Source organism: Bradyrhizobium sp. CCBAU 11361 (assembly GCF_028128935.1).
Classification (GTDB): domain Bacteria; phylum Pseudomonadota; class Alphaproteobacteria; order Rhizobiales; family Xanthobacteraceae; genus Bradyrhizobium; species Bradyrhizobium niftali.
In genome coordinates, this window is the sequence record NZ_LBJZ01000172.1 from 1 (window position 1) to 57,671 (window position 57,671).

Below are 57,671 nucleotides of genomic sequence, written 5' to 3' on the forward strand. Positions count from 1 at the left end.
GACCAAACTCAATCAGGCGGGTCTTGGCCGGGTGGAGCGTCAGCTCGAACTCCTCCAGTCTCGCGCGCATCGCGTCAGGAAACGACGTGCGTCATCCTCGCGCTCAAAGCCGACTACTACATCGTCCGCGTAACGCACGATGATCATGCCGCCGGAGACCTCGCGCTGTCGCCAGCGTTTGGCCCACAGGTCGAGAGCGTAGTGCAGGTAGATGTTGCCGAGAAGCGGTGAAATCACCGAACCTTGACCCGTTCCCCTGTCATCAGCGGCTACGACGCCGTCTTCGAGAACACCCGCCTTCAGCCATTTCTGAATGAGGCGGATGATGCGCTTGTCGCCGATCCTATGTTCCAAGAAGCGAACCAGCCAAGGTTGACTGACTGCGCCAAAGAAGTTTTGGATGTCGGCGTCAATGATCCAGTTCACGTGCCGCGTCTCGATCGCTGTGCAGAGCGCGTCCAACGCATCATGTGGTCCTCTGCCGGGCCGAAACCCGTAGGAAAAGCCACAGAAGTCTCCTTCGTAGATGGCGTTGAGCACGATGACGGTGGCGCCCTGGACGATTTGCAATCCGCTCCTCCCGCCCGGGCGGGAGTCGAAAACTCCGGCTGGAAGCCGGAGTTTTCTTTGTGCTATTATAGGCACCAGCTCTCGTAAACCGCCGCCAGTACAGTGCACCTCACGGCTTGAGCCGAATTGGCTTGGGCTTCGTTCCGTCCAAGGCTCGATCGTAAGCCGCAGGTGTCGGTTGGTCTGCGCTCCTGCTCCACCTCAAATGGATTGGTAGAGATCTCACGTCACATGAAGTCTCCATCCGAGTCGGATTCTGATGAAGGTTCATCATCGCTCGACGCTTTGGAGAGATACATCGAAGAATTGGTTGCGCGCTGCCATTCACCATCCCTATATCTCCACTGGCTGGACTGGGTGGGATCAAGTACCATATCATCGGGATCCACATGAACGAAGCCCAGTTGTTCTGCACGGGCTCTCGCTTCGTCATTGGCAGGACGCCAGTTCACTAGCGGCCGTTCGCCGTCTTGCCGTAGTTGGTGCTCGAGCAGAATATCGCCGGCGTTACCGACGAGCGGATGTGCAACCTGAAAATCCACGATTGATGTGACATCAGTCCGTCCGGGAAACAGTTCTCGCCACCGCTGGCTGGTGAACTCAGTCGCCATAGGAAATCCGGCTTCCGTTCTTTGGAGGCCGACGCTCGTATTTCCTAGTTGGTAGCTGTAATATCGCGCGGCATCGGAATCCCTTCGGATCGCGAAACTTCTGGCGGTATCCGCGGTGCGATTAGCTCTTTCGGATACAAATTCTGAGTATTCCTGCGGATTGTTGGCGATACGATCGATTTCTTCACCATGAAAGCTCCTCACCCGCTCCCGGAATTCGGCCCGGTTGATCTCAATAACGGGAGGTCTTGAGTTGAGGTAATAACTCGGCTGCGAGGATGAGCTGGCACCCGAGTCCTGCAATCCCATTCTACGGAACGCGTCCGCAAAATCGTCGGCATTCCTGTGCTCCGGGGAGCTAGCGTAATGATACTCATCGTAGGATGGAACATGCGACGTATTGTTAACTCGATCGTCCATGACGACCACACTCCTATGGCGATTGCATTGTGTTTCAGGTCGTTAGACCGGACTCCGCAGATAAGCAGCTTAGCTGTCCGTAAGCTGACGCCGAGAAATTAACGGAAAACTAGGTGTTTGGCCCCGGCATTTCTGCAGCGGATTGAGTTTGAATCGTTCCGGCTTGGAAGTTCAATCCTGAATCCAAACAGATCCTAGTCCACGTCGAGCCGATTCCAGATAAGTGGCACGTGTGCCTCTGTGAGCGCGATCGTTCGGCTGGCAGCATCTCTCGGTTCTGCACGCCGCTTGGCGGAGAAAAAGTCTCACGGATCAATCATCGCCGCGGTGAGCGTGCCGTGGCTGACGGAGCGCAAGTACCTCGGTCATTCGGCTGTTGGCGGCTGGTCCCGCTGCATACGTTGAGGCGCCCGACCCGGACATCATCATGAGGCGCTACGCGACCTCGGAAAGAACCATGACCCCAGCTGGCATCAAAGGTTCAACTATAGACCGATCCGATGCCTGACTAACCATCATACCTCAGCCGCGCCGGCGCCGTGGCTCCATCGGCACGAGCGCTACCGTCGTGCCGTTGGCGAGATCAAAAGGAAAGCTTGACAACAAACCGCAATTAAAAGTTTTTCTTGAACAATCAACGGCGCCGAGCGCCCTGCGAGACAATTTCCAGCCGGGAAATCTTCGAGACAGGGCTGTGGCTAAGACGATGTCTTCACTCGCGTTCATAAATCGCAAGCGGTGTTCGCCGTCGAAACCGTCTTCCAAGAAACTTCATCAAAGATGAGGAGGCGCTGGAGCCCGTTCCGCGACATTGGGAGGCCATCCAGCACGTGCGTGAAAAACGTCTCAGCGCGGATCGGCCAAGCTGATGTGCGACAAAATTTCTATGGCCATAGAGGGCGGCCCGCGAGCCGCCCTACCGCGCCAGTAGCCAGCGCTGCTGAAAATTACCGCTGATGTCCGAGTCCGATTCCGAGATTTAAGGCCTTCTGGCGTAGCGCACCGACACTGCGTTTGGTCATTTTTGCTATTTTTATGACCGGGGTCCGAGCCTTCGAGTGGACTTTGAGCTCTTTGATATCTGCCTTCGTCCACTCGCGCCGCTTAACGCGATTCTTGGTTGCTTTTTTCACGATGAATGTTCCTTTTGAGAGGAGCGGCTTGTAACATAGTTTTTTCTGAGCGACACCGCAAAAAAGAGGCAATCATAGGAACTCGCGCCAGGATATAAGCTCGGTCATGTTTTCCGAAGACAAGGAGTCTGGACTAGTGCAGCTGTGGAATTGTAAACTTCGTACAGACGCCGTGTTGAGAGGCTTCTTGAATGCGGCCCCCAATCGACGCCTTTCTATTCGAAGCTGAGCACGTAAACGAACATGTTCTGGAATGAGCGAGCCAAGCGCGATGAACCTGAACAGCTCCAACTCGGGGCAATCGACTCAAGGAAAAGCTCCAATACTTATCCTGAGGAAGCCGCAGCGCCGTGCGGCCGCTTTTCAAAAGAAACCTTGCTCCTTAACCCTAATGAAGGGAGATACCCGTTGCCGTCGACGCGGTAAGCAAGGTTCTCGACGGCATCCTGCCCAGAGTGTTTCGAAGAATGGATCAGCGTAGATCGCCGCGTTGGCTACGCGTGTGACGAGGTCTCAACTGCCGCCTTCGACCTATTTGAGATCAAACTACGTCGGTGGTAACCGCGCTGTTGGACATCTTGGCGAATGAGATCGCTCACTGAGCGCACCGCCCGCTTCTTTCGCTTCCAATTGCCGTCCAATCCCGCGGGGATCGCAAAGCCTCGCGGAACGACCAAAAGATCGTGTCTTCCGTTCAAATAAATATCGAACATGCCGTCCCTCGTTTGACACGAGCGTAGATCGCCGGCTCATCCATTTGGTGACATCGAAGCAACAGTCGTTTAAAGACTCTACGCGAGTTTTTTCCGGATTTCGCCCGCACTTGAGCGTGCATACCGCAGAGCGCACCACGATATCGAGTGCACCAAAGGAACACAGAGCGGAGGCTCTGGCCCGCATTGGCGCCAACAGGCTGTAACAAGCGCCGCAGGGCCTAACCGGTGTCCATCAGTGACGCCGCTCTGGCGGGGCTGAGACGGCAGAATGTAGTCACCAAGGCGTCGGCCCCGATTCCGCGACCACCATCGCCGGTACGAAGCCCGTTGATGGGCGGCATCCTTCGGCTCGGGACGAAACGACCGTCGCCATCGCAGCAGCAATGAGCGCGAAACGCCATATCGCCGCGACCTGACGCGGCGCCTGTAAGCTCTCCAGAACCATCTTGAGCTTCTCGTCCTCGGACCAGCGCCGCCGTCGGCCTGTGTCCACTACTTCGAGCCGTTCGACTTGGGCACCGCGCCTATCACGGAGGGGTGGACACCCCCTCACAGCTTCCCTGGGCAAGGTGGCGGGTGCATGATTCGAAAAGGATGTTCCCATGTCAGGAGTTGGTACAATTGAATTGGATCTTGCGAAATACGTGTTTCAGGTACATGGCTCGGGTGTTTCAGCAGCCGTGATCTTCCGCAAGCAGCTGCGACGAGATAAGGTACTTAAGTTTTTTGCCACCCAGTCGGCCTCTACGGTTGCCATGGAAGCCTTGGCGAGCAGCCATCATTGGGGCGAGAGATCGCAAAATTGGGGCATCAGATTCGCCTCATTGCATTGGCCTTCTTTGAAAGCCGGCTTGCTCAGGAGTCAAGATTTTCGGCGAGGAACTGATTGAACGCGATCAATCGCGAAAGCGCAGCGGGAGGATATCTCACGACCGAACGCGCAGGGCCTTTTCGTTTGGGCAGTCTTTGAGCGGATTTGCATGGTTCTGCCTCTCGAGGTCGGCGGCGCAGCGGGTCTTGGCCTGAGGCAGGCCGCACACCCGCTGCAGATCGCGCAATACGTCTCCATGTGGCAGCAAGCGCATTCTCGAAAAAACCGGCAAGTCGAGGCGCTTGCTTAAGACTTCAGGAGAGTCCGGTTTTTGCGCCATGGTTCGAAAGGCGGATGTGGCAGATTGAGCTCACGTGCGATCGCATCGATGTCCTGATCACGCCTAGATTCACAGATTGACCCCACACTTCAAGTTGCAGGCTTCCCTGGCCAAAACCAAGCTACCCTCCCCATGCCGACGGCAATGCAGGCGGAGCGCGAAGCTCTATCACATCGGCGAAGACTGTCCAATCGCGGACACTCTTTTGCTTGCAGAAATCGGTCTCCGCCTGCTCTGCAGCAGCACTCAGCGAGGCGGCATCGACCTTGAACGCTGCCTGACAGGCACGATGTTCGTGGCCGGTATCGTCACGAACGGTCTTAATGAACCGAACGTTAAATGAAGGCATGACAGCCTCTTCCTGTGGGTTTACTCATCCACCATTCTGCCATTCGCGCCACAAGAGTATTTGATCTGCCTCAAGCAGCATCCCCAAGAGGTTGTCCGCTCCTCCGATCGAAATAAGGTCGAGACTTGGGTAACGCGGCGCGAGCGCTCCCGTCGGCCCGCAAACCCCGCAATAGCTCTCTGTGCAGCTTGGCGGACCGCACTCTGTTTTGAGCCGACGGACAGCGCCTTCTGGTCTGCTCATGCCCTCGACCGACAAAATTGAGTCGATGATCGAGGAACGTCTCGAAGAGACGATTGAGAACAGCATGCACCGTCACGCCCGAGATGCCGGCTATTGATCTCTATCGATCCCATACTCAACCGCTGGCAATATCGAACCTCGAGCCGCCGCGAACTTTGCACGCGATACTTGGTCTCACGAGGCATCGCCGCAAATACCGGGTCATTGGCCAATCACCGGGTAGAGCCATTTCTGACGCGCGCCGGCGGCCGGGGGCTATCGACGGCGAAACCTACGCGCACGTGATCATGGCCAATGAGGCGAACCGCCTCGATCTCGGTCCTGACGGTCCACCCTGCCGCCGCGACAGCAAAGCCGATGATCAGGCTTGTCACAGCCAGCGTTTCGATAAGCCCAAGGTTCAGGACTTCCGCGCGAAAGCCTATGGCTGGGATTAGCCCCGGCAAGGCTACCGACAATGCGAGGCGAGCGATCAAATTACCATCTGCTTGCCGGCTATCGCAGCATTGAGGACAAATGCTGTCGTGGCCCATCCGCGTGCGGTGCGCCTCAAATCAACCCTGCTACACGCTGGCGTGTCGCGGACCAACGCGACGCTCTGGCGGATCGCACGAGTTGTGACATGTCGCCTGCCAACGCGGGCCTGTCCGGCTCGCAGCGGCCGCTCGGGCTCGGCCATTCTGGACGCGCATCAGCTCTTTTTTTGACCTGTATCAATTACTGCGACGGCTGCCTACTGATACAAGTGATCTTCCAGTCCAAGGTCAGACACATGGCAGACAGAAAGACTTGGCGCCCCATCATCTTTTCATGTCCAGATACCGGCGACCTAGTTCAAGGACTGCTGCCGGACGCACCCGAACCGTGTGCCGATGACCTGCACCCGATAGCCTGCGTCGCTTGCGATGGCGCACTTCATCGACCTGCGGACCGGCGCGCGATGATCGGTGCCGAGCGCATCATCCGAATGGCGTCAAGCGATTTCCGGCATCTTCCCATTCTAGCTTGGGATGCCGCCCGCTCGCAAGGGCGCGGCTGAAGTCATCATAACCCAACGCCCCACGCTGACGCCGTGGGACAAGGAGATTCCTCACCAACGAAGGATGTTTCGACATGACGGACATTTGTCCCGCCGCGGGCCAAGTTGCGGGAGCGGCAGTCCAGTTTAACTTCTGCAGAACAGCGATGAATACCAACCGCCGAAGGCTCGAGCTGATCCAGATCGATTCGACCGAAGCCCGGGAGTTGTTTCGCAGCGCCAATCCTAATATTTCGGTCGGTGAGCGGATCAGGTCCCGGCACGATAGGTGCCACGGCGCCGCGGCCGATAAAACCCCGGTCACGGCTGACGCGATCGAGACCACGCGCCGCCTGGGCAATATTGGGCTGAGCCTGTTCGCACGGCGGCCAAGCGATCGCTTCCTTAGTGCCCAGAAGGTTGCCTGAATTTGTCAGCCCGCAGCGATGAACCCCGTTCAGGATCTAACGGCGACCTGACCTGGGAGCTACTCGAAACGGCGCCGCCCTTTGATCGAGATTTGGAGATTGCCGTGATCGAGGGTAACACCATTCACCGGGTGGTCTTTCCTTGCCGCCGGATCTTCGGCGGCTGGATCAAGGCCAAGACCGGAGAACACGTCACCGTGCAGCCGACGCACTGGCGCATCTGGCCGAGATAGCTGCGGCCATCCTGCACAATAGATTGGCGTGAGTTGAGACGCGGACTGCCTCCGGTGGCCTCTCGGGGGAAACAATGTAAAGTCGATCGAATGAGAGGGGCTGCGAGGAAACATGCCGGACCACATCTGGTACCGCTATGGCACTGCCGCGGCCGTCGCCGGGCTGGCTCTCGTACTGCGCCCAGCGCTAAATCGGTATCGTCCGGACCGCACGTTCACGACATCTACCTTCCAGTGGTCGTTTTTGCCGCTCTCGCCGCGGCCGCGGACGGACCAACTTCGCTACCGTGCCCTGCCTCATCATCAGCGTGGCCTTTCTTGCGAAAGGCCTCATCACCGATTCCGCAAACATGATCAATATCGCGGAATTCGCGGTACTTGGCCCCCTCCTTGGCTTCATGGGCAATCGGCTGCGGCGGGAATCAGAGCAGGCGCGGTATAGGCTAGCCCTTCTGCAGTTGATCCTGAACACCGTGCCGGAAGCCATGATCGTGATTGACGAGAAGGGCATCATTCGCTCGTTCAGCGCCGCGGCAGTGCGTTTATTTAGTTGCTCTCCGGACGAAGTCGTCGGAACGAATGTATCCAGGTTGCTGCCGGAGCCCTGCCGCGCCGAGCATGACCACCACATCGAACGTTATCTGAGCAATGGCGAGCGGCACATCATCGGCATCGGCCGCATCGTGGTCGGTGAACGGAGCGACAACTCGACCTTTCCGATGGAGCTTGCCGTCGGTGAGGCCAAAGTGCGCGGCGAACGGTTCTTCGGTTTCATCCCAAATCTCACCGAACGGCGAGCGCAGAAACGGCGCTTGCAAGAGCTGCATTCTGAACTCGTGCACGTGTCGCGGCTGACCGCCATGGGTGAGATGGCATCGTCTATTGCCCATGAGATCAACCGGCCGCTCTCCGCAATTACAAACTACATGCGCGGCACAAAGGCTCTGCTGGCGCCCGACAAGCCGGACGCCAATCGCATTGCTGGCGCACTCGAACACGGCGCCCAACTGGCTCTGCGCGCCAACGCTGTCATCAAGCGCCTGCGGGAATTCGTTGCCAAGGGCGAGACGGAGCACACGGCGGAGAATCCGCTCACGCTCCTTGAAGAGGCTGTGGCTTTGCCCCTAGTCGGCGCCAAAGTGCAAGCCGGGCGCGTGGCCATCCGCAGCGACCGCAATCTGCCATCAATGATTGTCGACAAGATCCAGATCCAGCAGGTCGCGCTGCACCTGATACGCAATGCAATCGAGCCATGGCTTCCTGCCCGCGCCGCGAATTGACCGTTGAACTTGCCAAGGTCGACAGGTTTGCCGTTGCTGATAAGGTTGTTCCAGCCCTTTGTCACGACCAAAGAGCATGGCATGGGTGTGCGGCTATCAATCTGCCGGACGATCATCGAGTCACATGGCGGCCACATTGTCCCGGAAGCGAATTCGGGCGGCGGCACGATCTTTCAGTTCACCGCGCCATTTGCGGAGCTTAGTGAAGAGACATGATTGGCCAGCGCATTCTTGTGATCGACGATGACGCGGCGATGCGGGAATCGCTCGCGTTTCTGCTTGATGTTAACGGTTTCTACGTAGCAACCTATGAGACGGCGACCGCCTTTCTCAATGACGTCGCGAGCGGTCCGGTTGACTGCATTGTGTCAGACATCCGCATGCCCGGTATGAGCGGTCTCGAACTGGTCCGCAAAGTGAAGGCCGATCGCGTCGACTGCCCCGTCGTCCTGATAACTGGTCATGGCGACGTATCGCTCGCAGTCGAAGCGATGAAAGCGGGTGCGGTCGACTTCATCGAGAAGCCGTTCGAGGAGGAGGTGCTATTGCGTGCGATCAATAGTGCTTTGGAAGCGCGGCCAACAAGGCAAGTCGATGACGCAGCGAAACTACAGGCGGAAGCCCGCCTCGCGAAACTCTCGTCGCGCGAGCGTGACGTCCTGCAGGGACTATTAGCCGGCAAGATTAACAAGGTGATCGCCCATGATCTCGGCATCAGTCCCCGGACAGTCGAGGTTTACCGTGCGAACCTCATGGCCAAGATCAATGTCCGCAGCATGTCCGAGTTGATGCGGATCGCCATTACCGCGGGACTCTAGCAGCAGCGCAAATGGCGCGAATGGCTGATTCCTGCATTCAAGCTGCGCAGTGCAGACGACGAACGGAGGGTTTTTCGGGCGCACGGCACCGAGCCGATCATGTTTTCGGTGACGGCTCCCGATGCAACACGGAGAACGGCATAGTTCGGCAATATATTGGTCCATCCTCCAACGGAGCTCCCGGTGCGGGCTGCAGTAAACAATTCGATTTCCTTCGCATATTGGGCACGGGTGCGCATTTTGACGCTATGGCGATCGGTTACGAGAGGACCATCATTCAGTGATTGCGCTAGGCTGGTCGGCAGTCACTTCGGTGTTCGAAATCAAACGGTCGCGTGCGTTGGAGCGGGCCGAAGCGGCACTTCGGGTCTTTGATCTGCGGGCACGGAACCGCCGGCATACCAGCGCACTGAGTGGGGTTCCGGCCGAGGCGCGCCGGATTATCTGCACGAGCGCGCGGGTCTACGACCTAGCCATCGTCACGCAACCTCAGAGGGGCTACGACAGCCACGATAACTCTATTCCCTTCGCCAGTCCGGCGACCCTGTTTTTTACCGGCCATACATCTTCCATGGCGCCTTTTCGATCAGACGAATCGGGATTTGCTCGGGCGGTAGGCGCCGTGCGGCCCGCGCGTTGCACGACCCGATGCCGCTGCTATGTAAAGCAGACGCCCTCACCATCGTCGCGACCGCCGCTCCGGACAAGGTCCCGCCGGAAAGTTCCACCGCCTGTCTGGGTTAGTACCTTGCAAAGCCAGGACTTACTGCAAAGGTCGTCTCACTCCCGACATCCCGGTCAGCGCAGCGCGCCCGCCTATCGCTTGCGGCGGACGAAAGCCTCGACCTGCTGGTGATGGGCGGATACGGCCGCTCTCGGCTCAAGAAAGGCTGCTCGGCGGTATCGCGGGAGATATGCTTCGTGCAATCTACCATCCCAGTCCTGATGTCACAATGAGGGCAAGAATTTCAGATACGGTCAAAACGCCGTCGCAATCGGCGCAATGGCGACGCCAGGCGCGCATCAGGAACAGGAGTGCCGTCTGTCCGGAGCCCTCACGGTTCGCCGGCGCTCCATCGACGAGGTGCGGCCGAGCCCACCGGTGATGCCCCGAGCTTAGCTTCAAGCCAGGCCAGTCACGATTTCCTCCGGCTTCAAAAACGCGGGAGAGTCGGCAAGGCCGGCCGTTGCGCCAGGTCAATATGTCACGCGAGCCAAGCACTATGATCCGGGTGGGTCCCAACTCGGTCCACATGCGCAAGTATTGCATGATCATCAAGCACGTCGACCACGTCGGCCTGCGTACATCGATCAGGATGCTGTCAATATCCGCATCGTCACCTCCGCGGCCGACCGATGCTGACGAGCATCAGAGTCAAGGCGAGCGAACAAGACTTCCTGCGGCGAGCCGAAAGTGGCGGTGGACGCCCGCGTTCGACTTGGCTGGCGCTCTTTACGGGTGCGGCCGTGCGCTTCCGACTGTTCCCATGGTCGCGGCCGACGAAGCCAGCATGCAGCTTCCTAATCCGATTTGAGCATGTTTGAGCAACCAAGGGACCGCGCCGCGGCGCCCATACGAGATGCCCTCCTCACGGGACTTACGTGTAAATACTTAGGGGCTTCTACCTAGGGAAAACATCCAAATTTCCCAGTTTGTCAAGAGCAGTCAATCTGCATCCCATCGCCGCGAGGCCGGAGCAAGCCATATCTCTTCGGCCGGATCGATTTTTGAGGCACAGCTGCTGATGGTGAAGCGTACCGCCCTCATTGTTCGCGCCACTCATGAGAGGGAGCTAAGATGGGAGCTGTGGGACGCGATGGCGCTTGAGCTCCGCCGCTTTCACGAACATATGATGCTCCTGATCAGCAGCGCTGAAGACCGGATCGTCGCCTTCCTGCTCGATATGTCTCGCCGCGCTATGAAGAACGCTGCCATCGAACTGCCCAGTCACGGCAGGAGGTCGTCGATTATCTTGACTTCACGATCGAACCGGTGTCGCGCACCTTTACCCAACTTGAGCAGAATGGCGTTATCGCCCTGCCGACATCACGCCGACTGGAGCTTCGTACAGATTGCCCAGGAGCTTTGTGCAAAAACCTAGGTTAAGTTGATTTATGCCAGCTCGAATTGAAGCGCGCTACGTTTTTGCGTCGAACAGCGCTGACAAATTGCAGCGCAGAAGGACACCGAATTCGGCTTAGGCGATCTGGCAAATGGCAGAAACGCGTCCAGCCTACATTGTTCCTCTAGGAGTATGGCAATGATCATCGATCTTTTGGTTCGAGAGCATCGCAATATTGATCTGCTTCTGGTCGCTCTTCAACGCGAATTGGAGATTTTTGAGAAAGGGATCCGTCCCGACTATGAGGTCATTCGCGCGATTATCAGCTATTTCGAGGTTTACCCGGAGGTGTACCATCATCCACAGGAAGACTTGATTTTTTCCAAGCTCAAGGTTCGCGATCCGGATGCGGCTGCAATCGTCGGCGATCTCGCGCTTGAACACCAGGAAGTCGTCGACCGTTTGCATCACTTCGCTCAAGCTATTGATGCCATCCTCGCGGATCGTGAAGTCCTTCGGCAAAACGTCGGCAATATCGTACGCGACTTTATAGTACGCGAGCGGCACCACATGATGTGGGAAGAACGAGATTTCTTTCCCGCCGCCCTGAAGGCTCTCTCGGCTCAGGATTGGACCGAAATCGCCTCCGCCCTCACCGATGAGGGAGATCCGCTATTCAGCGAGACAGCGACAGCGACTTCCGATGCACTAAGAGCGCATATTTTGCAATTGGAGCAAGAAGCTGAGTCCGAACGGAGCTCGGTCGCGTTGTCGTCCGCCAAGGCCGGCAACCCGCGACACGGCGCCGAGACGGATGGGGCGTATTGACCGCTGCCGTTTCACAGCAGGAAGTGGACCTCATGCTTGGGGGTGCTCACCGGCGCGCAGGCTGCCGTACTGCGAATATGGCTTCGGCGCAATAATCGCTTCCTCGACCACCGGTGCAAACGGCATGGCCGAACTTCCTGAGGTTTTGTTCCGGCACGTTCCACACTGGGACCGTTGCAGGTTCGGCATGCGCAGTAATATCGCACTAAACGGACGCCTCTCATTTCCGCCGACCGATAAGGACGGACGATTGCGGCCTCGGGGGCGGCGAAACACTCCCATTCCTTCCCCGCCCGGCATGCTCTGAATCATCCTGGTTCGGCTCACTGGACGCCAACTGCCACGTCCCGGTACGTTCAGCACGAACAGCAAGGCGTTGGATGTCGATCGCCTCGCCCAGTTCTAGCGGGATTGGATCACAACGAGCTGTGGGGCTCCGCATCGTAAGGATGCTCATTCCTGGCGTGTGACCGCTTCATCGGAATCCAAGATACGATGTATGCCGCGTGCAGCATGCCCTACCAATTGCGCTGTGGAGTGGCCATAGCCATCAGCAAGACAGATATTTTGAGGCAGCGCAAAGCTTCTCCGGGCGTGTCCGATAATCGGACCCAGAAAGCAAGAAAGGCATCCGAATGCGACCGGACCTGGCACAATCCTAAGGGCAGCATCGCCTACCGCGCTACACCAGCTATCTGACGTCCCCGCATTTCTCAGCGTCAGTTCGCTAATTGGACCATCAAGCGTGGCTCAAGTCCTTGGGCGGGCGGCAATCCGCCTCGATCTACGTGCACCTGCATTTGGTCGAAGCATGTGCTGATACAGCGGCTGCCAGACGTCAGTCACGAAACGCGGCGAGCCGATCGCGACTATGCCTTCGGTCGATCGGTCACGCCGCGCCCGCGTCGGCCGGATCAATTTCGACCTGCTCTATGGCCTGTCCCGGCAGACAGTAAGCCTATATGCCTGGACAGCCAAATGCCTCGAGTTGCATCGGACCGGTTTGCCGCCTTTGGTACGCGCACATTCCTCCATTCAAAAAGCACCAACGCAAGATCGACGAATTCACTCTGCCGGACAGTGTCGAGCGCTACCCCCATTCGAAACGATCGCGGAAGCTTTAGTTGATGCTGGATACGTACGCATCGGCATCGATCACTTTGCTCTGCCGCACGAAAGTCTTGCCCGGGCGAGGCAGAAAGGCAGGCTGAAGAGCAACTTCCAGGGCTATACTGACCATTGCGCGGACGCCCTCATTGGTCTCGGCGCGGGCGCCATCGGGCGCATGCAACAAGGGTTCGCGCGAACGCTGTCTCGGCAAAGGACTACCTTGCTCTCATCACCGAGGATCGGCTCGCCACCGCAAAGGGCTATTTGCTGACGGATGAGGATCGCTTTCGCGCCGAGATCATCGAGCAAATCATGTGCGACATGGCAGTCGATCTCTCAGAGACATCCCGTCGTCACGGTCTGGATCCGAAGTTCGCCGTCGTCGATCGTTCTCGAATAGACAGCCTTATTGCAGATGGGGTCGTGCTGATTGACGATGCCCGGCTTTCCGTAGCTGATGGCGCAGAGTTCCGGTTCCTGGTCCGCAGCGTCGCATCGTCGTTCGACGCTCATCTTCCTCGGTGCGGGGCTACACACAGTCCGGCGGTCTAAACCGGCTGCGCCGAGCCGAGTCGTGTCGGGTTCGAGATCGCCATCACTTAACTGGCCTATTTTTGGCGCAGGACCACACTCACTTCTGAGTAGCACCCTATTGGCACCCGCCACCTTCAAGTTCGTGACGTTCTCTAACTCGTCCGCTCATAGAGCTCAAACACAGGCCCAAGCCGAAACTGACTATCGGTGGAACCGGTCGACCGACGACTGCCTTAATCAGGGTCCCAATCAACAGTAGCCGCTCATGCATTCGTACGTTTGCGAGATCCTTGGAGCCCGGTTTTTCGTATCGCCGCGGTGATCAAGCATATCGTTTCCAGCCAGCAGCGCTCCAATTTGCGGGTGGCCCCCGCGGCGACCGCCGGCATCACTGCCCCTCGTTGCCGACGTGCTCATGAGCTACAAACCTTCGTGTAGACTTCTAAAACTCAGGCTATACGGTCGCATACCACAGCATAATTGAGCTTACGCTGAGCTTGTGCTTTAACTGGGCTCAGATTTTCGGCGAATGTCCTCGCCGTGATCGAACCGTCGGCTGTCCTCCCTCCGCCGATGGAAGTCGGCGCGATGCGCCAGCGGTCGTTCCTCCCAGACTTTCCTTCCGCCCGGCCCGCCAAGGCCGGGCATTTTTTTGCGTTCCCAAGGCTCCCTCGAGATTATCGAGAGCGCAAATGACCACAAGCGGATCAGCTTTGTCGAGAAAAGGCCCAGGCCCGCGATCAACGGCCTAGCGGATCGGATGCAGCGCGCAATTCGCGGGCGGCAGCGACCATGTTCGCTAGCGCCGGCCGAACCTCCTCCCATTTGCGCGTCTTCAGGCCGCAGTCCGGATTGACCCAGAGCTGCGAATCCCGCAGCCGTGCCCGAGCCAATGCCATCAGCTCCTTCATTTCGCCCGTCTCGGGAACACGTTGAGAGTGGATGTCGTACACGCCTGGCCCGATCTGATTTGGATATTCGTAGTTCCTGAACGCGTCGAGTAGTTCCATTTTCGAGCGCGACGTCTCGATCGAGATGACATCCGCGTCCATTGCAGCGATCGCACCCATGATGTCGTTGAACTCCGAGTAGCACATATGCGTATGAATTTGCGTTTGATCGGCGACGCCAGATGAGCAGATGCGGAAGCAATCCACGGCCCAGTCGAGATAAGCCGTCCACTCCGATCGACGCAACGGCAATCCTTCGCGGAGTGCAGCTTCGTCGATCTGGATCATGGTCGCACCAGCGTTCTCGAGATCGCGGACTTCGTCTCGGATCGCGAGCGCAATCTGGCGGCAGATCTCGCTTCTGGGAATATCATCGCGAACAAAGGACCAGTTCAAGATCGTCACCGGTCCGGTCAACATCGCCTTCATCGGCTTCCTGGTTAGTGATTGCGCGTAGCGCCACCACTCCACGGTGATCGGCTTCGACCGCAAGACATCGCCAAACAGGATCGGTGGCCTGACGCAGCGCGAGCCGTAGGATTGCACCCATCCGTTCGTGGTAAATGCGAAGCCGGCGAGGTGCTCGCCGAAGTACTGCACCATGTCATTGCGCTCAAATTCGCCGTGCACGAGGACGTCAAGACCGATATCCTCCTGCCAACGTACGGCGCGCGCAGTCTCCTCCTTGAGGAACCGGTCGTATTGCTCGTCGCTCATCGCGCCTCGTGCATGCGCTGCACGGGCATTCCGGACCTCTGTGCTCTGCGGAAACGATCCGATCGTCGTGGTAGGGAAAGCCGGTAGTCCGAAACGATTGCTTTGGATCTCGGCACGACGGGCAAATGGGCTGGCGCGCCGGCGCATGGTCTGGTCGATCGCTCTCATCCGGACAGCGACATTGGCATCACGGATTTTCGGGGAAGTCCGGCGGACAGTCGCGGCACATTCCGACTCGGCAAGAGCTAGCGCAGCATTCTGATCGCCTGCGAGTGCCCGCGCCAGGGTTGCAAGCTCATGCATCTTCTGAACCGAAAAAGCAAGCCAACGCTTGACGTCGGAAGCGAGTCCGGTCTCGAGTTCAACATCGACCGGCACATGAAGCAGCGAACAGGATGGGGCGATCTGTACACGATCCTTGCCAAGCTTCGCAATCGCGGGTTCCAGCCGCTGGCGGAGCGACGACAAATTCGACCGCCATACATTCCGGCCGTCGATGACACCGAGAGACATGACAAGATCACTTCGGCCGCCAGCGATGATCTGATCCAATAACTCTGGCGCTCGAACCAGATCGAGGTGCAGTCCGGCAACTGGAAGGCTCAAGGCGGTGTCCAGATTGTCGCCTAGGTCGCCGAAATAGCTGGCAACCATGATCTTGATGGCCGGCCCCTCCTTCGCGAGCCGGTTATAAGCATGTAGCAAGGATTTTCGCGCCACCTCGCCCAGATCAAGAACGAGGCAGGGCTCGTCGAACTGAACCCACTTTGCCCCGCGTTTGGCCAATTCCTGCAGGACCTCGATATAGACCGGTATCAGATCGTCCAGTAGCGAGAGTGGCTGGAACGCAGGATCGGCACTCTTGCCGAGCTTTAGGAATGTGACCGGCCCGATCAGGACAGGGCGGGTCTGGAAGCCAAGGGCCTTAGCTTCCTCATACTCCTCGATCGGCTTGCGAGAGCACAGTCTGAAAGTCTGTCCCCCGTGAAACTCGGGGACCATGTAGTGGTAGTTGGTGTCGAACCACTTGGTCATCTCCTGCGCGGGTGCGCCAAATCCGCGCGGTCCGTGACCGCAACTCGCATCCTGGTCGTCGCATTGTGAACCGCGGGCCATGGCGAAGTACGTCTTGAGCGAAACGGACTCGGCTTTCGAGGCGTAGATGCCCGGGATGGCGCCAACCATGACACTTGTGTCGAGCACCTGGTCATACAGCGAGAAATCGTTCGATGGAATCACCGTGACGCCGATAGAATTCTGACGAGCCCAGTTCGCGGCACGCAGGCCAGCTGCGTCCTCGAGCAACTGCTGTTCGCTGCTTTTTCCGGCCCAATAGCTTTCGAGAGCGCGTTTGAGCTCGCGCCTTGGACCCATGCGTGGCGTTCCGAGCGTGGCAACCGGAAGGGAGAGAAGAGACATAGCGTTAACCCCATGTTGGGGGCAAAGGCCATGGCGGACGCAGGCAGGGGAAGTCGCGCGTGCGACGGCTGCTTAGCGCACCACCGGGACACCCCGCCCGCGGACGAATAGATGTCGGGGCAGGTCTCCTGGCTCGCGGGTCATCGCTGCTGTCCGGCCTTCCCGAAGCCGCGCAGGCTTCAGTGACATCGTTGGACAGCGGCTCGCCGCTCACAGTTGCGGGGGCAGCGCCGGCATTTTCACCGGCTTCCCTCTTAGCTCCGGATCAAATGCAAACCGGAGAACCTCGACGAGTTGGATTATCGGCAAGAGAACTCTTCCGTCAACCTCTCAGATTATATCTCAAGCTAACGCTGCGACATCTGCTACGGGAATGACGTGCATCTCTTTCGTTGACCACGATGTAGAAGCGCTCTCCAATCAGCGATGTCGGAATGACCATCGGAGCTGCGTGCGCGTGGGGCCGCACGCCAGATCGGTGGAAGGGGCAAATGCGGCTTGCGCGGTCGGGACTGCTGCCTCGAGCAGAACGCATTTGATGCGAGTCCCGGCTTCCCAGCGGTTCATCGAGCACGTCCGCCATCCAACCGCCTTCTCGACCAACAGGATCCGTATTGAATAGGCCTAAGACACCTGGCGAAAGTCAGCAACATACCGGCGAGCATGTTGATTTGCGGTGCGAGCCAGACTCCAAATGCTCGGCGTAAAGATCGGCTTGGCGTCGTTGGCCATCGAGTGCAATCCGCAGCTGACTGAGGCTGCTCTCGACTTCCGGAGGCGCCGCATATCGCGAAAGGAGCGCCAAACGCGCCGCGGCCCCGTGGCCACAAGCGCCCAAAGGCATGGCAGAGATCGAAAGCCCACATTCCTGCAACCGAACCAAACGGTTCAATGGCGGCAAACGTGCTCCGAATTCTCATCAGGAACTTGGCACCGAAGCGTTCCCCTGCGCCGTCGAATATCCGGTGCGGGACGAGGATGGGTAAGCCGCGATGGATAGGCTGAATGGAACGATCGAAACGTGTGCAAGTCGGAAAGTCGACAAAGAAGACACAAAACCGGTAAGAATTTCCGTCTGTTACCTGGCACGAAGAATGCAAGTCATCGGCATGCCCAGGCCCTCCTGCTGGGCATGTCCAGCACAGCAAATCCGGGCTGTCGCTGGCGACTGAAGTTAGCGGCGCGTGACATAGAGGGGAGCGCCTGCTCGCGCGGGACACCATCGGTCGCCCCGTCGCGTCGACGCTAACTTATTGCGCTCGCGCATAACAGGTTGAAGGTTGCCCGCCTTGAAGACGTGTTGATGAAAAACCAGATAGGCCGACGGTTGTGAAGAAAATGTCTGGAAGACGCGCGCTATGGTTTTGTCTTGGTCCATCGCTGATCTGCCTGGTCGGACTGGCTGCGACGAGCAACAGTGTTCGTGCCAACGAAAGCGCCCTCGTCGAAAGAGTCAAGTCCACGTGGCGAGCGCAAGACGGTGAGACGATAGAACACATTCTCTCCAACGTCTCGAAGGTCGCACAGTTCGTCCCTCGAACGTGGGGCGTTGCTGAAGGATTTGACCGAGATGAATATGTTTTCGTTTCCTGGACCAGGCACCGGGACAATAAATCAGACGAACAGTACGTTATCACCTGGAAGATCGCATTCGACGGAACGATTCAACTTGCGTCGACCTATGCAAAGCCGATGGAATTGGGCTGGCGCGCCCTGGCGCTCTCGTTGATCGCCAGTGAAGTCGCGGATGGCGAAAGGGACGCAAATCATCGCTTTCTGCATGACCTGGCCAACTTCAACTTTGTCACGACCACGCGAGGTCCGCTCGGCAATCTTCTGCGGCAGGGCCGCTGCACTATCGTCGAACCTGTTGGAGTGGACTACTTGCCGAAGCCGAATGATAAGCCGACCGAGAAAGGGGGTCTGTGGCGCGTTCTGCTTTTGGTGAACTGTAATATCCCCGGGCCCCGCTTTTTTACTCACAACGGGGTCATCATTTTCGAGAAGAGCGAAGGATACGATTGGGAGCCGCAATCCTTCTTTGCCAAGCGTATCGCGGCGTTCCCTCCCGGCTCCTGGTTCGATCGCATAGAGCCAAAGGAATGGGAAGAGTTAGACGGGCGCGACAGGCCTCGGTAAATAGTCGCGCAGAGCAGGATCGCGCCGCAGCTCTTTGGGCGCCGAGCGCCTCAGAGCAACTGCAAAACATATGCGCTCCAAAGTCGCGGTGTTTACGCCTTCGCAACAGTCGCGAGCCTTCGGCCCGTGATCGGAGCGCGCGCAGAACCTATTTCCCTGACCCGTTCGCGGGCTCGATTTTGACAACGACAGCGTTCACGAACGACACGGTCGTGCCGTGGCGCCGCTCACGATGTTGAAGTCACTCGTTCCAGGGCCTACAAGAAGGACGGTCAGGCACTCGTCGCACAAAAGAACGGAGCTATCGTTCGCCGCCTGGTGGGCTACGGGCGGCAGATGACGGGCTGCCCCAGCGAGGCCTGTTCGATATGGGTGATTTGCCGATGGGACGCCGCCCGTACGGATGATCAACGATACACGGTGAACTTCAAATTCACGTTCAAGGAGGGCAATGTCCTGCCGTCGCCCGATGAAGCCGGCCATTTTGTACGAGGGCCCGGTCGGATCAGCTGATCTGCTGGGCGAGCATAGAGCACGGCCCGATCGAGCGTCGACGATCGATGATGCTTGCTTCTCAAGAAAAGCGGCAGTTGGTCCGCGTGGCGCGTCAATATGCGGTCAGTACCACGAAAGAGCGGCCGCCCATCGGGCAGCCTGGGTCATGAACAATCCGGTCCGATTATACGAACGGTGCGGCAGCACCACGTACGATTATGTGGAGCTCGGAGGTGCGAAAAGCCATAATGTGATCGGTATCAACGACCATCCGGCTGGCTGTACGAAAGAGAGCTCCAGGTTTTGCAGGGTTTGCGCAACGAGATTCCGACTCATTTACGCAGCGAGGGGTGAGCTGAACTCCTTGGCGCCTTTGTCCAAACCGGTCAGAGGAAGCGAGACCATATTTCTACATCGGTCTTTTCGCGACAAGAATTTTACGACGAACTGTCATCACCGTCGTCGAAACCGTCGGCAGCCTTCTGTCTGCCGATGCAGGTTGGCACGAAGCGTAGCAAGGTCGCTCCTCCACGACTGACTTGCGCTCGACCGCCGAAAATTCACAGGCGCTTTTGTTCAAGCGCGTGAGAAACAGCGTTCCGAGGTCCGGCTTTCTCCTGCATCTTCGAGCGATGGGGATCTCCTCCTCAGGTCGTCAGGGTGCAGTGCGCGCCGACTGAGAGAGACCGGCGAGCCTCGAAGGATACCGAGACACGCACACCGTAAGAAATCGCTTGAACCTCACGCTGCGTCAGGTCGTAGGTTGGAAATCACGACCAAGCTTTCATAAAGCACACGTCGAACGATGCTGGCCCAATAACGGACATGGTGCGGTCAAGCAGTCGAATGTGGCGGCGCCGGATCGTGCGTGAACATGGACCAAGAACGAAAGGTTAGTGTCGGGATGAAACACCGCCGAATGATGGTCGCATTGCTCGCCGTCATGACATCTCCGGCTTGCGCGGCGAAACTCAGCGACGCTCCGCGCATCCTCGACGGCAATACGATCGAGATCGAGCAAACCAAAATACGGCTCTCAGGCATCGAAGCTCCTGCGACTGATCAGATTTGCGTCGACGCCCACGGCCGGAAATGGGCTTGCGGTGTAGCGGCTCGCGACGAGCTTATCAAGCATTCAAAAGGACGAACGTGGGATTGTCATACCACAGGAGTTGATGAGTACAGGAGGTCACTCGGCACTTGCTTCATTGAAGGCGAGAATGTGAACGCCTGGATGGTACGCTCGGGCTGGGCACTTTCGTCGGGTCGATCTAACCCTAACTACGCCATCTATGAGTTGGTGGCGAGCACAGCCGATGTGGGGCTGTGGTCGGGGGCGTTCATCGCGCCTTGGGACTGGCGTCGCCGCAACAAGTCGACGATCATCGTCGGTGCGAGCTCGGTTCCGATCAACGCTCGGGAACTCCTGCTCGGTTCCACTCTGTTATCGGACCCGCCCTCGCCCGAGTGTCTGATAAAAGGCACCGTGGACCGCAACGGCGAGCGCATTTATCACCTGCCCGGACAACTCAGTTACGAACAAATCGACATAACGAAGATGCCTGGTGACCGCTGGCTCTGCAGCGAAGCGGAAGCTGAAGCCACCGGGTGGCATAAAGCCGTGCGATGAGGTGAAGCACATGCATGCAGGCCGTTCTCCGAATATGTCCTATCCGACCAAGATCGCGCCTTCGCGCCGCTCGCTGTTGCTGTTCGCTGTTTCGGCGAGTTGCCTGCGGCTTGCCAACATTGTTGATGCGAAGGAAGCAAAAGCGCCGCCGAAGCCAGATAACCTGCTCTCGCCGGATGCTGCGCTGAAGCGGCTGATGGAAGGGAACGATCGCTATGTCCAGGGCACTTCACGAGGCGACGATTTCAAACGCGAGCGCCAAGTCTTGGTCGATGGGCAAAATCCTTATGCGGCGGTTCTGAGCTGCGCCGATTCTCGCGTGGCGCCTGAACTTGTCTTCGGCAGCGGACTTGGTGATTTGTTTGTCTGCCGTCTCGCCGGCAACTTCGTCAACGATGACACGCTCGCCAGTGTGGAATATGCGGTCGCCGTGCTGAACACGCCGCTGATCCTGGTACTTGGTCACGATCATTGCGGTGCGATAGACACCACGGTCAAGTCGCTCCACCACGATAAGCCACCGCCGGGGCACATTTCATCCCTCGTCGCTGCGCTTGCGCCTGCGGTAACGGCATCTCGCCAGCAAACCGGTGACACGTTCGCCAATGCAACCCGACAAAATGTAATCGATAATGTCAACAAACTCAAATCGGCGGGCCCGATTCTGAACGCGGCAGTTGAGCAGAACAGACTGAAGATCGTCGGGGGCCTGTATCGGCTCGACACCGGCAGGGTCGATTTGCTGAGCTAACGCTGGCACCTTCGGGCGGCCGGCTAGTCGTTTGCCGCCTGATACAGGGCTTCGGTCGAGTTCTACGTAATCACTCGTCCATCGGCTGCATCAAATGCACCGAATACAATTCGCTCCACAAATGTCATAGCTTCGGGAAGACCTTTGGTATGCGCGGCCTCTTAATTCTCCTCGTATTCTACGTACTCATGTTGGCAATGCGAGACCAGCACCAAGAAACACTCATACCGCGGCCGACAGCATCCATACCTTCACGTTGATCCGCCAAGCCCACAGAGGTGGTTCAAGAGGCAGATTGCGGTGCGAGGCATGCGCTGGGGCTGAGCTCTCGGCCTCAGGACACGCGACAATTCCGGCAGACCCTCACCCGCGATCCGGCAAGCCACCTATGGTTCTGCTTATAATCACCAGCCTCAGTCAGGGCCGAAGATCACATAGAGCAGGATTACGACCACGACCACTGCCCAGCCGGCCGATGTAAAGAAAATTGCTACTCGCGTCGGCATCGGACGATCTCTCCTGCATCAGATTTTTGGAGACCGCCAGTCTCGGAAAAGCAGCCTCGTTGCATCTGCTTGGGAACGCCTCGACGTGCCATCCAAAGAGCGTTCCTGGTTCTGCGCAGGCCGGGCTTGTCATTGCGATTTGAAGTGCGCATCGAAATGGAGCATCTTCGCGCGCCGACGCGCACCTTTGAAAATCGCTTTGCCGATGCGGACATCAGCCCCATGATCGCGGCTCGCGCCGTCATCGCACGTCGCCCCAAGTCTCTTCGACCAACGCATCAATCATGTCGGATACATCAACTTGCCCGACGTTAAGCGTCAGCGAGATCCGCAACCTTGCCGTTCCCACAGGCACTGTTGGCGGCCGTATCCCGCGGATATCAAAGCCGCGCGCCTGTAGTGCAGAGGCGAGCCGCATCGCGCGGCCGTTGTCACCCACGACGTAAGGAATGATCTGAGAGTTCGAACGGCTCGGGCGCCCGCACACAACGAGCTGACGATGTGTAAAGTCGATCAGATCGATAAGGCGTTGCTGCCGCTCGGGTTCCTCCTGCAGGATCAAGAGTGCTTCTCGCACCGCGACAGCCATAAGGGGTGATGCCGCGGTGGCGAACACAAATGGACGGCACCGATTGACCATGAAGTCGCGCAATACGCCGGAAGCAGTGACGAGCGCGCCCGCCGCGCCCAGCGCCTTCTCGCAAGTGTGGATCACCACCAGATCTTCGCGCCTCTCATAGGAAGCGGTGAGCCCCCGGCCCTGCTCGCCGTAAACGCCTGTGGCATGAGCCTCGTCCACGACCAGGAACGCCTCGTAGCGCTCGGCCATTGCGACCAGATCTTTAAGCGGCGCGAAGTCACCGTCCATACTGTAGAGGCTCTCCACCACGATCCAGATGCGCCCCATTCCGCCCTTGGCGCGCCAGTCGCTAGTCGTATCTGCAACCGACTGTAGATCATTGTGGGCGCTTATCCGAAACTCGGCTCGACCCGCTCGCGCGGCTTCATGAATGCTGGCGTGCACGAGCGAATCGAGAACGAGCAGATCGCCCCGCTGCGGCAGCGTCGTCAGAACAGCGAAGTTTGCGATATAACCGCCGCCAAAGAACAGCGCTGTCTCCGATCGGAAGAACTGCGCCGCCTCGGCTTCGAGAGCTTCGTGCTCCTCGCAATTGCCGCGCAGCAGCCGTGACCCACCAGCTCCGATCGGCGTGCCGCCCTCAAGCGCGGTGAACAAAGCCTTTTTCATACGCGGCGCGCTCGCCAGGGCCAGATAATCGTTCGAAGCAAAATCGGTTCCTGCGCGTGGCATTAGGCCGCGCAGTCGATCGCCTCGTCTCAAGGCTTCCAGGGCCGCGGCATAGCTGTTAAGCTTGCCTATATAGGTTGGGTACATTGATCAATCCGCCCAATGCCATCAATCGTGAAACGACTGTGATGGCTACAAAAAGAAGATGAAGGATCCGCCGTGCACTTTTTCAGCCGGTCGGACGTAACTGTCTCCCATCAACCAGCACGATGCGCGGCCTGCACGTTTTTCCCGCCCCGAAGGACTCATAACTGCAGCCAGTCGCGCGCCCATTAATCGCCACCATGATTGGCGACAGGAGTGCTTCGATTACGTATGTGACAGCGCTTCGGTTTCGATTTTGGCAGGTCACAGCGTGTCCGTTGATCAACGATCCCGCCCCCCGCGACAGCGCGCGGTCGAGCCTTCGTCGCACAAACTTGCTCGTGTCACCGGCGCGCGACACATTTGTAGGAAGATCGAACGCGCGCTGGCGAAGCCGGGCGCAGCCGGTGCCATCCGTTATTTGCTGCCGCCCGGAAAACAAGTCTCCTGTTGGGGTGCATGTCGCGACCAAGCGCACTCCTCAACGCCACCAAACGGCACATGCTTGACGCCATTCCAGAGGAATGACGGTTAGGCAGAACCAGCATACCTAGGTCACCCTCGACACGCTCGCCCATGCCGGTGATGCCGCCACTGCACACCTTGATGCCAGCGCCACGCGGAGACACCTGCGCCCCAGTTCTTTGCCCCTAAGGGCCTTTCCAAAGGCGCGCCGAAGGAAGGAACCGGTGCGGTGCGGGCGATTCCTCCCCGCATGCTTATTTGGCAGATTGCGCTTCGGCAGGCGCGCGCAACCTTCGTACTGACCGGACAAACGCACACTCTCTCAGCGAGAGTGGTCTGATCGTCTCAGAAGCGTACGGTGCGTACGGGAGCGAACTGAGAAGATCTCCAGTTTCGGTATGCCGAACCACCGGCCGTCTTGCCGCGCGTCACGGCAGCCGCACCAGCATTGCGATGCGGCCAATCTCACGATAGTGATCTGACAGATTTGCGACACCAGCTTCGCATCCATGCTAAGTTACATCGTCTCGTTCGCCCAAGGATGCGGCTCACATCGATGAGATCGTCGAAGGTGTGGCTGTTCTCACCACAATCCCGCATGCGCGCCGCTCGAGATCGCACCCAATCGCAAGACGGGCGCGCGTCCGTCCCTTTAGTACAATATTTTCGCTATTTGCACCAGCACACCTGACAATGGAGCCCGATCAGGTCGTGTTGCGCTTAGCAGCCGGGAGACGCACGGGAGTTCAGTCGCTCTACCGGATGGCTGTTGGCCCAAACCGCGACAATCTGGCGACCTTCTCCGCTACCGATCGCGCCTCCTTGGGATCGCAGCCATACGATGTCGAGGGCGAGCGTCTTGCCGAGTACGCCGCGGGAAGCGTTAATCTGCTCCGCCGCCATCTCTGCCGTTCTTCATTTGTCGCCCGAAGGCGGACTCGCTCCCTGCTATCGATCTAGCGACGGCGATGGTGATATCCTCCAACATGCCGCGGTGGACGGCGCAATCGCTGCTCCAAGTGCAAAGCCGATCAGCTTGAGCGATGTCAACCAGTGGCGCGTGTGGTCAAACCAGCATTCTTTGAAAGTGTTGGGGTGAACGCGGCCCAAGCGCGAAGTGAGCAAGACGTGCGAGGTTCGGGCACGATCGCCCCGGATAGGTCACTGTGTTCCGATTGACATTCCATCTTGCTGCCATGGTGGTTGAAATGCGCGTGTCTGCCCCTGTACCGGGCCTGCCGGGCGGACGTCGCTCGCCCCTTTTAGCGACAGTGGCTTGGAAGGTTCGTGAGTTGAACCGGGAGTCGTTGCGCTGAAATGCAAGTGGATCGTGCTCGACACGACAATGATCAAGGCAGTGGGCGTAGAGGCTTATGAGAGCTCGCTATGTTGGCGACTGGGAAGGGAATGCTCACGGATATACCGCGGGGTTTTTGAGAAGCGGTTTTCCTCAAGGGTCGCTCTCTCTTGGCCTTTAAACAAGGCTGGCAGGCCGCCAGGTCCTCCAGCGGCAGACCACATCATGACGCAGGTCTGGCAATCCGTTGCTGCGGGGCGTGCGGAATTGCTCGTGGATGAACCATTTCATGGAAAGCCTGGTATGCTGCACTTCCGAGCAGGAGTCCGACGGGCGCTGTCACAACCAACTTGCCCGGCGCGCCTTCTCGTAGCGAGCCGAGAGCGAGCGCTGGCGCAACAGATCCAGCTCGTACTCGTTGAGGCTGCCCTTGAGCCCGAGCAGCAGGGGCGTCGTTGCCGTGCCTTGGCGCATAGATGGTCTCTTGATCGACCAGCACGGTATCGACCACGCGGCACATCTCGATGAGTTGCTGCCTATCCCGGCTGTTGCGGGCGAAGCGCAAGACCTCGCGGGCGCAAACCGCACCAACCTTGCCGAGGCAAACCTCCGCCACCATTCGCTCGAATCCGGTGCGTTGTATGCCGCCGGCCGCTGAACGACCGAGATCATCATCGATCACTTCAATTTTCCGACCACTGGCGGATCACTTAGCTGCCTGTGACAGCTCGGCGACTTAAATTTTATGCGGATCAGCTCACAGGCCTTGAATCGCACGTAGCGTCACGTTGTACATTTCGAAGTAACTGATGAGGATGCCCGGCAAGTCAGACCGGCCCGCTGTTTGCTGCCATCAGTGAGACGATGATACCAATGCGGTCGATGTGTGTACAGCAGAGGGCGACGCAGGTGGCCCAAACCCCGCCTGCGGGATCGCGCGAACGGGCTCCGAGTGCTCGCATGCGAACGATGACAGCCGCGGGGGATGCTGGGCTGCTGCGCTCTGCGGCCGGCACGTTGAAGCCGTTCGAACAGCCGCGGATCGTCTCTGTTCGGCGCTGCTCATTTAATCAGCATGACTTTGACGATCCTCAGGGCAGCGGAGACCCCCCTCCAAGGTCTGTGCGAGCCAGTGTTGAGCCGCATTCCATCAATATCGTCTTGATAGAGAAGGAAACGACGACAGATTTCTCGATCATTGATCCTCTCGCAACTTGAATTTGCGGTAAGCGTTTTGCCGCAAATAACCGTCGGCAGGTCCTCCCTCTGTCGACGACTGACTTCCGCCCGGCCATCGAAATGAGGCCGGGCTTTTTTTGCTACCAATGAACGACAGTTTGGAGTGTTCTGGCCCGCCGTGTCTGATGATTGATGATTGGACGATTAGGGAGACAGAGACAAGCATAAGCGATCGATTGGGATGATAGTTCGTCACATGCTGAAATCCTGATCCGATCCTGACGCCCGAGCTGCTCTTGCTGCTCGCCTCCATGGGCACGCGGACGCCGATCGGACCGGCCTGAAATTGCGGTTGATCGAGCGGCAACTCCGGACGACCTCGATCAAGCTGACAAGCGCGGCATTGAAGGGGTCGAGGCCTTCCGCCGGAATTCAGTACTTCCGACGTGAGCGGCCGCCGGCCTCTTGCACGTCGTAAAACGGCGTATGGTCGCCGAACTTGGAGACGATCACGTGCGCAATGGCCGCCTCGGTCGACAGTCTGCCGGGCACGACATGCTCCGTCGCGTGTGCCTCCGATAGCGCCCGAGCAGCCACGGCAGACGTATTTTGGGCGGCGCGTGACCAAAAATCCGCCGTTGCGCCGGGATCAGGTCGAGGCGTTTACTGAGGTGCTCGCCGATCTTCGTCATGGCGCCGCAGCCGCACGGACAGAGCGTGCTCGCAGCCTCGATGATCCGCTCCACCTGGGGCACATGAGCAGGCAAGCAGCCGCGATTGCGATCACGATCTTGATCCGATCCGGCGCGCGATCGGCCCCTGATGATCGCCGCCGCCTTCTCCTGCACCGTGTCCAGGACGCCTTGCGGGACAATCGACTTCGGCAGTTATGCTGGACCCCTCACGGCAATCTTGATCCGGAATGAACAACATGCTTCAGCTCGCTTTCCCATTGAGACAACAATAGCGACGTCAAGCGCGTGATGAAATCTGCCCATCTCAAGGAGCTAGGAGAACTGATGCAATTGCTTTGGCATTTGTTCGAAGCAGTGCACCAGCTTCCCAGAGGGCCAGACCATACAGCAGCCGTTCAGACGATCAAACGCCTCGAGCGCCGGCTGACAGTGTTGATTCAAGCCTCTGCTCGAGCTGCCGACCGCGAAGTCGTCGGTCGCGCCGGCTCGGCTAAATAAATGATTGTCAGAAACCCACCACCCGCCCGACGCGGACGTCGCGCGCGGGGTTTGCAATGGCAGCCGGAAACCGGAGTGCCCGTCCGGCTACCGATATCCCCTGGCCTTATTGATCACCAGTTGTGCAGCTTTGGGTGGCATAGAGCGCACCAGTCACGTCTTCCAGCGATGAGTGAGGCGCTCGATATGAGTAGCCACTAGAAGCGCGTATTTTTGAGCAATACATCACCTTCCACTGCGCGTGGATAGTGGGCCGCCACTTCGAATGATGGTAGCAGGTCCAGAATGGCTTGCAGAGACAACTGCCCTTCGTAGAGCTCGCGGTCGCTATATTCCGTGTAGATGAAGCGCGTGTTGCTCAAGGTCCGCATGCCGCCGGCGATAACATCGGCTTCGGCTCCCTGGACATCCATCCAGATGAAATCGACCGTGTTCAGCTTGGCATCGCTGCACCAGTCGTCCAGCCGCCGCGTTTCAACCGAGACAGGGCGATCGAACCGAACCCAATCATACTCGGTAAGATGGTTCTTCGGGCGGCGTATCGAGCCGGAGAGGTCCCATTCCTTCGCATCACCATCTGCATTGCTTGGATGGAAGTCGATCATCCCGTTTCGATCACTGATGGCGATTTCAAGCAGCTTCAACCTATTGAGGGATGGGCCCAGCTTCTTCTTGAAGCGCGCGATCGCTCTGGGGTCCGGCTCAAAGCAGTAGAGCTGAGCTTGCGGGCACAGGTTGAGAAACTGTTCCGTATCGGTCCCGTCATTGCAGCCGATATCCAGGATGACCGGATTCGGCTTCTGAAGAAGTGAAACGATGTGCTGGTGTACTTCTACAGACGACACAGGTGCTTTATCCCTTGGGCGCGGAGATCGGGTGAATTTCGACTTCGAAGCCGCAATCACACGCCAGACGCGCCGGCACAACGTATATCAAGGTATACAATGCATATGTCCGTCAGTTCCCTTGATCCATGACGGCTATTTGGATGCCATCGACATCAAAAGGGAACCTGTCGGACCGGGAGGTGCAGCGACTGCCTGGAATGGAAATTGCCACCCAGCGTCGGCAGACGCGCCCTCTGTGAGCCAGATCGTCGTCTGCGGTTCTTTTTCGGGGCGGCCAAAAGATGAGCTTCGCTCGAATGTCACCTGTGGCTATTCTCCCTGGAGCGTGCCGGGCAGAGTGATCTCTCGTGCGCAGCAATAGCCTATCACCTAGATCACAGTTGCGCGAGATATGCTCTGCCGGCTGACGGCCGCCATCTCAGATTCGGCTGACGCAATGTGCGAGCAGCTCCGGACGATACCTTCCTCGGACTCATCTGCTCTTTGGAGAAGACCATACGCGGATCCGCGTCTCGACGCACGCGTTTGCTGCAGCAATCCTCCGCAGCGCTCGTCGCAGATCTCTTCGACTTTCTGCAGCAAACCTTGCAGCGGATCTCCGGCAACCCAAAACTGGCGGAGCCAATCCGTTATGGCGTCTCGAGGGTTGCCATCTTCGAACGCTTCCTCACCGACGGCCGCATTGAGCTCGACTGCAGCATCGTCGAACGCGCACCGCCACAAAAATTACGGGAAAGCTCTTCGCGGGCAGCGGCGGCGGCGGACAAACCTGGGCAACTATCGCAACGCTGCCGCAAACAGCGAAAGTGGACGATGTCGATCCGTTCGCCTGGCTCGCCGTATTGCCAACTGTTTACCGAGGTTGACGGCCTCAGCTTGCTTTCAATTACCCACATTTGACATCGGATTTGAGCGAGGCGCCGCGGGCGAAATCTTGAATCGCTAGAATCTGTTGTGATTCGTTGTTGAGCACCTGATTCGGAAGCGCGGAGTATTCGATGGGCTTGGTGAAAGAATGCGCGGGGGCGCGTGCTCAGCGATTGACGACCGGTATCGAGACATGGGTTGATCGGGAAGTTGCGGGATTTGAGTTTAAGGATGAGCGGCTTGGTCGCCGGTTCTGCAAACTTCTCGCCAAATCGGGCGCGACATGGGTCAAAGCATCCCGCTGGTTTATCAGGATTGGGCCAACACGAAGGCCGCCTATCGCTTCTTCTCCAACGAACGGGTCGACGAGGCGGATATTCTTTGCGGTCATTTCGAGGCGACGCGCGGGCGCGTAGCGGCGACGGAGGGACCGATCCCCGTCCTCCATGACACGACGGAATCTTCAGGCTCTAAAGCCAGCGAACGATTCCGCCCAATTTGGCGATGAGCCATCTTCTCAACTTTAGCCTCCGCCGATTTGCGTCTGCCACAAGCGAGCATAAGCGCTTTCACCAAGCAGATCAGTATGCCTGCCCTCCGCAACGATGCGGCCCCTGTCTAAGACGACGATCTTGTCGGCATCACAGATGGTGCTGAGTCGGTGAGAGATGACCACGATGGTCTTGCCGGCCCGACGCAAATCCTGGAGGAGCCGGTGCACTGTGGCTTCGGCAACCGGGTCGAGAGAGGAAGTCGGCTCGTCTAGGATTAGGATTGCCGGATCCCGATAGAGAGCTCGCGCCAACGAAAGGCGCTGCTTCTCGCCGCCAGAGAGCCTTACGCCGTTTTTGCCCAGATAGGCCTGGAAGCCTCCGGGCCAACGCTCAATCACCTCCCGCAGCCCAGTTTGATCGCAGATTTTCATGATCCTGTCGATCTCCGGCTCGAACTCGCCAAGTGCGATGTTCTCGATCACCGAGCCCGAGAATACGTCCGTTGACTGCGGTACCGAAGCAACAACGTTACGCAGGGATACGGTCGATAAGTCTTTGAGATCATGGGGGCCGATCCGGATGCGCCCACCCTCGAGCGGGTAGATGTTCTGCAGCAGCGCGGCAAGGGAGCTCTTGCCGGAGCCGCTTTCCCCGACCACGGCCGTCATCTCGCCTCTGCGGAACGTGACGCTGAGGTCTTGAAATAGCTTGGGCTGGGCGCCGTGACGGAACGTGACATTCTCGAAGATGATATCACCGAGACTTGATTTCGTGACATCAGCGCCTCCGTCACGCGCCGGCTCAAGGTCAAAAATCTCAAACAGGCGATCCGCCGCGATAAAGGCGTCCTGCACAACTCTGTTAGCTTGGATCAGGTTGGCGACTGGGCGGGTGATATAGCCGAGCAGCGCATAGCACGAAAGTAATTCACCCGGAGTGACGGTCTGATCCAGAACAAGCGTCGTCCCGAACCACATTAGCAGGATCGTCAACAGAGTTGAGAGGAACGAAGAAGCGTTATCTCCTAGGATCGAGATAAGGCCGGCACTGTAGACTGACTGCAGCGTCTTAACGAAGCGGGTCTCCATCTTAAGGCAGGAGCTGTTCTCCATCCCGAATGTTTTGATCGTAGAAACAGCTCCGAGCGATTCCACCAATTGCGCCTCCAGATCGGCGGCATTCTCCATGATTGCGCGCTGGCGCTTGCTGTTCAGCCGATTAGTGGTCCAGTATACCAGCGAATATAGTGGAACCGAGATCGCCACGACCACAGCGATCTTCCACGAGTAGAGGAACATCAACCCGAACGAGAACAGTATGACTAGGATGTTGACGAACATCGTGATGGAGACCTCGTTCAAGAAGCTCCTGATTTTCACCGCGTCGTTCATCCGGGAAACGATTTCTCCCACTTGCATACTATCGAAGAACTTTTGGGGTAAGCTTAGGATGTGATTGTAGTAGCTGAGGATCAAGCACACATCGATCTTCTGCCCAGTTTCCAGGGCGAGCCGGCTTCTAAGGAGACTGATAAGGATTTGTGGCACCAGGATCAGCAACATCGCGACGCTCATGAGGTTGAGCAAGTTGCGGTTGCCCGATGCAATCACGTGATCGACGATCTTCTGTACGTAAATGGCCGTCGAGAGTCCCAGAATGGTGGTTACCAGTGCGCCGACGAGCGCCTGCGCCAGCGCAGCTCTGTGCGGCGCAAGCAGTCGGACGAAGCGAAGAAAAGTTGAGGTGGTCTCATCGCGGCGCTTGAAGGTATCTGCCGGAACCAGGAGCACCAGGACACCGGTCCACTGCCCTTTGAATTCTTCATGCGACAGCTTTCGAATTTCACCAAAAGCTGGGTCCATCACGGTGACGCACCTCGCGTCGATCGCCTGGACGACCACGAAGTGATGCAGGACGTCCTTGACGATCACATGCGCAATAGCGGGCTTCGGGACCTTGTACAAGCTGTCGAAGTTGCCCTTGACACCTTTAGCAATGAAGCCCAGCTTTTGAGCCGCGTGCAAAAGACCCGCCACCGTGGTGCCGGAGCGGTCGGTTGAGGCAAACTGTCGGATACGAGACAAGGGCAACTTGCAGCCATAGAAGGCGCCAACAGAAGCAAGGCTGGCTGCCCCACAATCCGTCATGTCCCGCTGCTTCAACTTGATGATCTGTCTCGACATTGGCTCACTGGCTCTCGAATAATCAATAGTTAGCGGGCAGCCAGGAGCGGGTTGAGCCAATCGTCGACCTCAGTGTAGAGGAGTTGCAGTAGAGTGCGCTCAGCCACGAAAAAGCGGGCTCGCACGGTCATGCCCTTCTTCAGATGGCCAATAATTCCGTTTTTGAGTGCAAGGTAACTGCGAGAGAGCGCGCAACGGACCTTGAAGACCGGGTTCTTGTCCAGGAGGATGAAGTCCTGCGCCACGTTTAGCACTTTCGCGTCGATTCCCCCCCACTGATTGTAATTGAAAGCGTCGACCTGGAGCCGCACCGCCTGCCCCTGCTGCACGAAGCTGATGTCTTTGGGAGAGACGTAAATTTCTGCCACCAGTTCGCCTTCAGGCGATATCCAACCCACGGTTTGCCCTGCCTGGACGTAGCCGCCTGGCGACAGGCCAGAGAATTGCTCGAGCGCGCCGGACACGGGAGCGCGAATGCGGGTCAGGTCGCGTTCGCTCTCAAGTTGGTGCAGGCTCGCAGTGAGCTCCTGAAGGCGGAGGTTCGTATCGAAGAGTTGCTGATTCCATTCGGCGGATTTGCTCCGTGCAAGGATCTCGCCTTTTACTTCGAGGCTCTGCAGCGCCAAGGTCTTTTCCTCAACCGCCTTGGCGGGCGCTGCAGCAACGGAGAGGAGGCGCTTGGCCCGATCGAGCTCCACCGCGGCATTGCCGCGGGCATATTGGTTCTCCCGCAACAGATTGAGAAAATGCAGCCGCTCGGCCTCGGCGGCCTCGGTCCGGAGGCGGATGGGAGGGGCGAACTGCGCGCCAGAAGAGATCAGGGTCTGGAGGTCGATGGCACGATCTCGCTTCAGACGGATTTCGTCCGTTAGCGTACCGATTTTTTCCTCAATGACCTTGTCGTCGAGAACTAGGATCTCCCGGCCTTGTTCAACGCGATCGTTCTCGACCGCAAGAACCCGGGAGATGCGCCCGGAAAGCGGCGCAATCAGGGGAGTCTTCTCCATTGTGGGACGAATAGTACCGGCACTTTGAACAGAAAGCGTGACAGTAATGATCGGCAGCGACGACATGGTCGCAACGACAGACAGTACTATCAGCTTGTAGATTGCCAAAGATCGCCCTGATCCTCGCGACAGAATACTCTCCGCAGTGCAACCGACCACTTCCGGAGGCAGTAACTCATCAGTCATAGTAGTCACGCTATATGGCGATTAGCAGGCCCAACATGCAGATCTAGCTTGAGCACCTCCGAGGGATGCACCGCCTCTTATTCACCGGACCAAACGATCAACGCATTATATCCCATGCAGCTACAGCTGCGAACACCGCAATAACTGCTGCAAACAATCCGAGAACCCACCCTCCCGAGATCGCAGCTGCTTCGCCAGCGGTGAGTTCGGCCAGATTGAAAGATGGCACATCGAGCTTCATTGTTTGTCTCCTCCTGAATGGGGAACGGTCGGCTCTGCAGGTCGGCGGCTTGCTCGGTCACCGAGAGAAGTTAAGAAATTCTCAGACCCTCAGCGCCCACATTTGTCCTGCTCCAGAGCGACGGACTGTTAGCGGACGCACGTTGAAGAGGATATTCCAACCGTAGCTGCGGCGCGAAAGCGTTTCCGTCCCGTACAGAAGTTTCTGCATCATGAGGCGAGCCAGCCTGGAGGACAGGTATCTGCGCCACAGACTGGCTCACCAAGTTACTTTTTGCGCACGCTACTTATGCACTCGGAGTCGGAGGCGGGCAGTAGATTGGCTCGACGATGATATAATTACCCTCCGGATTTGGCCTAACTACCCAACCGCACGGATCTTGCCCTCCCGCAGCAGCACACGCTTCTTCGAGAGTCAATTCGGTCACGTCATAAGCTGACATATTCATGCTTTTTCCCTTCGCGTAGTCGGCGGTCAGGAACTGCTGCCGCCGACGCAGGATAATCAAATCTCGTGCCAAGCGCTCAGGAAAGCCAACAAGCTCGGGAAAGCCAAAAATAAGCGGCTCTGCGTCTTCAGAGGCTTAACCGAACTGTGCTGCAGGCCGCGCGAACATTACGTCGCCAATGCGACTAATCAGTCGCGAACACAACAAGTGTGAAGAAGCCGGTGAGCATCCGTATTGGGCGAGCCGGCTACCCGAGAACTGCTGGAGCGAATTCCCATCAGCACCGCTGGCCGGCCTTTGCGCGTTCGTACTGGGGCGCGCAATGGCCAGATCGAGGTCGGTGCGGATCATTCTTCAAGAACTCCCGCGCTCTTTCCCGCACCGCTGTCTCCGCTCCATGGCACGAATCTTGGTTTTCTATTTGCGCGAGGCGGCAGGCGTTGTCGGCCAGCGTCTCGCCGGACCTTCTTGTTTGGAAAGGAGACTCTGATGAGGACCAATATGTCAGCTTAGCGTGTAGCCTAACTAACCCGCGAACCAGCATCTGCAACTTCGGGAGGGTCGATATCGTTGGGAGCATTTGCCTGAATTTTGGGGCTAGCAGGGGCTGCAGCTGCAATTATAAAGCAGATAGTGCTTGGCTTGAAAGTCCGATCCTGGGTGGCGAGTTCAGCTGCATGGTGGACTTCACTAACCTGACCCGCAAAACAGCGGTGTTCGATCCGATGACGACACTCGCCAACGCCAATGGTCTGTGCACGACCGCGTCCACCGATCCGATGGCGCGATTGCCGTCGCAGCGCTTGCTGCGCGGCATGCCGGGGGCCTATACCCGCCTGACGGCCGAGGCGCAGTGGCGCAAGCCCTTGCACGCCGTTCGTCAGTGTCCGCGCCGGGCATCAATGCCGACATCTCGAGCCAGCCGGGCGTTTCCAACTACCTGCCGGTTGGCAGCACCCAGACGGTCCGCCTGATGCCGACCGTCGGCTTTGAATACCGCTATCCCCTCATAAATGTGCAGCCACGGGGCACGACCGCCGTCGAGCCAATCGCGCAGGTCATCATCCGGCCCGACGAGCCCCACACCGGCAAGCTGCCGAACGAGGACGCGGAGAATTTTGTATTCGACACCTCGAGCCTTGTTCGCGGTCGTATGTCGACGATTGCTTCGTACTGGCGGCAAACTACGTAAGTTCCTACAACTACTCCGCTGGTTCGGCATCGCCCGTGCTGAACAACACCTGCCTGCTCACTCTCGGTCTACGAACGATCGGGGTAAATTCAGTCAGTTTTTGAGCGACCGTGCCACGGCTGGACATCAACAATTCGATACAATTCGATGATGGCCTCTCTTGGAGCACGCCGCCTGAGTTTTTGAGATAGTTGGCATACTTGTTATTGTGCGCGACTTCGTCAAATTCATCGAGCGCCGATCTTCGATGAGTCTTGTGCACCGCACGCTTCGTCGGCGTCAGCTCCTAGATGCTGCCGTCAGACGAAGCAATCATGTGCATTCCGGCCACCGCCGTCGAAACACGCGGCGCTTCTACCGGTGTAACGGCCGCCAGGCCAATGTTGAGGAAGGTTCAATCTGGGTGTTTCGACGAAACGCAATGTTATTTTCGTCACAGCTTGGCGGGCCGTGTACCTGAGGGCGTTGGCTTCCGGACAAAGACACGCGCAGGCCAGGCAACGATTCAGCAGAACTGCAGGGATGGATCGTTCAGCTCAGTTTTGGCCTGACTCTTGCTACAATTGGGCTGGTCACAATGTGCCTATCACCAACTTGCTCAAACGCTCAGGAGACCTGTATGACTTTCCGTCCGCTTCACGACCGCGTTGTGGTCAAGCGCATCGACGCCGATGAGAAGACCGCTGGCGGCATTATCATTCCCGACACTGCCAAGGAAAAGCCCTCGCAGGGCGAAGTCATCGCTGTCGGCCCCGGTGGCCGCGACGAGACCGGCAAGCTGATTCCGATCGACATTGAGGTCGGCGACCGCGTGCTGTTCGGCAAGTGGTCCGGCACCGAGGTCAAGATCGACGGGCAGGACCTGTTGATCATGAAGGAGAGCGACATCATGGGCGTTCTCACCGATGTGTTGTCCAAAAAGAAAGCCGCCTAACCCAGCGCTCGCACAGCTCACCCCTGACGAGCGCCCACCGGGCGCGCTGAAGGATCAGAAACTAAGAACTGAGGGAATTCTTTATGTCACCGAAAGAAGTCAAATTCGGAGTGGACGCGCGGGACCGCATGCTGCGCGGTGTCGACATCCTCGCCAATGCCGTACAGGTCACGCTCGGTCCGAAGGGCCGCAACGTGGTGCTCGATAAGTCGTTCGGCGCGCCTCGCATCACTAAGGACGGCGTTGCCGTCGCCAAGGACATCGAACTCGACGACAAGTTCGAGAACATGGGCGCCCAGATGGTGCGCGAGGTGGCTTCGAAGGCGGCGGATGCTGCCGGCGACGGCACCACCACCGCGACCGTGCTGGCCCAGGCGATCGTGCGCGAAGGCGCCAAGTCGGTTGCCGCCGGCATGAACCCGATGGACCTGAAGCGCGGTATCGACCTCGCGGTCGAAGCCGTGGTTGCGGACCTGCAGAAGAACTCCAAGAAGGTCACCTCGAACGAGGAGATCGCCCAGGTCGGCACCATCTCGGCCAACGGCGATGCCGAGATCGGCAAGTTCCTCGCCGACGCCATGAAGAAGGTGGGCAACGAAGGAGTGATCACGGTCGAGGAGGCCAAGTCGCTCGAGACCGAGCTCGACGTCGTCGAGGGCATGCAGTTCGACCGCGGCTACATCTCGCCCTACTTCGTCACCAACGCCGACAAGATGCGCGTTGAGATGGACGATGCCTACATCCTCATCAACGAGAAGAAGCTCTCCTCGCTGAACGAGCTGCTGCCGCTGCTCGAGGCCGTGGTGCAGACCGGCAAGCCGCTGGTCATCGTCGCCGAGGACGTCGAAGGCGAAGCCCTCGCCACCCTGGTCGTGAACCGCCTCCGTGGCGGCCTGAAGGTCGCGGCCGTCAAGGCTCCGGGCTTCGGCGATCGCCGCAAGGCCATGCTGCAGGACATCGCGATCCTGACCGGCGGCCAGGCGATCTCGGAAGACCTCGGCATCAAGCTCGAGAACGTCACGCTCAACATGCTCGGTCGCGCCAAGAAGGTGATGATCGACAAGGAGAACACCACCATCGTCAACGGCGCCGGCAAAAAGGCCGACATCGACGCGCGCGTGTCCCAGATCAAGGCGCAGATCGAGGAGACCACCTCGGACTACGACCGTGAGAAGCTCCAGGAGCGTCTCGCCAAGCTCGCCGGCGGCGTCGCGGTGATCCGCGTCGGCGGCGCGACCGAGGTCGAGGTAAAGGAGCGCAAGGATCGCGTGGATGACGCGATGCACGCGACCCGCGCGGCAGTCGAGGAAGGCATCCTGCCGGGCGGCGGCGTCGCCCTGCTCCGTGCTTCCGAGCAGCTCAAGGGCCTGCGCACCAAGAACGACGACCAGAAGACCGGCGTCGAGATTGTGCGCAAGGCGCTGTCCTGGCCGGCCCGCCAGATCGCGATCAACGCCGGTGAAGACGGTTCGATCGTGGTGGGCAAAGTTCTCGACAACGAGCAGTACTCTTATGGCTTCGATGCGCAGACAGGCGAGTACAGCAATCTTGTCTCCAAGGGCATCATTGACCCGACCAAGGTCGTGCGCATCGCGGTCCAGAACGCCTCCTCGGTGGCGGCGCTGCTGATCACGACGGAAGCGATGGTTGCCGAGCTGCCGAAGAAGGCCGCGGCTGGTCCAGCAATGCCTCCGGGCGGCGGCATGGGCGGTATGGACTTCTGATCCACCTCTCAAAGCGTCGATGACATGCAAAACCCTGGCAGGAATGCCAGGGTTTTTTGCTCCGCGGGAGCTTGCAAATAGCCCTTGCAAGCCGCCCCGAAGGCCCAACCCATCGGCCTATCGATATGAGCGGCGGTTGGGCCCAGACCTAATTTACTTGTGACTTTTCCCTCGGCGGCGACAGGGCCTCGGCCAAGGTAAAACGGGTCCAGCACTGCGATGGAACCGGGCCTATCGCTATTTGACTCTCACGAAGCTGCCTCTGCTCATCCGAGTGTTGAACCCTTGGTCTGCGGCATATCCGGTGCTGCCTACCCGCTTTCGACCTTCTTGCGTACTTTCCTGTCCTGACGCGTAGTCCCAAGCGCCCAAATGCCCTTTCCTGGAGCTTCGCACTCACATCTCATGGCCAGAGGGCTCGTTTGAAAGCAGCGAGAATGCTCATTGTCAAAAACCACACAGTATCCTGCGGAAGTGCCATGATTAGTGTACGCTTTATTTTGTCCTCGCGGACGGGCTCCGCTTCGCCTACGGGGGCCCCCTCAACTCCGCTGCAGCGTCCTACCATGGATATCTGTTTTAGAGAGAGTGTGTGTCGGCAGGTCGTGCAATTGATGCTGTTCCAGGCAGATCACGGGGAATGACTTTTGAGGAAGCAGCGACACCGAAGTTTGGACCGCCCAGAAATGGAGTTTTACGACTCTTGTAGCGAGACCGAACTTTGGACCAGCCAGAACTAGAGTTTTGCGCCTCTCATCACGTTGGCGGGCTGGTGGCGCCGGCGTGATTCTGCAGCAAAATCGGCGGTCTGCTGCCGAATGCCCCCTGGGGGCGTTCTTACTTGGAGTACTTGCACCAAGTCTCCACCTTCCCCTGGGCGGCTGCAAGGCTGAGTAACGAATGGGTGTTGAGGCATTCGGCCCGGAAGCGACCCTCGAGGACCTCGATGAACGCATTGTCGTTTGGCTTGCCGAGCTGCGAGAAGTCCAGCGTGACGCCACGCTGGTAAGCCCACGTGAAGATTGCACCACACGAACTCGCTGCCCTGGTCGACGCGGGTCGCCGCCGGGCGATCCACTTCCTTGCAGGCTCTTTCCAGCCCACGACGTCGCTGCCGCGGAAGGCTCGCGCTCCGCAAATCGCTCAATATTTGCGGATCGGCTTCATGGAGCTCTCTCCGTGCAAACGGCACGAATCTTGATTCGTTTCTTTCGCACAGCAGCAGCCACCTCGTAACTGTCATCACCCCAAGCCGCCCGAGAAGGACATGAGGAAAGCCAAAGTTCTGATCGACCGCGACTTCACCATTGGTTACACCGACCCTCGTCTTTTTGGTGCTTTCATCGAACATCTGGGCCGATGCGTCTACGGCGGCATCTACGAGCCCAACCATCGGACCGCAGACAAGAGGGGTTTTCGGAAGGACGTGCTGGCGCTGGTGAAGGAGCTCGGCCCGACCCTCGTTCGATATCCTGGCGGCAATTTTGTCTCCGGATACAACTGGGAGGACGGCGTTGGGCCACTGGAGACGAGGCCGGCGCGCCTCGACTTGGCCTGGTTCAGCACCGAGCCGAACAGCTTCGGCACCAATGAATTCATGGACTGGTGCAGGGCCGCCGATGTCGCGCCGATGATGGCTGTCAATCTGGGGACACGCGGCGGCGATGCCGCTCGCAATCTGGTCGAATACTGCAACCATCCCGGAGGAACTGCGTGGTCGGAGCTCCGCCGCAAGCACGGCTGGCAGACGCCTCATGGGATCAAGCTGTGGTGCCTCGGCAATGAGATGGACGGGCCCTGGCAGATAGAGCAAAAGAGCGCCGCCGCTTACGGGGTAGTTGCAAGAGAGGCGGCCAAGATGATGCGGCGGGTGGACCCTACCATCGAGCTTGCGGTATGCGGTTCATCGTCGCGCAAGATGCCTAGTTTTGGCCAATGGGAAGAAACGGTCCTGGAACACACCTTCGATTACGTCGACTACATTTCAATCCATACTTATCTGGAGAACTACAGTCAGGACACCGCATCGTTTCTCGCGAGCACCGACCTGATGGACAGCTTCATCGATGAGGTCGTCGTCCTAGCTGATGCGGTTGCGGCCAAGCGGCGCTCCAAAAAGCGTCTTATGCTGAGCTTCGACGAATGGAACGTCTGGTATCGAACGAGCAACGAGGTTGCCCCGGTAGACCGCTGGCCAGTGGCACCCCCCATTCTTGAGGAACTCTATACGATGGAGGACGCGCTCGCCTTCGGCGGCGCCTGCATTTCCCTGCTGAATCACGCCGATCGGGTGAGAGTTGCCTGTCTGGCGCAACTCGTGAACGTCATCGCGCCGATCATGACCAAGACAGGCGGAGGTGCGTGGCGCCAAACCATCTTCTTTCCTTTTGCGCATATGAGCCGCTTTGGCCGCGGCAGGATTTTGCGCGCGCAAGTCGAGTCGGAGGCCTACTATGCGTCGTACAACAATCCTGACGGTAGACCGGCCGACACCCTTCCAGCGCCCGACGTACCGTATCTCAAGATAGCGGCAGTCGCCGAGCAAGGCGGCGGCTTGTCGCTCTTTCTGCTCAATCGTGATCTGAAGCAGGAGATGGAGGTGAGCGTCGAGGCTAGAAGCTTCGGTCCCCTGACAGTTCACGAGCGGCTCGAGCTCCGGCACGATGATCTGATGGCGGCAAATACCGAAAATACGCCGGACAAAGTCAAGCCGGCGCCCTTGCAAAGCGTGGCCTTTGACCGCGGGAGGTTGCGGGCGAGACTCAAGCCGGCGTCATGGAATGTGATCTACCTGGCGGCAGACTGAGAAGATGAAGGATCCGCGAAGGCAGCGCCAAAGGATCAATTACCATCGCGGTTTAGGTTCTTGCTTGAGCATGATTTCCGCGAAAGCTATTAGGCCGAGAGCGTGAGCACATCGCAAAAGCTGTGACCGCTGCCGGTCGTACCAGGGCCGATGATCGCAGCCAACGGCATGGTGATGGGTCACATAGCCCCCTGCCGCGATCAGCGCGTCCGCCGCCGCCGCACCCGGCCCAGCCTTGCCTGCATGGGGTACGACCCAATTTCAGGCCGCCGTATTCCGCGCCTGCACCGCGTCATACCATGATCGTCGCTCGCCTGCCCGAAGCAATCGGTCCGTTCGAGAGCGGCTCGTCCCACCGCGTCAGCGAGGTCGCAGCGTTATGCTAAGTCCACGCCACTCTCGTCGACACCGCTCTGGCCGTCCATGACCTGATCCTGCCTCCATTCTCCGTCGAAAAGCGCGAGCGCTATTGGGCTAAAAGCCGGCTGTTCGGGGCAATATTCGGGCTGACGTCGAGCGAGTTGCCGACGCATTGGGACTCGTTCGCGGCCTACAACGCGGCGATGATGCAATCGGATACATTGTCCGTCGGCACCGCCGCGCGCGAGGTGGCCCAAGATCTTCGCCGGTTCACGACCATGTTGCGGCCGCCGCGGCTGGTATCAAACCCTGAGTGCCGGACTACCGCCGGACCGATTACGCACCGGCTTCGGGTTTGCGCTCGACGAACGCGACAGAGAGGCCGCAGAGCGTGCAGTTGCCCGAATACTACGCATCTATCCCAAAATGCCGACCGGCTTCGCTACGTCGGCCCCTACTAGGAAGCTCAAAGCGCGACTGCAGTGAACGCCGCAGCTGAGCTGGACAACCGGGTGCCTGAAGAGTGCCTGGAGAGCACAACCCCAGTTGGATGACCGCCGGAACAGGTAAAGCTGTCCCGGACAGCCGCGGACGTTGCCGACCGCCTGCCGCGCCTCGCCGGCGGTCTTTGCCCGCAAATTTCATTGCCAGGTTACGCGTGACGTCGGGGTAGATGTCGCCGCTCATGACGTCGTAGAGAGGCACCATCGTGATTGTGCCTCCCGCCCGGAGGAGAAGTTTGCGTCAAGCCGACGGACGCAGCCTGCGAGCTCTTTACGGCGATCTTGTCGCAGGACACCCGTATCGCAATTGGGCGTACGCCACGATGAAAAATCCGAGAGGCTCCCGCACAGCGCAAGGAGTGGGGAGATCAACTCTGCTGTTGCAATATGCTCAGGGCGCCAAGGTCGCAAGGTTGCTAGGTGCAATTGGTCATCATCGTCGTAAGCTAATCAGTGACGTTCGTCCGGAGCGAGCGGACTCCCCGGATGTTGTAGGAGTTGGCAGACCCGTCATAGTCGCAAAGATGCGTTGGATACGTCCCCCTCCTCATCCCTGCCGTTCGTTTGCCAGGAAGCCTGACGAGATCAGGCGGATGCCAAATCTAGACTTGGCGACCCCAGAAGGACAATCGGCCTGCTGCGAGCAACCGCCGTCCCGGGCGGCAGCTGTGCCACTTAGACTTCGCACCGGGGCGGCCCCATCCGGTCTTGCCGCAAACAAGCAAACTTCCGGTTCTGATCAGCAAAGTCATCGGCAATCCCCATTGCCACCGTCCAATGTGGCCGGAGGCAAACGAAGCCGAACGACCGCAAGAAGCGCGAGCCGAAGGCTTGGTATTCCAAAGCGCTGGGCCCATAGTCGCACGCGACTTTGCTGGCGCAAATATTGCCCACCATCAACTTTGCGCGCGGCTGAGTTCAAATCCATCACGTATAATGCGATGCAAGAGACAGTTTGAATTGGTTGCGAAAATTCATTGAGCAAGGCCCGTCTGACGAAGGGCCAGGCCGAAGCGCGTCCACTTTCGAGCCATCCGCCTTGCCATCTCCCGGCGCAGGCATGACGTGGCACCCCATCGCGGATTTCAGCGCTGCAGAGGAGATCCTGCTGGACCCGAACCTTAAGGAGGTCTTCAAGGCGGTTCTTGACAACGGATCCGCAGTGGTGTCCGCGAGCAAGGACTAGCTGAACTGCACAAATGACGATCATGGGGCCTTGCACAAGGAGCCGGCCCAGCGATCGAAACGCCGGTGTCGGTTCACTTTCGAAATGCGTTCCTGCCTTGACCATTGTCCGACATCACCGTTTGAAGTCCCGAGTGCCCGTCGCGAGAGATCAAGGTCGGCGACCGTGAACACGATGCGAGCGATTGCTTGCAGTCTTGAGCGACAAGCGCGTATGTCCGCGCTATGCCGAACAGCCACGGAGTGGCGGTGAACATGATTTAAGTGCCATATGTCACGTATCGCCTCGCTATCCTGGCGATCGGTGCATGACGGATGTCTCCCCAGGAGGCTCTCTCAGGGACGAAACACCAAGCGACAACCCTGAGTGAGTCTTGAGGAGAATGGGAGGTCACTGAAACGAGCGTGCGCCTCCGATAGGTCATATCGACAAGACGCATCTTGACGGGAGACCCATGCGGCGGCCGCAATAGATCCCAGTCCCGGACAACGTGCTTATACTTGCATCCACACTATACCAATGTGTAACCGAGCTAACCCCGGGGATGAATTGGCACGAAGCGCGGCCGGGATCATTGTGGACCTTATGGCTATGCACACTCAGGTTTACGCCCAATTCGGGGAGGCGCAGGAACGCACAGCTGAAGGCCGTGCAGCTGCACTATACTCCGGTTTAATCGCTGACCTCAGTCAGCTGAATTTCGCAGACGCGGATGACCGCCGAGCATTCCCTCCCACCCTACACAGCATATTGGCAAGGCATGGACTGTTCGGGCTCACCACACCAGGAGAGCACGGCGGGTTAGCTCTTCCGTTGCAAGAGGCCATCGACCTCATCTCCGCCACTGCATCCTTTGATGTCTCCGCTGCCTCTACCCTCGTCATCCATAACTTCCTGGCCTTGCCCTGCATCGAAGCGGCACCGCACATCCCCGAACAAAAGCATATCATTTGGGGTGCAACACGCGGCGATCTCTGCGCTTTCGCTTTGACGGAGCCTGGAGCTGGCTCTGCCCCGAGGCATATAGAGGCTTCGGCTCTCATGCACGAAGATAAAGTTCGTATCTCTGGCCGCAAGATCTGGATCGGCCTCGCTGACTGGGCCCGCTGGATCGTTTGCTTTGCGCGCGCGTCTGGTCCCGATGCGAAAGGTCGGCTCGTTGGTGTACTCGTTGACAGGCAGGCTCCAGGCCTAAAGGTCACGCACGAGCATCGCACACTCGGTCTACGTGGCATTATTCAGAATACTCTGGAGTTCCAGGATGTCGAGGTGCCGCGTGCTTACGTGCTCTCTCGCGATCAAGACGGCTGGGGCGCGGCGACATCTAGTATGAACCGCGGCCGTATCGGTGTGGCCGCTATGGGTCTTGGAGCGCTTGAGCGCGCTATCCAGGTCGCAGCTTCTTATGCGAGCCATCGTCGACTCGGTAAACTGCGCATGATCGAGAACAGCTATATCGAGCAGTTATTTGGGCAGATGGTGCTGCGGCGGGAAGTAGTGAAGGCGATGCTGGCAGCATCCTGCCGACTTGTTTCAGCGCAGGGCGCGCCCAACGTCCACCTTGCGTCGGCAACGAAGGTTTTGTCCTCGGAGTGGTGCGGCCTTGTCGCTGATCAATGCGTCCAGCTGTTAGGTGGCCGTGGTTACGATGAGGGAACGCCTTTAGCCAAAATCTATCGAGACGCTCGCATCCTTCGCATCTTCGAAGGTCCGACTGAGGCGCTCCTATCACATCTCGGCCGCTGCCTCCTCTCTAGAGCCACGCGGGACGAGATAGCCGATCTCTTTCGGTCTGTTGGTGCGGCATCAGTCCATGCTGCTGTACTTGAGGAACTCTCTGCGCTCAGTGAGACCGACGGTGCCGTGCTGATCTATGCGGGTTGGCTCACCACACTGGGACTGGCACAGGCTGTCATGTCTGCTGGTTGCTTCTCTGCCTCAGATTGCGCCGCAGCAGCGGCTGACCTGGTCAGTTCCGAATTAGCAATTCTCCGTACTCGCGCGCCGGCACGGCAATCTTTCGAAGGCCGCAATCGGGCCAGCCGGACTCTGACCACCTTCCTTCAAGACGCGGCCTGTTCCATTCGTTCACCTGTCCTCACAGACGATTACCTCAAACTGGTGCAGTATGTCTGACATCTAGCTATGGGTGCCGGACGTCTTTCCACGTGGTGGGGCCGCGCGCGACGACGCAGCTGCGCAAAGCCGAGGCGTCCCTGAACACTGCCACCTCTGAATCCGGCAGGCTCTGCTATGAGGCCCTAACCCAAGCTCGCTTCCGGGCAGCGCCGGCCGCAGCAAAGGCTTGCGCGTTCAGGAGGAGCACCGCCTCCTCGACCGGCTGTGGCTCGACAACGGTCGGCCGCATCCATGAACTTGAGCACGTTCTGTCCCTTGTCCGTGATGGCCAGCCACCGTTTCGGGGGCTTCCATGTTCGATACTAAACCACCGTGCTTTTGCGCCCGGGCGACTGCGCGATAGGGATGCGGCTTCCGACCTTTCTCGTAATGCGCCCGAGAAACGTCATGTACCGCCCAAGGACGCGGCGCCGCCCCACGCACACAAAAGCCCAAGCCCTTCGTTTTTGGTACTGTTCCGGTCCGTTGGGATGACGGCGCCCAAGCGCATGCTGCAACGAGATCCGCCATGACCTAGCTAGTGCCATAGGGCATCTGTTATTTTGGGCATGAGCGGCCAAGCCAGGCACCCATCAGCCATGTGTAAGCGGCCTGATGGTTCGCTGCTCGCATGTTCGAGTCGTGCAAGATCAACGACGTCGATCCCCTCGCCTATCTCACGAACGTCCGACAGGATCGTCAACGGGCATCCAAACCGCGACATGGACCAGCTACTGCCCTGGGCCTACCGAGGTCAAACCTTCAGAGCCGTGGTCTGAGAGCGGCGCTTACGTTCTACCTTAATGTGTGATCCGTCTTTGCCGGCACGCCAACGGCAACTTGGTCGGTCCAAGCACGGCGGATGCACTAGCTAGCGGCGGCGGTAATCGACACTGGTAGTGATCGGGGGCTTCAGGCCTGACAACCGCATCGGGCGATCCGCTGGCCAGATGGGTGGTTTCCAGACGGAGGGCACCGACCCACACCGGCCACTTTTCGTTTTGTGAATCGCGTCGGGTTCGTCAGCTTTCGGAAAGCTAGTCCGCGTACAACGCCGTTGAAGTTAGCGGCGCGTGGTAGGGACAGCGCTTGCCCTGTGTATGCGTGGGGCTTTTGGGGCGCCGAGTCACGTTTCTGCTAACTTCACTCAGTAGTGCGGGCGTGGCAGGGACAGCGTCTGATCCATCCCAGCCGGACCAGCGCCGAGTCGCGCCCGCGCTGCTTCCGTGTGAGATTGGAATCATATCCAAGCCACCGGGCGACGGTCTTCCAGATCAAGCTTAATAGCCAGCTTGCGCCGCTCCGCCGAGAGTGGGCACGGGCCGTAAATCAGAATGTCACCTCGCATTATTCGGGAAGAAAATTGGCAAATGACCATGTAGTCGGTGCAAGCTGGACCAATTCCAAAGAGTAATGCGTCAAGCTGGGGACATCGCTGCCGGTTAGGGCGAGCCCACCTTCAATGCTGCGCCCCACCTGCGGCTTGGCGAACTCCTCCCGGAGTCGTTTGGTCACGGCTCCCATCAGCCAGTCACGACGTTTGTAGGGTTCGATCAACAGTCGTCAGCAAATCGCGCGTATTCGACATAGGTGCAAGCATCCGGAAATCTCATAGTGCGCGACGCCACCGCACTAACGCCTGGCAGCCGACCCCACGTATCTCCGACGCGGTTCGAGCCCGATCGCGGGTAATCTGCATAGCTTAGAAATCGATCGAGTTGCTGGCGCAGCAAGATCTAGCCGCTCCTGAAGTCGGGCGGGCGATCGACTACTGCGGTCCGCCGATCGACTTGTTCCTCGCCGGCTTGCCAACGATTTGAAAAGAGGCCGCGTCTCGACGGACCGGCCGATCCCCAAAACAGAGGGAGGTAACCGTTGCCCCTGAACCTCTGGTTCGGTCCGCCGCACAGTCTGGTGTCGGTGAGAGCCGTTCCACCAGCTCCATCAGCCCAAGGAGGATCAGCCCCTCAGTCGGTCCTGGAGTGCCCGCCGATCGGCGACGAGATTGTCGAGGTCCAGCGGCTCGTGCTCTGGCCGCTCTCCTTGCGCTAATCGACCAACCAGCGCCCGCGTGCCGTCAACGACAAAGACGCCGCAATCATAACCGTTCTCCTGCTGGGCGAGGCGGGCTGGCTCCAGGTGAAGGTCAAGCTTTTCCGCGAGCGCTTTTGCAATGCCCCAGTTCATGGTCTCGATGGAGTCGTAGTGATAGGCGACCGGCTTTTCCCGATCGCGGCGATCAATGAACAGCAGCGACCAATGCGTGCCGCGGCGATCCGGACTGGCATCATTCAGCGGCAGGAACACGAAGTCGGCTGTATCCTCTCCATTCCGATTAGAAACGATGCGGTCGAATGAGCCTCGCGCGACGCTCACGGAGCCCCAGCGCTGCCTATAAAGGGCTTCGAGGGGATCCACGAACCGCGTCCGGGCGGCGAGATCCGGATTGGCCCGCTGCAACTCCTGCGCCAGGAGCTCGTAATCCCTCTCGATATGCTCGTCGCCCAGCCATGCCATGGCATCGAGCTCAAGTCCTCTGCGGCCGGCGAGCGAGGCTGCCCCGATCTGAGCATCGAACGGTGCGCGCGGGAGCATCAACGGATAGTCAGCCTCATCGCTCAACTCCTGCGGATTGGACGGCAAATCAACCAGAGAGGCAAGACCGCCGTAGATGTCTGACGGATCCATCGCGGCTGCCGCTGGCACAGCTTGACTACCAATTCCGGTGTGACGGATGAGCTGAACGTCATTGCGCCCGTCCGGTCCCAACAGCGATCTGCCGTACTCACCGCGAGGGAGCATCATCTCCGAGGCGGGTTGGTTGCCGTGGGAAAAGCCCTCGGGAAGGGCCGATGAAGCATCAAAAGTCTCGCCCAGCGCTGGCGAGGTTTCCTCAGCCCTGTCGGACGCCGCCGCGACTTGCTCCATCCTCCGTGCACGCAGCTCTGGCAACGCCCCATCCCCCAGCTGCGCGCTGGAATGCGGAGCGTTTTCCGGCCGATAATTAAGACGAATGGCAGCGCCCGGCTGATTGAGTGGGATGCTCTGCCTCATCACTCCCGCGGGCACCAACAACGCCGTGTAACGGTCATCGTTGATCACGAAGCTGGTCGGTCGGTTGTCCTGGCTCGGCAGGACGCCGCTCCCGTCAAGCGCAACGATCAGCTTGTCCGGCGCGTGCTGGTCGCCGTGCCGCCAGTTCAAGGGAGGAACGGCCTCTCCGAAATCCGGCGCCTGGTGATGGAGCGCTGTTGGCTTGAGAGACGGCGGCGGGCCGGCGTCTTGCATGAGCACACGAGCCGCGAGAGGGGCCTGGATCAGCACGCCACCGCCTGCCTTGCCATCGCTCAGCTGCCGCTCAATGTCGACGCCTTGCGGATTGTTAAAAGTCCTCTGCCTCTTCGCTGGCCTCAAGTCCGCTGTAGCATGCCCGCCGTTGATGAGGAGCTCCTCGCCTGGCAGGCGGCTGGTCCTGACACGTGCGTCCGTCAGCTCGTCCGTGCCCTGGTGGTGGTTCTGCTCCTCGTTGACAGCTGGGACGGGCGGGGCGGCAGCCTGTCGGTCCTGTCGAGATCCGTCGACAGGCCCGTGGCCGTCTCGAACAACCGGAGCACTGCGCTCGCGATACTTACGAAGCGCCTCCAAGGCGGGAACCAGTTCCAGCTTCGGGAATACCTTGGCAGCAAGCTCTATCAACGAGGCGTGAGCAAGGCCTTCAAACGTTTTGTCCTCAGACTTGAGGTGATTTCCCAATTTGCGAAGATACCTAATATAATTCTCCACGGTCCTCGATCGCAGTTTCCGCCGCGAAGCGGCTGCCTGAACCGCGGCGTCGATGAGGTCCAGATCATCCTGAGACAGATGAGGATGAAGCGGGTCTGGCCGGACCACGATGCCGGGAGCCGGAATTGCGGCGTTGGCTCGGCGCACCTCGCCCAAGTGCCGCTGAAATTGCGCTTGCCCGGCCGTTCCCGTTTGACGCTCTTGCAATTGGAAAGACGGCAGCGAATCAACCTCTAATGCAAGACCGCCGTAGATATCTGAGGATGCCCTCGGCACCGTAGGCGCAGCTTCACCAAACAAGGCGGGCTGGGGATGGTGAATGAGTTGAACGTCTTTGGATCCCCCCGGTCCCAACACGGCCGTGTAGCGTTCGCCGCCAATTCCGTAGTTCATCATCGGATATTCCGCATTAGGCAAGAAGTCCCACTCACCCAACTTGGACAGCATCATGTCGGGTGCGGGCTGGGTGCAATGGGAAAAGTCCTTGGGAACGGCGAACGATACATCAAAGATATCGCCGATAGCGGGAGAGCGCAGATGGATGAGCTGAACGTCGTTGAGCCCTCCCGGTCCTAACACGGCCGCATAGCATTCACCCCGAATGTCGTAGGTCTTTACCCGCTGTGCTGCATCAGGCAATAGGCCCCAGCGGCCCAGCTTGGAGCGCATCATATCCGGCGCGGGCTGGGTGCCGTGAGAGAAGTCCTCGGGAACAGCCAAAGAAGCATCGAAGCTCTCACTGATTGCAGGGAGCGTCTGTTGAAGCGCTACCGAAGCCGCACCGCGCGGGTCGATCATCCTGTGAAAGTAGTCTTCATGGCCGGAATACCGCGGCCGCGAGGAGGGCGGCCAGCTTGCGGGATCCAAAAGCTCGTCCTGGCGGACAGTTTCGGGCGGCTGCGCGGCAACCGCTATTTCTGGCCAAAGCTCCGACGCATCGAGACCATCAGCAGACTTAGAGCCGTCCCAATTCACGCCATCGAAGAGCTCGTCCTGGGCGAAACTCTGCACGAGCGAGGGAGAGACTGAACGCTTATGTTGCCAGAGCACTGGTGCATCGAGATCCGGAGCTGGAGACTCGGCGCTCGGCTCCGCTGCGTCGAAAAGCACGTTCTGGGCGACACTTTGTATCGGAGAATGAGCGGCTGAACTCAATCCCTGCCAAAGCTGCAGAGTATTGAAACCGTCAGCCCGCAACGAGCAGCCGCGATCCGCAGCGTCTCCCAAGCGCTGCTCATCGACAAGCCGCATGGGCGAAGGGGCAGCCGGCTGAATGGCCTGCCGCGAGCTGCCTCCTTCTGCGCCCAAATTGCTGTGACCGATGATCGCACGATATTCGCGAAGACCGTTCAAGGCGGAGATGAGCCCCCTGTCATTCTGAAACAAAGTGTCGGCGTGACCGAGCAGGGTATCATCACCGAGCTTGGCCATAGACAACGGTCGGAGCGCTGCCGCCAGCTTCCGCAGACAGCTCGCATAGGTCTCGGCGGTTTTCGCGCTGATCCCTCGACCAAAACCTGCCTCACTTGCCTCCCTGATGAGACGTTCATCTTCTATGGAAGGACGATAAGGACGATGATGTGTTGTGGCGGGCCGAGAGGTGGTGGCATAAGACTTGCGATACCGCCTGACCATTAACAATGCTGGGGCAATGATCTTGTCGTTTGGAAACAGCTGCTTGGCGTAACCGAGCAACGTATCGCCATCGAGGCCAGCAATTGATTTGCCAGACTGCTTCAGCGCAGCAGCCAATTGGCGAAGTTGACGATCATAAACGCTCACGGTGGTTGGATTGGGCGGTGGCCTTCGCTCGAGGGCGTCGGCCGACGCAGCCTGGATGAGGCGATCGTCTTCCTCACTGACGTCGTGAAGCTCTCTATGGGAATATACGGGACCGACCGATCGCGCGTCTCCCAGGTGCTGCTCAAACTGCGCTCGCTGCTGCTGCGATTGCTCCGCGGGAGTATCAGACACAGCGGAATCATTGCCGGCTCGGTTGATATTGTTGAATCGCTCCATGTTCGTCCGCTGGCCTCGCTGATCTGGTTCCCTAGCTACGAGCGTTAGCTTTCCAAAAGCTGACGTTGATAGAATGAATTGGACGGCAAGGGTCTTCTTCCAAGACGCTCAATCGCGAATCGTGCCAAACGAAAAATCGTGACTGTCAAAGTACCGACGACCGACTGTCGTGGTTTTGTCTATATTCGGATCGCTACGGCCTAGCCTGCTGCTCAGCGGCCGCAAGCGCTCTAGTCCCCGACCTTGAGGAGTACGGGAGTGTGTTTCGGCATGGAGTAAAGGGCTCTCAGCCTGATCAAGGAGTATGGATTATTGTTCCCTCGCGCAATCGGCCTGCAGTTCCGCCACTAGGTCCACGAGCTCTTGGGCGATGATCATCAGCTTCTGAGCGTGATAGCGCCGCTCTTGTCGATCCGCGAGAACGTCAGTAAACAACGGTGCAAATTTGATGACGAAGTCCGTCGTTTGGCAAAACAGCACGAGACGACGCGCCTCAGATGACGGTCCCGGGTGTCAGCGTCGTGACTGCCCTAACGTTCCGCCACACGATCGATGACCCTCCGCGCTTCCGATCGGCCTCGACGATCGGCGCCCACCTGGGCCTTACGCCGCGTACGTAACCAATCTGGCGAAACTGACACCAACAGCAAGATATCCCGATGGGGCGACCGACTTCTCCGAACTTACAGCTCGAGGCCGCGACACCTCAAGGCCGGGGGGATGAACCTCGCAAGCGGATTGGCATGAGGAAGGCAAAGGTAGCCATTGCCCGGAAGATCGCCGTAACCTGCACTTCATCTGGGTCGACGGCGCATCGTTCGACTGGGGGCAGGCGAAAGAGGCCCAATCCTATTTTGCAAGTTCATAGTCCGGTCCGCCGGACTGGCGATGTCCCGCGGGGACGGTGGTCGTGGCGACCTCGGTCAATCGGCTGGTGACGGTTCGTCCGCACTCCGCCGCAAATGTTGAGGCGCGCGATCCGGACGTCATCATGAGGCGCTTGCGACTCGGGAATGACCATGACCCCAGCTGCGACATCAAACCCAATCACGCTGAAGCCGCCAACGACATCGATTATCCAATCCCATCGGCGATCGTCTCCGCGATCGCTCCGTCTCCGCAACCCCGACAGCTCCGACGGAGCAATCGCTGCCGGCATGTCACTAGAGAGAAAGAATAATAGCTCGACAACAACCCGCGTATTCCTCCGTTGAGGACCGCCTTGTTTGATGGACGCGAGTGCTGCAGGTCCTAGGGGTAATCCCAGGAGAAGCGCTATGACGATTTCGCGGGCGGAGGTGATCACATCGGTCGAGCGGCGGCGGCGGTGGTCGCAAGATGAAAAGGAACGGCTCGTTGCAGCATCGCTCGGGCTCGGGGCTACAGTTCCCGAGGCGCCTCGCATGGCCAGCCTTCATGTGAGCCAGCTGTTCAGGGTGCGCAAAGAGCTTTGCAAGCACGGTGAAACGAGTGTAGCGCCGTTGATGCCGGTCGAGATTAGCCCGTCTGTGCCGCCGCGGGATGTGGCCGAAGCGCCGTTGATGACGAAGCGCTGCGTCGAGTTCTCGATGCTCTGATGCGTCGATGATCCCGGTACGGCGCATCTCGAGCTGCGGATCGAGAAACACAAACGCGAACTGTACGGGCCGCGGTCTCCACAAGTCACCAATACCTGGATAGCAGAGCTGCTCGGCAGGCGTCCCTTCAATGTCGTGACGGTTGCGACTTCGCTCGCTTCCTCGACGATGGCAGGATCTGCTCGTCTCAACGACGTCGATCCCAAGGGCTGGCTCGCCGACGTCCTGGCCCGTATCGCCGATCTTCCCCCATCGCGTCTGCGCGTGCTGCTGCCCTGGGAATGGAAGTTCCTGCGCCAAGCCGACAAGGCCACCGATCAGCAGGTCGCCTAACCTTCGCGCAGCCCATCATAGAGCTCGCCACGCCCGCGCGCATGCGTCAATCAGGCGGTCTTCGTCGTCTTCGTCGTATGCGTACCTACCCGCAATTAAAGGGCGGATTGAAAGTGAGGCCAACGCGCCGCGGCCCCTTGATGCTGGGATGCCAGCTAGGGAATTTCGAAGCCCACAATTGAGGGTATTCAACGCCCGGCGACACCCAACCGAGCGGGCGGCGAGCCCGCCACTGCCTGTGAGTATGGGGGGACATGATTACGACCGCAGGCAGGTCTGACGATCAGTGAGGCTGCGTGGACGGTTACATAGCGTCACAGCCGTAACTCTGATCATCTCTAAAGTCCTGATGACGAGATATAGACTATGGACCGGGATGCCACCCCTTCTTGCGCAGCGTGCCGTCAGACTCTAACAGCGTCGATTGTCAGCTCTGAAACAATGTCTGATTGTCGACGCTACAAACATTCGTAGAAGACGCAGAGCAAGCTGCGATTTTCATCGGCACGTCCATGCTTGGTTCATCTACGAAGATCTCGGATCGCTGTCACAGAGTGGGTGAAACTGAAGGTTGCCTTCTTGCGTGTCGCCACGAGCGCCGTGGTCGTCAGCTTGCTCTGAGGCAACAAAACACTAGGCTCAAGCGATAAGGTCGCGCTGGCTTGGCGCCTCCGCCCTCATATCGCGTCGGACGTATCAGACGTGATGCCGACGGCCATTTGTTCTTATGGACATCGAGATTGTCGCTCTGCTCAGCAAGGGGTTTATACCCAGGCGTCGGTCGGCGAACGCAAGTGACAAGCTTCCGCGAACAACAGTGGCCTTTGGCACGAATGTGGCATCAGAACTCAGTGCCAACGCGGACATCGGTTCGCACGTGATGGCCCATAACATTGGGGTGAAGGAACCTCTTTGATGAGGACCGTATCGATTGAGTTCACCAGGTTGGTGTTTTTGTACTTCGTGAGCGTGCTCGCGGCCTTGCTTTTGCTGGTGGCGAGCATTCGCGGAGCCATCGAAAAACACCCCGGCTATCGGAGTGATTGCGCCGGGATGCTGATTGTTTCTTCTATGCTACTTGTTGATAATTTTCAGTCGGAATGCCGCGCTCTCCTTCTTTTCGGTGACAACCAGCCCGCACGAAGAAAGATCTTTGAGGGGGGTGCGGATCTGTTCAGCGTCAATGGGGCTAATGCGAAGGCACCGTGCAACGCTGTATCGGCTCCTGTGATTCTTCCAGCGCCCTCCCGTCTGCGCTGTCGATCGGTGACGCTGAGCAGTGACGAGCCGTCATATTGTCCCGACGAAGACGTTCTAAAGAGGAGAGCAGACAAAGGGTGCCGAGTGGCGTCGTTCGCGCTTGCAGGATCGTTCCGGCAGAATAGTCCGGCTCTCCGTGCGGAGGCGCCTGCCGGTCCGATGCTGATGCAGAGGCCAGTCTCTTTGGCACCTCATAGTTTTACGACCTCAGCCGGGGTCACAATTAGCTTCACGTTGATCATGGCGTTAAACCCGAGCGGTACTGCTTTTGGTCCAAAGGTCTTTATGGATGCCGACAGTAAAGCTTTGGTCTGCGCGATCTCGCCCACGGATGCGGAAAGCATCTCTGCGTTTCGGCACTCGCTGGCGCAAGCCTTTGTTCAACAAGCGGCGAATCCCGGCGGGGGACTCCCGAGCAAGGATGTCGATGATTTGTTCGCGAACAACTGGGCTGCTAATGCAACAAATGGCATTATGGGCGGTTGCCTGCTCGGAAATAATAATGGAAGGGGAGCGATAGTGTAGCGCAGCACGTGGGCTTCGCGAACTCCACGAACGATTCCGGGTCGCCAGATCCGGATTGAGCGTAATCCGCCCGATATGCTCGTCGCCCAGCCATTCCATGTCGTCGAGCACCCGCCCTCTGGCCGTGAAGCGTGCCGAATTGAAAAGTGCGGTGCATGCCGTCGCTTGATAATCGTGTGGGCGCGTCGGGGTGCGGGTTAGCGGACAACTGGCAGGCAGTCTTCATAACTTGGGCGTCGACGATCGACGATCTGGTCCCTCATCGAACACAGGCGGCGCGCCCTCATCAATCGCCATCTGGGCTGACGACCGCTTACACGCACTAATGAAATCGTGCGTTTCACCAACTACCGATACCCTGCCAAGGGCTCGATTGTCTGGTTCGGACCAATGTCGACAACCGGACGCACGTCCCATGAACGAACCCGCTTGAGGCTCTATCTTCGAGCGGCATGCAGCTTGCTTCGTTTGCGCAGGCGCTCGGTATTGGACAGAGTGCATGATGCGATTTGGAGTTCTTCTTTGAGTAGCCACCACCATTGCGCTTCTAGCCGGCGGCAGGCCGGCTGGGCCGACTTTGGGCCAGCAGTGAAGCCCTGGTGCCAATCCGCAAACGGGGGAGCAGAACACAGCATTGGGCTCTGGCCCCGGCGCGGTTGCGTTATTTGCGGCTTCGGTCTGAGCCTTCCCATGCAGTTGAGGTACCGTGTTCACCATCTTTGTGTTCACTGGTTGTGGCTAGTTGCATCTGGACGTCAAGAAAATGTGCGTTCATGCATCTGGTGACTTCCGTCTGGCCGCCAGTACTGGTTGGCCGCTTTATCAGATTGTTGGCCTTGCTGACCCGACGGAAAGGTTAGTGGCTGTGGCTGCGCATCGTCACAAACTGATTGCGGTCGCGCCGGGGCGCGATCCGTGGCTCTTCACGTCGCTAGTCTGCCACTGCTTGCTTGCCATAGCCCTTGTCATCGCGACTGGTTTCGGCCCCGTCGTTAAGGCATCCGCCCAGAGCTTCACCTACAATCCGCTGCCGCCGCGTCCGAAGCCGCCGAAGGTCGCCAACGACAACCAGATGCTGGTTCAGGCGACCGAGGTCGTCTACGATTACAACAATTCGCGGATCTCGGCGGTCGGCAACGTGCAGCTGTTCTACAACGGCACCAGCTTCGAGGCCGACAAGGTCATCTACGACCAGAAGACCAAGCGGCTGCATGCCGAGGGCAACACCCGCATGACGGATACGGAGGGTAAGATCACCTATGCCGAGATTCTGGATCTGTCCGACGACTATCGCGATGGCTTCGTTGATTCGCTCCGGGTCGACACCGCCGACCAGACGCGGATGGCTGCGACCCGCGCCGACCGCTCCAGCGGCAACTACACCGTGTTCGAGAACGGCGTCTACACGGCCTGCGCACCCTGCAGGGACGATCCGAAGAAGCCGCCGCTCTGGCAGGTCAAGGGTGCCCGCATCATCCACGACCAGCAGGAGAAGATGCTGTATTTCGAGACGGCGCAGCTCGAATTCATCGGCGTTCCGCTCGCCTACATGCCCTATTTCTCGACGCCCGACCCGACCGTGAAGCGCAAGACCGGCTTCCTGATGCCGGGCTTCACCTCCTATACGGCGTTCGGCTACGGCATCGAAGTCCCGTTCTACTGGGCGATCGCGCCCGATATGGACGCGACCTTCAACCCGCGCATCACCTCCAAGCAGGGCGTGCTATTGCAGACCGAATTCCGCCAGCGCCTGCTGGACGGCGCCTACCAGATCCGCGCCTACGGGATCCATCAGCTTAATCGCGGCAATTTCCCCGGCCAGCCCGGCGACCGCCAGATCCGTGGCGGCGTCGAGACCAAGGGCCAGTTCGCACTGAATGACAAATGGGTGTGGGGCTGGGACGGCGTTCTGCTGTCCGATTACTATTTCATGTCGGACTATCGCCTGGCGGCGTATCGCGATCCGCTTGGATCGTTCCTGAATCTGCCGACGGAAGCCATCTCGCAGCTCTATCTGACCGGCGTCGGCAATCGCAGCTTCTTCGATGCCCGCACGATGTACTTCCTGAGCTTCTCGGGTAACCAGCAGCAGGTTCCGGTCATCTATCCCGTGATCGACTACTCGAACGTGCTCAACTATCCGATCTTCGGCGGCGAGGTCTCCTACAAGACCAATTTCGTGAACCTGTCGCGTGATACCGCCGTGTTCGATCCGATCACGACGCTCGCCAACACCAACAGCCTGTGCACGACGGCGTCGGCCGATCCGCTCGCGCGCACGCCTTCGCAGTGCCTTTTGCGCGGCTTCCCCGGCACCTACACCCGCTTGTCGGCGGAGGCGCAATGGCGCAAGTCCTACACCGATCCGTTCGGCGAGATCTGGACGCCCTTCGCGATCCTGCGCGCTGACGCGATCAACGCCGACGTCTCGAACCAGCCGGGCGTGTCGAACTTCCTGCCCGTCGGCGACACCCAGGCGTTCCGCCTGATGCCGACCGTCGGCCTCGAATACCGCTATCCCTTCATCAACGTTCAGCCCTGGGGCTCGACCACCATCGAGCCGATCGCGCAGGTCATCATCCGTCCGAACGAGACCTATGCCGGCAAGCTGCCGAACGAGGACGCGCAAAGCTTTGTATTCGAAACGTCGAAACTGTTCAGCGTCGACAAGTTCTCCGGCTACGATCGCGTCGAAGGCGGCGGCCGGGCCAATGTCGGCGTGCAGGCCACCACCCAGTTCGACAGGGGCGGCGCCGTCAAGGTGCTGTTCGGGCAGTCCTACCAGCTGTTTGCCGTCCGGGATTCCACCAATACTGGCCTCGATTCAGGTCTCGACAAGCCGCGATCCGACTATGTCGCGAGCGTCGACTACTCCCCGAACCGAACCTACACCTTCAGTGTCCGCGGCCGGTTCGACGAGCAAACCTGGAACGTCCAGCGCTTCGAGGCTGAAGGCCGCGCCAATTTCGACCGCTGGTCGCTCAGCATGATGTACGGCAATTACGCGCCGCAGCCGGAGCTCGGCTACCTGACGCGACGCGAAGGCATTCTCACCTCCGCATCGGTGAAAGTCGCCTCCAACTGGCTCATGCAGGGCTCCGCCCGCTGGGACCTCGAAGCCAACAAGATCAACCAATACGTGGTCGGCGCCGGCTATGTCGACGATTGCTTGGTGCTGGGATTGAACTATCTGAAATCCTACAATTTTACAGTAGGTGGCGTGCCCCCCGTCTTGAATGAAACCTACATGCTAAGTATAGGTCTACGAACATTCGGGACGATCGCAATCGGCTTCTGAGGCACGGATAGCGCGGCATGCGGGTCACGTCGGGCGACGTCACCACCACGACCGAGGCGCGCGATGGCGGGCAGCGGTCACGGCTGTGCTGGGAAAGCTCGAGTTCAACGAACGCGCAGAACTGGTCCACTTCATCCATG

General features: G+C 58.8%; 43 protein-coding genes, 7 pseudogenes and 1 riboswitch (1 of these 51 running past the window's edge). Of the genes and pseudogenes, 32 read left to right on the forward strand and 18 right to left on the reverse strand.

Annotated features, from left to right (window positions below; translation table 11 throughout):
- Positions 1-39: 39 nt before the first annotated feature.
- From XI08_RS18960 to XI08_RS18975, 4 genes are all read right to left on the reverse strand, one after another.
- Positions 40-570, reverse strand: coding sequence for a reverse transcriptase domain-containing protein (locus tag XI08_RS18960; RefSeq protein ID WP_442869840.1), 531 nt, complete (start codon positions 568-570; stop codon positions 40-42).
- Between the two features lie 227 nt (positions 571-797).
- Positions 798-1,601, reverse strand: coding sequence for an effector protein NopP (locus XI08_RS18965; RefSeq protein ID WP_271553145.1), 804 nt, complete (start codon positions 1,599-1,601; stop codon positions 798-800).
- 522 nt (positions 1,602-2,123) lie between these two features.
- On the reverse strand, positions 2,124-2,366 hold the full coding sequence (locus tag XI08_RS18970; RefSeq protein WP_271575553.1) for a hypothetical protein: 243 nt from the start codon (positions 2,364-2,366) through the stop codon (positions 2,124-2,126).
- A 182-nt stretch (positions 2,367-2,548) separates the two neighbouring features.
- On the reverse strand, positions 2,549-2,737 hold the full coding sequence (locus XI08_RS18975) for a hypothetical protein (RefSeq protein WP_245570233.1): 189 nt from the start codon (positions 2,735-2,737) through the stop codon (positions 2,549-2,551).
- 1,315 nt (positions 2,738-4,052) lie between these two features.
- Between XI08_RS18975 and XI08_RS18980 the strand changes: the two genes are divergently transcribed.
- Positions 4,053-4,340 (forward strand): hypothetical protein, encoded by a 288-nt coding sequence (locus XI08_RS18980; protein ID WP_143279399.1) that lies wholly within the window; start codon positions 4,053-4,055, stop codon positions 4,338-4,340.
- A 382-nt stretch (positions 4,341-4,722) separates the two neighbouring features.
- On the opposite strand, the gene XI08_RS18985 is transcribed toward XI08_RS18980, so the two are convergent.
- Positions 4,723-4,950 carry a hypothetical protein gene (locus XI08_RS18985; protein WP_097669773.1) on the reverse strand — a complete coding sequence of 76 codons (228 nt, stop codon included), beginning with the start codon at positions 4,948-4,950 and terminating at the stop codon, positions 4,723-4,725.
- A 296-nt stretch (positions 4,951-5,246) separates the two neighbouring features.
- Between XI08_RS18985 and XI08_RS18990 the strand changes: the two genes are divergently transcribed.
- The 10 genes from XI08_RS18990 to XI08_RS19035 all read left to right on the forward strand — a co-directional run bounded on the left by XI08_RS18990 (position 5,247) and on the right by XI08_RS19035 (position 13,523).
- Positions 5,247-5,630, forward strand: a complete 384-nt coding sequence (locus XI08_RS18990; protein WP_161536435.1) for a hypothetical protein — start codon at positions 5,247-5,249, stop codon at positions 5,628-5,630.
- Positions 5,631-5,815: 185 nt separating this feature from the next.
- Positions 5,816-6,232, forward strand: a complete 417-nt coding sequence (locus XI08_RS18995) for a hypothetical protein (RefSeq protein WP_161536436.1) — start codon at positions 5,816-5,818, stop codon at positions 6,230-6,232.
- Between the two features lie 146 nt (positions 6,233-6,378).
- Positions 6,379-6,639 carry a hypothetical protein gene (locus tag XI08_RS19000; RefSeq protein WP_143279401.1) on the forward strand — a complete coding sequence of 87 codons (261 nt, stop codon included), beginning with the start codon at positions 6,379-6,381 and terminating at the stop codon, positions 6,637-6,639.
- A 104-nt stretch (positions 6,640-6,743) separates the two neighbouring features.
- Complete coding sequence (locus XI08_RS19005) at positions 6,744-6,872, forward strand: hypothetical protein (protein ID WP_143279402.1); 129 nt, start codon at positions 6,744-6,746, stop codon at positions 6,870-6,872.
- Between the two features lie 287 nt (positions 6,873-7,159).
- On the forward strand, positions 7,160-8,152 hold the full coding sequence (locus tag XI08_RS19010; RefSeq protein WP_271575554.1) for a PAS domain S-box protein: 993 nt from the start codon (positions 7,160-7,162) through the stop codon (positions 8,150-8,152).
- Between the two features lie 81 nt (positions 8,153-8,233).
- Positions 8,234-8,368, forward strand: coding sequence for a hypothetical protein (locus tag XI08_RS19015; RefSeq protein ID WP_271575579.1), 135 nt, complete (start codon positions 8,234-8,236; stop codon positions 8,366-8,368).
- Positions 8,365-8,970 carry a response regulator FixJ gene (fixJ, locus tag XI08_RS19020; RefSeq protein WP_271575555.1) on the forward strand — a complete coding sequence of 202 codons (606 nt, stop codon included), beginning with the start codon at positions 8,365-8,367 and terminating at the stop codon, positions 8,968-8,970. Before XI08_RS19015 ends, fixJ begins: the two co-directional genes overlap by 4 nt.
- 1,984 nt (positions 8,971-10,954) lie before the next feature.
- The gene (locus XI08_RS19025) at positions 10,955-11,077 is read left to right on the forward strand and encodes a hypothetical protein (RefSeq protein WP_245570234.1); all 123 of its coding nucleotides are present in this window, start codon (positions 10,955-10,957) and stop codon (positions 11,075-11,077) included.
- Positions 11,078-11,231: 154 nt separating this feature from the next.
- Positions 11,232-11,861, forward strand: coding sequence for a hemerythrin domain-containing protein (locus tag XI08_RS19030; protein WP_271575556.1), 630 nt, complete (start codon positions 11,232-11,234; stop codon positions 11,859-11,861).
- A 1,374-nt stretch (positions 11,862-13,235) separates the two neighbouring features.
- Entirely contained in the window at positions 13,236-13,523 is a 288-nt protein-coding gene (locus XI08_RS19035) for a hypothetical protein (RefSeq protein ID WP_245570230.1), read from the forward strand.
- A 722-nt stretch (positions 13,524-14,245) separates the two neighbouring features.
- Here the strand turns inward: XI08_RS19035 and metE are convergent.
- Entirely contained in the window at positions 14,246-16,591 is a 2,346-nt protein-coding gene (gene metE, locus XI08_RS19040; RefSeq protein ID WP_271575557.1) for a 5-methyltetrahydropteroyltriglutamate--homocysteine S-methyltransferase, read from the reverse strand.
- A 101-nt stretch (positions 16,592-16,692) separates the two neighbouring features.
- A riboswitch (cobalamin riboswitch) is annotated at positions 16,693-16,895 on the reverse strand.
- A gap of 1,034 nt (positions 16,896-17,929) precedes the next feature.
- On the opposite strand from metE, the gene XI08_RS19045 reads away from it, so the two are divergent.
- From XI08_RS19045 to XI08_RS19055, 3 genes are all read left to right on the forward strand, one after another.
- On the forward strand, positions 17,930-18,730 hold the full coding sequence (locus XI08_RS19045; RefSeq protein WP_271575558.1) for a nodulate formation efficiency C protein: 801 nt from the start codon (positions 17,930-17,932) through the stop codon (positions 18,728-18,730).
- A gap of 1,414 nt (positions 18,731-20,144) precedes the next feature.
- On the forward strand, positions 20,145-20,855 hold the full coding sequence (locus tag XI08_RS19050; RefSeq protein ID WP_246740373.1) for a thermonuclease family protein: 711 nt from the start codon (positions 20,145-20,147) through the stop codon (positions 20,853-20,855).
- Between the two features lie 10 nt (positions 20,856-20,865).
- The gene (locus XI08_RS19055) at positions 20,866-21,606 is read left to right on the forward strand and encodes a carbonic anhydrase (protein WP_161536440.1); all 741 of its coding nucleotides are present in this window, start codon (positions 20,866-20,868) and stop codon (positions 21,604-21,606) included.
- A gap of 747 nt (positions 21,607-22,353) precedes the next feature.
- Here XI08_RS19055 and XI08_RS19060 read toward each other — a convergent pair.
- The 3 genes and pseudogenes from XI08_RS19060 to XI08_RS19070 all read right to left on the reverse strand — a co-directional run bounded on the left by XI08_RS19060 (position 22,354) and on the right by XI08_RS19070 (position 25,741).
- Positions 22,354-23,508, reverse strand: a complete 1,155-nt coding sequence (locus tag XI08_RS19060) for an 8-amino-7-oxononanoate synthase (protein WP_271575559.1) — start codon at positions 23,506-23,508, stop codon at positions 22,354-22,356.
- 1,253 nt (positions 23,509-24,761) lie between these two features.
- A pseudogene (locus XI08_RS19065) lies at positions 24,762-25,020 on the reverse strand (branched-chain amino acid ABC transporter substrate-binding protein); the annotation flags it as partial.
- A gap of 586 nt (positions 25,021-25,606) precedes the next feature.
- A complete protein-coding gene (locus XI08_RS19070; RefSeq protein ID WP_246740669.1) occupies positions 25,607-25,741 on the reverse strand; it encodes a recombinase family protein in 135 nt (44 codons plus the stop codon).
- A gap of 10 nt (positions 25,742-25,751) precedes the next feature.
- Between XI08_RS19070 and XI08_RS46350 the strand changes: the two genes are divergently transcribed.
- Positions 25,752-25,925, forward strand: coding sequence for a hypothetical protein (locus tag XI08_RS46350; protein WP_371740340.1), 174 nt, complete (start codon positions 25,752-25,754; stop codon positions 25,923-25,925).
- A gap of 1,030 nt (positions 25,926-26,955) precedes the next feature.
- Here XI08_RS46350 and XI08_RS46355 read toward each other — a convergent pair.
- Positions 26,956-27,138, reverse strand: coding sequence for a hypothetical protein (locus tag XI08_RS46355; protein WP_333939020.1), 183 nt, complete (start codon positions 27,136-27,138; stop codon positions 26,956-26,958).
- Here XI08_RS46355 and XI08_RS19080 point away from each other — a divergent pair.
- Complete coding sequence (locus tag XI08_RS19080) at positions 27,067-27,372, forward strand: hypothetical protein (protein WP_246740375.1); 306 nt, start codon at positions 27,067-27,069, stop codon at positions 27,370-27,372. The genes XI08_RS46355 and XI08_RS19080 overlap by 72 nt on opposite strands.
- 464 nt (positions 27,373-27,836) lie before the next feature.
- On the opposite strand, the gene XI08_RS19085 is transcribed toward XI08_RS19080, so the two are convergent.
- Positions 27,837-28,484: an FkbM family methyltransferase gene (locus tag XI08_RS19085; RefSeq protein ID WP_161536441.1), complete on the reverse strand. Its 648-nt coding sequence runs from the start codon at positions 28,482-28,484 to the stop codon at positions 27,837-27,839.
- A 486-nt stretch (positions 28,485-28,970) separates the two neighbouring features.
- Between XI08_RS19085 and XI08_RS19090 the strand changes: the two are divergent.
- From XI08_RS19090 to XI08_RS46365, 3 genes and pseudogenes are all read left to right on the forward strand, one after another.
- Positions 28,971-29,323: pseudogene (locus XI08_RS19090) on the forward strand (IS66 family transposase); the annotation flags it as partial.
- A 162-nt stretch (positions 29,324-29,485) separates the two neighbouring features.
- A pseudogene (locus tag XI08_RS46360) lies at positions 29,486-29,658 on the forward strand (transposase DNA-binding-containing protein); the annotation flags it as partial.
- On the forward strand, positions 29,638-29,862 hold the full coding sequence (locus XI08_RS46365) for an IS4/Tn5 family transposase DNA-binding protein (RefSeq protein ID WP_246740376.1): 225 nt from the start codon (positions 29,638-29,640) through the stop codon (positions 29,860-29,862). The pseudogene XI08_RS46360 and the gene XI08_RS46365, both read left to right, overlap by 21 nt.
- 15 nt (positions 29,863-29,877) lie before the next feature.
- On the opposite strand, the gene XI08_RS19100 is transcribed toward XI08_RS46365, so the two are convergent.
- From XI08_RS19100 to XI08_RS19110, 3 genes are all read right to left on the reverse strand, one after another.
- Positions 29,878-32,031 (reverse strand): peptidase domain-containing ABC transporter, encoded by a 2,154-nt coding sequence (locus tag XI08_RS19100; RefSeq protein WP_161536442.1) that lies wholly within the window; start codon positions 32,029-32,031, stop codon positions 29,878-29,880.
- A 29-nt stretch (positions 32,032-32,060) separates the two neighbouring features.
- Positions 32,061-33,146 carry an HlyD family secretion protein gene (locus XI08_RS19105; RefSeq protein ID WP_161536443.1) on the reverse strand — a complete coding sequence of 362 codons (1,086 nt, stop codon included), beginning with the start codon at positions 33,144-33,146 and terminating at the stop codon, positions 32,061-32,063.
- Between the two features lie 175 nt (positions 33,147-33,321).
- Entirely contained in the window at positions 33,322-33,465 is a 144-nt protein-coding gene (locus tag XI08_RS19110; protein ID WP_161536444.1) for a hypothetical protein, read from the reverse strand.
- Between the two features lie 1,089 nt (positions 33,466-34,554).
- Here XI08_RS19110 and lptD point away from each other — a divergent pair.
- From lptD to groL, 3 genes and pseudogenes are all read left to right on the forward strand, one after another.
- Positions 34,555-35,054: pseudogene (gene lptD, locus XI08_RS19115) on the forward strand (LPS assembly protein LptD); the annotation flags it as partial.
- A 670-nt stretch (positions 35,055-35,724) separates the two neighbouring features.
- Entirely contained in the window at positions 35,725-36,039 is a 315-nt protein-coding gene (locus XI08_RS19120) for a co-chaperone GroES (RefSeq protein WP_097669955.1), read from the forward strand.
- 83 nt (positions 36,040-36,122) lie between these two features.
- Positions 36,123-37,763 (forward strand): chaperonin GroEL, encoded by a 1,641-nt coding sequence (gene groL, locus XI08_RS19125; protein WP_271565542.1) that lies wholly within the window; start codon positions 36,123-36,125, stop codon positions 37,761-37,763.
- Between the two features lie 837 nt (positions 37,764-38,600).
- Here the strand turns inward: groL and XI08_RS19130 are convergent.
- Positions 38,601-38,867, reverse strand: coding sequence for an integrase core domain-containing protein (locus XI08_RS19130; RefSeq protein ID WP_442869841.1), 267 nt, complete (start codon positions 38,865-38,867; stop codon positions 38,601-38,603).
- A 163-nt stretch (positions 38,868-39,030) separates the two neighbouring features.
- On the opposite strand from XI08_RS19130, the gene arfA reads away from it, so the two are divergent.
- Positions 39,031-40,569 (forward strand): arabinosylfuranosidase ArfA, encoded by a 1,539-nt coding sequence (arfA, locus tag XI08_RS19135; RefSeq protein WP_271565541.1) that lies wholly within the window; start codon positions 39,031-39,033, stop codon positions 40,567-40,569.
- A gap of 39 nt (positions 40,570-40,608) precedes the next feature.
- Here arfA and XI08_RS19140 read toward each other — a convergent pair whose 3' ends face one another.
- Entirely contained in the window at positions 40,609-40,773 is a 165-nt protein-coding gene (locus tag XI08_RS19140; protein WP_333927732.1) for an FAD-linked oxidase C-terminal domain-containing protein, read from the reverse strand.
- A 230-nt stretch (positions 40,774-41,003) separates the two neighbouring features.
- On the opposite strand from XI08_RS19140, the gene XI08_RS46370 reads away from it, so the two are divergent.
- From XI08_RS46370 to XI08_RS19150, 3 genes and pseudogenes are all read left to right on the forward strand, one after another.
- Positions 41,004-41,390, forward strand: coding sequence for an oxygenase MpaB family protein (locus tag XI08_RS46370; protein ID WP_442869842.1), 387 nt, complete (start codon positions 41,004-41,006; stop codon positions 41,388-41,390).
- Positions 41,391-43,209: 1,819 nt separating this feature from the next.
- On the forward strand, positions 43,210-44,754 hold the full coding sequence (locus XI08_RS19145; RefSeq protein WP_271565540.1) for an acyl-CoA dehydrogenase family protein: 1,545 nt from the start codon (positions 43,210-43,212) through the stop codon (positions 44,752-44,754).
- A 607-nt stretch (positions 44,755-45,361) separates the two neighbouring features.
- Positions 45,362-45,515: pseudogene (locus XI08_RS19150) on the forward strand (transposase domain-containing protein); the annotation flags it as partial.
- Positions 45,516-46,083: 568 nt separating this feature from the next.
- Here XI08_RS19150 and XI08_RS19155 read toward each other — a convergent pair.
- Positions 46,084-46,293: a hypothetical protein gene (locus XI08_RS19155; RefSeq protein ID WP_271575560.1), complete on the reverse strand. Its 210-nt coding sequence runs from the start codon at positions 46,291-46,293 to the stop codon at positions 46,084-46,086.
- A 402-nt stretch (positions 46,294-46,695) separates the two neighbouring features.
- Positions 46,696-50,538 carry a Ulp1 family isopeptidase gene (locus tag XI08_RS19160; protein WP_271575561.1) on the reverse strand — a complete coding sequence of 1,281 codons (3,843 nt, stop codon included), beginning with the start codon at positions 50,536-50,538 and terminating at the stop codon, positions 46,696-46,698.
- 288 nt (positions 50,539-50,826) lie between these two features.
- Between XI08_RS19160 and XI08_RS46375 the strand changes: the two are divergent.
- The 6 genes and pseudogenes from XI08_RS46375 to XI08_RS19190 all read left to right on the forward strand — a co-directional run.
- Positions 50,827-51,406: pseudogene (locus XI08_RS46375) on the forward strand (transposase); the annotation flags it as partial.
- Positions 51,407-51,815: 409 nt separating this feature from the next.
- Positions 51,816-52,115 carry a transposase gene (locus XI08_RS19170; RefSeq protein ID WP_271553078.1) on the forward strand — a complete coding sequence of 100 codons (300 nt, stop codon included), beginning with the start codon at positions 51,816-51,818 and terminating at the stop codon, positions 52,113-52,115.
- A 177-nt stretch (positions 52,116-52,292) separates the two neighbouring features.
- A pseudogene (locus tag XI08_RS19175) lies at positions 52,293-52,448 on the forward strand (transposase domain-containing protein); the annotation flags it as partial.
- Positions 52,449-53,363: 915 nt separating this feature from the next.
- The gene (locus tag XI08_RS19180) at positions 53,364-54,233 is read left to right on the forward strand and encodes a hypothetical protein (RefSeq protein WP_271575563.1); all 870 of its coding nucleotides are present in this window, start codon (positions 53,364-53,366) and stop codon (positions 54,231-54,233) included.
- Between the two features lie 946 nt (positions 54,234-55,179).
- Positions 55,180-57,531, forward strand: a complete 2,352-nt coding sequence (locus XI08_RS19185; protein WP_442869843.1) for an LPS-assembly protein LptD — start codon at positions 55,180-55,182, stop codon at positions 57,529-57,531.
- A gap of 17 nt (positions 57,532-57,548) precedes the next feature.
- Positions 57,549-57,671 carry the beginning of a hypothetical protein gene (locus XI08_RS19190; protein ID WP_271575565.1) on the forward strand. 177 nt of this gene lie beyond the right edge of the window, so the window shows 123 of its 300 coding nt (coding positions 1-123); its start codon is at positions 57,549-57,551; its stop codon lies off the right edge, out of view.

Coding starts and splice junctions, on each gene's coding strand:
- XI08_RS19160 (WP_271575561.1), bottom strand. CDS start 50,538: ATGGAGCGATTCAACAATATCAACCGAGCCGGCAATGATTCCGCTGTG.
- XI08_RS18995 (WP_161536436.1), top strand. CDS start 5,816: ATGTCGCCTGCCAACGCGGGCCTGTCCGGCTCGCAGCGGCCGCTCGGG.
- groL (WP_271565542.1), top strand. CDS start 36,123: ATGTCACCGAAAGAAGTCAAATTCGGAGTGGACGCGCGGGACCGCATG.
- XI08_RS19015 (WP_271575579.1), top strand. CDS start 8,234: ATGGGTGTGCGGCTATCAATCTGCCGGACGATCATCGAGTCACATGGC.
- XI08_RS19145 (WP_271565540.1), top strand. CDS start 43,210: ATGCACACTCAGGTTTACGCCCAATTCGGGGAGGCGCAGGAACGCACA.
- XI08_RS46365 (WP_246740376.1), top strand. CDS start 29,638: ATGGGTCAAAGCATCCCGCTGGTTTATCAGGATTGGGCCAACACGAAG.
- XI08_RS18965 (WP_271553145.1), bottom strand. CDS start 1,601: ATGGACGATCGAGTTAACAATACGTCGCATGTTCCATCCTACGATGAG.
- XI08_RS46355 (WP_333939020.1), bottom strand. CDS start 27,138: ATGACGAAGATCGGCGAGCACCTCAGTAAACGCCTCGACCTGATCCCG.
- XI08_RS19055 (WP_161536440.1), top strand. CDS start 20,866: ATGCATGCAGGCCGTTCTCCGAATATGTCCTATCCGACCAAGATCGCG.
- XI08_RS19030 (WP_271575556.1), top strand. CDS start 11,232: ATGATCATCGATCTTTTGGTTCGAGAGCATCGCAATATTGATCTGCTT.
- XI08_RS19110 (WP_161536444.1), bottom strand. CDS start 33,465: ATGAAGCTCGATGTGCCATCTTTCAATCTGGCCGAACTCACCGCTGGC.
- XI08_RS18985 (WP_097669773.1), bottom strand. CDS start 4,950: ATGCCTTCATTTAACGTTCGGTTCATTAAGACCGTTCGTGACGATACC.
- metE (WP_271575557.1), bottom strand. CDS start 16,591: ATGTCTCTTCTCTCCCTTCCGGTTGCCACGCTCGGAACGCCACGCATG.
- arfA (WP_271565541.1), top strand. CDS start 39,031: ATGAGGAAAGCCAAAGTTCTGATCGACCGCGACTTCACCATTGGTTAC.
- XI08_RS19000 (WP_143279401.1), top strand. CDS start 6,379: ATGAATACCAACCGCCGAAGGCTCGAGCTGATCCAGATCGATTCGACC.
- XI08_RS19100 (WP_161536442.1), bottom strand. CDS start 32,031: ATGTCGAGACAGATCATCAAGTTGAAGCAGCGGGACATGACGGATTGT.
- XI08_RS19070 (WP_246740669.1), bottom strand. CDS start 25,741: ATGCGCCAAGGCACGGCAACGACGCCCCTGCTGCTCGGGCTCAAGGGC.
- XI08_RS19120 (WP_097669955.1), top strand. CDS start 35,725: ATGACTTTCCGTCCGCTTCACGACCGCGTTGTGGTCAAGCGCATCGAC.
- XI08_RS19050 (WP_246740373.1), top strand. CDS start 20,145: ATGATGGTCGCATTGCTCGCCGTCATGACATCTCCGGCTTGCGCGGCG.
- XI08_RS18980 (WP_143279399.1), top strand. CDS start 4,053: ATGTCAGGAGTTGGTACAATTGAATTGGATCTTGCGAAATACGTGTTT.
- fixJ (WP_271575555.1), top strand. CDS start 8,365: ATGATTGGCCAGCGCATTCTTGTGATCGACGATGACGCGGCGATGCGG.
- XI08_RS19180 (WP_271575563.1), top strand. CDS start 53,364: ATGAGGACCGTATCGATTGAGTTCACCAGGTTGGTGTTTTTGTACTTC.
- XI08_RS19045 (WP_271575558.1), top strand. CDS start 17,930: ATGTCTGGAAGACGCGCGCTATGGTTTTGTCTTGGTCCATCGCTGATC.
- XI08_RS19170 (WP_271553078.1), top strand. CDS start 51,816: ATGACGATTTCGCGGGCGGAGGTGATCACATCGGTCGAGCGGCGGCGG.
- XI08_RS19060 (WP_271575559.1), bottom strand. CDS start 23,508: ATGTACCCAACCTATATAGGCAAGCTTAACAGCTATGCCGCGGCCCTG.